Annotated in this window: 51 protein-coding genes, 1 tRNA gene and 2 pseudogenes (2 of these 54 cut by a window edge); 32 read left to right on the top strand and 22 right to left on the bottom strand. The window is 71.0% G+C overall.

Annotation, left to right across the window (positions count from 1 at the left end; translation table 11 throughout):
• Positions 1–992, top strand: the 3' portion of a protein-coding gene (locus ABZO31_RS27720) for an ATP-dependent DNA ligase (protein ID WP_406864021.1). Its footprint begins 70 nt before the window's first position; the window shows 992 of its 1,062 coding nt (coding positions 71–1,062); the start codon falls outside the window, past its left edge; its stop codon occupies positions 990–992.
• Positions 993–1,005: 13 nt separating this feature from the next.
• Here ABZO31_RS27720 and ABZO31_RS27715 read toward each other — a convergent pair whose 3' ends face one another.
• A complete protein-coding gene (locus tag ABZO31_RS27715; RefSeq protein WP_406864020.1) occupies positions 1,006–2,934 on the bottom strand; it encodes an AMP-dependent synthetase/ligase in 1,929 nt (642 codons plus the stop codon).
• A gap of 178 nt (positions 2,935–3,112) precedes the next feature.
• Here ABZO31_RS27715 and ABZO31_RS27710 point away from each other — a divergent pair, with 178 nt between their 5' ends.
• Positions 3,113–3,580, top strand: a complete 468-nt coding sequence (locus tag ABZO31_RS27710; RefSeq protein WP_406864019.1) for an SCP2 sterol-binding domain-containing protein — start codon at positions 3,113–3,115, stop codon at positions 3,578–3,580.
• A gap of 119 nt (positions 3,581–3,699) precedes the next feature.
• Here the strand turns inward: ABZO31_RS27710 and ABZO31_RS27705 are convergent, their stop codons facing one another.
• Positions 3,700–4,968 carry an HTTM domain-containing protein gene (locus ABZO31_RS27705; protein ID WP_406864018.1) on the bottom strand — a complete coding sequence of 423 codons (1,269 nt, stop codon included), beginning with the start codon at positions 4,966–4,968 and terminating at the stop codon, positions 3,700–3,702.
• The gene (locus ABZO31_RS27700) at positions 4,965–5,657 is read right to left on the bottom strand and encodes a DUF5819 family protein (protein ID WP_406864017.1); all 693 of its coding nucleotides are present in this window, start codon (positions 5,655–5,657) and stop codon (positions 4,965–4,967) included. The genes ABZO31_RS27705 and ABZO31_RS27700 overlap by 4 nt, the downstream gene beginning before the upstream one ends.
• A 382-nt stretch (positions 5,658–6,039) precedes the next feature.
• Between ABZO31_RS27700 and ABZO31_RS27695 the strand changes: the two genes are divergently transcribed.
• Positions 6,040–6,291 (top strand): hypothetical protein, encoded by a 252-nt coding sequence (locus ABZO31_RS27695; protein WP_406864016.1) that lies wholly within the window; start codon positions 6,040–6,042, stop codon positions 6,289–6,291.
• 71 nt (positions 6,292–6,362) lie between these two features.
• On the top strand, positions 6,363–8,447 hold the full coding sequence (locus tag ABZO31_RS27690; protein ID WP_406864015.1) for an MDR family MFS transporter: 2,085 nt from the start codon (positions 6,363–6,365) through the stop codon (positions 8,445–8,447).
• Between the two features lie 54 nt (positions 8,448–8,501).
• On the opposite strand, the gene ABZO31_RS27685 is transcribed toward ABZO31_RS27690, so the two are convergent.
• Complete coding sequence (locus tag ABZO31_RS27685) at positions 8,502–8,954, bottom strand: YchJ family protein (protein ID WP_406864014.1); 453 nt, start codon at positions 8,952–8,954, stop codon at positions 8,502–8,504.
• 152 nt (positions 8,955–9,106) lie between these two features.
• On the opposite strand from ABZO31_RS27685, the gene ABZO31_RS27680 reads away from it, so the two are divergent.
• Positions 9,107–10,873, top strand: coding sequence for a hydroxysqualene dehydroxylase (locus ABZO31_RS27680; RefSeq protein ID WP_406864013.1), 1,767 nt, complete (start codon positions 9,107–9,109; stop codon positions 10,871–10,873).
• Positions 10,874–10,882: 9 nt separating this feature from the next.
• Here ABZO31_RS27680 and ABZO31_RS27675 read toward each other — a convergent pair.
• Positions 10,883–10,963, bottom strand: a pseudogene (locus tag ABZO31_RS27675) (VOC family protein); the annotation flags it as partial.
• Between the two features lie 29 nt (positions 10,964–10,992).
• Here ABZO31_RS27675 and ABZO31_RS27670 point away from each other — a divergent pair.
• Positions 10,993–12,612 (top strand): recombinase family protein, encoded by a 1,620-nt coding sequence (locus tag ABZO31_RS27670; protein ID WP_406864011.1) that lies wholly within the window; start codon positions 10,993–10,995, stop codon positions 12,610–12,612.
• Between the two features lie 49 nt (positions 12,613–12,661).
• Here ABZO31_RS27670 and ABZO31_RS27665 read toward each other — a convergent pair whose 3' ends face one another.
• Positions 12,662–12,886, bottom strand: coding sequence for a hypothetical protein (locus ABZO31_RS27665; protein ID WP_406864010.1), 225 nt, complete (start codon positions 12,884–12,886; stop codon positions 12,662–12,664).
• Between the two features lie 194 nt (positions 12,887–13,080).
• Between ABZO31_RS27665 and ABZO31_RS27660 the strand changes: the two genes are divergently transcribed.
• The 3 genes from ABZO31_RS27660 to ABZO31_RS27650 all read left to right on the top strand — a co-directional run bounded on the left by ABZO31_RS27660 (position 13,081) and on the right by ABZO31_RS27650 (position 14,969).
• Entirely contained in the window at positions 13,081–13,629 is a 549-nt protein-coding gene (locus tag ABZO31_RS27660; protein ID WP_406864009.1) for a hypothetical protein, read from the top strand.
• An 877-nt stretch (positions 13,630–14,506) separates the two neighbouring features.
• On the top strand, positions 14,507–14,698 hold the full coding sequence (locus ABZO31_RS27655) for a hypothetical protein (protein WP_406864007.1): 192 nt from the start codon (positions 14,507–14,509) through the stop codon (positions 14,696–14,698).
• Between the two features lie 115 nt (positions 14,699–14,813).
• Positions 14,814–14,969 (top strand): hypothetical protein, encoded by a 156-nt coding sequence (locus ABZO31_RS27650; protein WP_406864006.1) that lies wholly within the window; start codon positions 14,814–14,816, stop codon positions 14,967–14,969.
• Between the two features lie 486 nt (positions 14,970–15,455).
• Here ABZO31_RS27650 and ABZO31_RS27645 read toward each other — a convergent pair whose 3' ends face one another.
• Positions 15,456–15,674 carry a hypothetical protein gene (locus tag ABZO31_RS27645; RefSeq protein ID WP_406864005.1) on the bottom strand — a complete coding sequence of 73 codons (219 nt, stop codon included), beginning with the start codon at positions 15,672–15,674 and terminating at the stop codon, positions 15,456–15,458.
• A gap of 486 nt (positions 15,675–16,160) precedes the next feature.
• On the opposite strand from ABZO31_RS27645, the gene ABZO31_RS27640 reads away from it, so the two are divergent.
• The 6 genes and pseudogenes from ABZO31_RS27640 to ABZO31_RS27615 all read left to right on the top strand — a co-directional run bounded on the left by ABZO31_RS27640 (position 16,161) and on the right by ABZO31_RS27615 (position 23,627).
• Entirely contained in the window at positions 16,161–16,511 is a 351-nt protein-coding gene (locus ABZO31_RS27640) for a hypothetical protein (protein WP_406858773.1), read from the top strand.
• Between the two features lie 53 nt (positions 16,512–16,564).
• Positions 16,565–17,495: pseudogene (locus tag ABZO31_RS27635) on the top strand (IS5 family transposase).
• 135 nt (positions 17,496–17,630) lie between these two features.
• Complete coding sequence (locus ABZO31_RS27630) at positions 17,631–18,236, top strand: DNA primase (protein WP_406864004.1); 606 nt, start codon at positions 17,631–17,633, stop codon at positions 18,234–18,236.
• Positions 18,237–18,826: 590 nt separating this feature from the next.
• Positions 18,827–19,039 (top strand): hypothetical protein, encoded by a 213-nt coding sequence (locus ABZO31_RS27625; protein WP_406864003.1) that lies wholly within the window; start codon positions 18,827–18,829, stop codon positions 19,037–19,039.
• A complete protein-coding gene (locus ABZO31_RS27620; RefSeq protein WP_406864002.1) occupies positions 19,039–19,788 on the top strand; it encodes a hypothetical protein in 750 nt (249 codons plus the stop codon). The genes ABZO31_RS27625 and ABZO31_RS27620 overlap by 1 nt, the downstream gene beginning before the upstream one ends.
• On the top strand, positions 19,728–23,627 hold the full coding sequence (locus ABZO31_RS27615; protein WP_406864001.1) for a peptidoglycan DD-metalloendopeptidase family protein: 3,900 nt from the start codon (positions 19,728–19,730) through the stop codon (positions 23,625–23,627). Before ABZO31_RS27620 ends, ABZO31_RS27615 begins: the two co-directional genes overlap by 61 nt.
• 232 nt (positions 23,628–23,859) lie before the next feature.
• On the opposite strand, the gene ABZO31_RS27610 is transcribed toward ABZO31_RS27615, so the two are convergent.
• A complete protein-coding gene (locus ABZO31_RS27610; protein WP_406864000.1) occupies positions 23,860–24,963 on the bottom strand; it encodes a helix-turn-helix domain-containing protein in 1,104 nt (367 codons plus the stop codon).
• Between the two features lie 344 nt (positions 24,964–25,307).
• Here ABZO31_RS27610 and ABZO31_RS27605 point away from each other — a divergent pair, with 344 nt between their 5' ends.
• Positions 25,308–25,535, top strand: a complete 228-nt coding sequence (locus tag ABZO31_RS27605) for a hypothetical protein (RefSeq protein ID WP_406863999.1) — start codon at positions 25,308–25,310, stop codon at positions 25,533–25,535.
• 221 nt (positions 25,536–25,756) lie between these two features.
• On the opposite strand, the gene ABZO31_RS27600 is transcribed toward ABZO31_RS27605, so the two are convergent.
• Positions 25,757–26,146 carry a VOC family protein gene (locus ABZO31_RS27600; protein ID WP_406863998.1) on the bottom strand — a complete coding sequence of 130 codons (390 nt, stop codon included), beginning with the start codon at positions 26,144–26,146 and terminating at the stop codon, positions 25,757–25,759.
• Positions 26,147–26,271: 125 nt separating this feature from the next.
• On the opposite strand from ABZO31_RS27600, the gene ABZO31_RS27595 reads away from it, so the two are divergent.
• Positions 26,272–28,188, top strand: a complete 1,917-nt coding sequence (locus ABZO31_RS27595; protein ID WP_406863997.1) for a M64 family metallopeptidase — start codon at positions 26,272–26,274, stop codon at positions 28,186–28,188.
• A gap of 28 nt (positions 28,189–28,216) precedes the next feature.
• On the opposite strand, the gene ABZO31_RS27590 is transcribed toward ABZO31_RS27595, so the two are convergent.
• The 3 genes from ABZO31_RS27590 to ABZO31_RS27580 all read right to left on the bottom strand — a co-directional run bounded on the left by ABZO31_RS27590 (position 28,217) and on the right by ABZO31_RS27580 (position 30,199).
• On the bottom strand, positions 28,217–29,026 hold the full coding sequence (locus tag ABZO31_RS27590) for an SAM-dependent methyltransferase (RefSeq protein WP_406863996.1): 810 nt from the start codon (positions 29,024–29,026) through the stop codon (positions 28,217–28,219).
• A gap of 72 nt (positions 29,027–29,098) precedes the next feature.
• Positions 29,099–29,335: a DUF397 domain-containing protein gene (locus ABZO31_RS27585; RefSeq protein ID WP_406863995.1), complete on the bottom strand. Its 237-nt coding sequence runs from the start codon at positions 29,333–29,335 to the stop codon at positions 29,099–29,101.
• Positions 29,336–30,199 carry a helix-turn-helix domain-containing protein gene (locus tag ABZO31_RS27580; protein ID WP_406863994.1) on the bottom strand — a complete coding sequence of 288 codons (864 nt, stop codon included), beginning with the start codon at positions 30,197–30,199 and terminating at the stop codon, positions 29,336–29,338.
• Positions 30,200–30,408: 209 nt separating this feature from the next.
• On the opposite strand from ABZO31_RS27580, the gene ABZO31_RS27575 reads away from it, so the two are divergent.
• The 4 genes from ABZO31_RS27575 to ABZO31_RS27560 are packed head-to-tail and all read left to right on the top strand — an operon-like array spanning position 30,409 to position 32,957.
• The gene (locus tag ABZO31_RS27575) at positions 30,409–30,885 is read left to right on the top strand and encodes an ATP-binding protein (RefSeq protein ID WP_406863993.1); all 477 of its coding nucleotides are present in this window, start codon (positions 30,409–30,411) and stop codon (positions 30,883–30,885) included.
• Positions 30,879–31,361, top strand: coding sequence for a hypothetical protein (locus tag ABZO31_RS27570; RefSeq protein ID WP_406863992.1), 483 nt, complete (start codon positions 30,879–30,881; stop codon positions 31,359–31,361). The genes ABZO31_RS27575 and ABZO31_RS27570 overlap by 7 nt, the downstream gene beginning before the upstream one ends.
• 41 nt (positions 31,362–31,402) lie before the next feature.
• Complete coding sequence (locus ABZO31_RS27565; RefSeq protein ID WP_406863991.1) at positions 31,403–32,242, top strand: metallophosphoesterase family protein; 840 nt, start codon at positions 31,403–31,405, stop codon at positions 32,240–32,242.
• 4 nt (positions 32,243–32,246) lie between these two features.
• Positions 32,247–32,957, top strand: a complete 711-nt coding sequence (locus tag ABZO31_RS27560) for a class I SAM-dependent methyltransferase (protein WP_406863990.1) — start codon at positions 32,247–32,249, stop codon at positions 32,955–32,957.
• Between the two features lie 13 nt (positions 32,958–32,970).
• On the opposite strand, the gene ABZO31_RS27555 is transcribed toward ABZO31_RS27560, so the two are convergent.
• The 4 genes from ABZO31_RS27555 to ABZO31_RS27540 all read right to left on the bottom strand — a co-directional run bounded on the left by ABZO31_RS27555 (position 32,971) and on the right by ABZO31_RS27540 (position 36,012).
• Positions 32,971–33,684 carry a DUF4352 domain-containing protein gene (locus tag ABZO31_RS27555; RefSeq protein WP_406863989.1) on the bottom strand — a complete coding sequence of 238 codons (714 nt, stop codon included), beginning with the start codon at positions 33,682–33,684 and terminating at the stop codon, positions 32,971–32,973.
• A gap of 191 nt (positions 33,685–33,875) precedes the next feature.
• A complete protein-coding gene (locus tag ABZO31_RS27550; protein WP_406863988.1) occupies positions 33,876–34,292 on the bottom strand; it encodes a hypothetical protein in 417 nt (138 codons plus the stop codon).
• 2 nt (positions 34,293–34,294) lie between these two features.
• Positions 34,295–35,566 carry a cytochrome P450 gene (locus ABZO31_RS27545; protein WP_406863987.1) on the bottom strand — a complete coding sequence of 424 codons (1,272 nt, stop codon included), beginning with the start codon at positions 35,564–35,566 and terminating at the stop codon, positions 34,295–34,297.
• Positions 35,567–35,927: 361 nt separating this feature from the next.
• Positions 35,928–36,012 (bottom strand) — tRNA-Leu (locus ABZO31_RS27540).
• A gap of 247 nt (positions 36,013–36,259) precedes the next feature.
• On the opposite strand from ABZO31_RS27540, the gene ABZO31_RS27535 reads away from it, so the two are divergent.
• Positions 36,260–37,531: a DUF2254 domain-containing protein gene (locus ABZO31_RS27535; RefSeq protein ID WP_406865499.1), complete on the top strand. Its 1,272-nt coding sequence runs from the start codon at positions 36,260–36,262 to the stop codon at positions 37,529–37,531.
• Positions 37,532–37,568: 37 nt separating this feature from the next.
• Here the strand turns inward: ABZO31_RS27535 and ABZO31_RS27530 are convergent, their stop codons facing one another.
• Positions 37,569–38,519, bottom strand: a complete 951-nt coding sequence (locus ABZO31_RS27530) for a beta-ketoacyl-ACP synthase III (RefSeq protein WP_406863986.1) — start codon at positions 38,517–38,519, stop codon at positions 37,569–37,571.
• 220 nt (positions 38,520–38,739) lie between these two features.
• Between ABZO31_RS27530 and fdhD the strand changes: the two genes are divergently transcribed.
• A complete protein-coding gene (gene fdhD, locus ABZO31_RS27525) occupies positions 38,740–39,603 on the top strand; it encodes a formate dehydrogenase accessory sulfurtransferase FdhD (protein ID WP_406863985.1) in 864 nt (287 codons plus the stop codon).
• Between the two features lie 13 nt (positions 39,604–39,616).
• On the opposite strand, the gene ABZO31_RS27520 is transcribed toward fdhD, so the two are convergent.
• A complete protein-coding gene (locus ABZO31_RS27520) occupies positions 39,617–40,003 on the bottom strand; it encodes a (2Fe-2S) ferredoxin domain-containing protein (protein ID WP_406863984.1) in 387 nt (128 codons plus the stop codon).
• Between the two features lie 63 nt (positions 40,004–40,066).
• Positions 40,067–41,116 carry a bile acid:sodium symporter family protein gene (locus tag ABZO31_RS27515; protein WP_406863983.1) on the bottom strand — a complete coding sequence of 350 codons (1,050 nt, stop codon included), beginning with the start codon at positions 41,114–41,116 and terminating at the stop codon, positions 40,067–40,069.
• Between the two features lie 118 nt (positions 41,117–41,234).
• Between ABZO31_RS27515 and ABZO31_RS27510 the strand changes: the two genes are divergently transcribed.
• The 6 genes from ABZO31_RS27510 (at position 41,235) to ABZO31_RS27485 (ending at position 49,993) form a co-directional block, all read left to right on the top strand.
• Positions 41,235–42,101 carry a LysR substrate-binding domain-containing protein gene (locus ABZO31_RS27510; protein WP_406863982.1) on the top strand — a complete coding sequence of 289 codons (867 nt, stop codon included), beginning with the start codon at positions 41,235–41,237 and terminating at the stop codon, positions 42,099–42,101.
• 293 nt (positions 42,102–42,394) lie between these two features.
• On the top strand, positions 42,395–44,218 hold the full coding sequence (locus tag ABZO31_RS27505; protein WP_406863981.1) for an AMP-dependent synthetase/ligase: 1,824 nt from the start codon (positions 42,395–42,397) through the stop codon (positions 44,216–44,218).
• A 137-nt stretch (positions 44,219–44,355) separates the two neighbouring features.
• On the top strand, positions 44,356–45,612 hold the full coding sequence (locus ABZO31_RS27500; RefSeq protein ID WP_406863980.1) for an ABC transporter substrate-binding protein: 1,257 nt from the start codon (positions 44,356–44,358) through the stop codon (positions 45,610–45,612).
• 12 nt (positions 45,613–45,624) lie between these two features.
• A complete protein-coding gene (locus ABZO31_RS27495; protein WP_406863979.1) occupies positions 45,625–48,330 on the top strand; it encodes an ABC transporter permease subunit in 2,706 nt (901 codons plus the stop codon).
• Entirely contained in the window at positions 48,327–49,097 is a 771-nt protein-coding gene (locus tag ABZO31_RS27490; RefSeq protein WP_406863978.1) for an ABC transporter ATP-binding protein, read from the top strand. The genes ABZO31_RS27495 and ABZO31_RS27490 overlap by 4 nt, the downstream gene beginning before the upstream one ends.
• A gap of 101 nt (positions 49,098–49,198) precedes the next feature.
• On the top strand, positions 49,199–49,993 hold the full coding sequence (locus ABZO31_RS27485; RefSeq protein ID WP_406865497.1) for an aldo/keto reductase: 795 nt from the start codon (positions 49,199–49,201) through the stop codon (positions 49,991–49,993).
• A gap of 44 nt (positions 49,994–50,037) precedes the next feature.
• Here the strand turns inward: ABZO31_RS27485 and ABZO31_RS27480 are convergent, their stop codons facing one another.
• Together ABZO31_RS27480 and ABZO31_RS27475 are read right to left on the bottom strand one after the other, a co-directional pair.
• Positions 50,038–50,958: a class I SAM-dependent methyltransferase gene (locus tag ABZO31_RS27480; protein WP_406863977.1), complete on the bottom strand. Its 921-nt coding sequence runs from the start codon at positions 50,956–50,958 to the stop codon at positions 50,038–50,040.
• Positions 50,959–51,035: 77 nt separating this feature from the next.
• A complete protein-coding gene (locus ABZO31_RS27475; protein ID WP_406863976.1) occupies positions 51,036–51,968 on the bottom strand; it encodes an AraC family transcriptional regulator in 933 nt (310 codons plus the stop codon).
• Positions 51,969–52,049: 81 nt separating this feature from the next.
• On the opposite strand from ABZO31_RS27475, the gene ABZO31_RS27470 reads away from it, so the two are divergent.
• Positions 52,050–52,883 (top strand): NmrA family NAD(P)-binding protein, encoded by an 834-nt coding sequence (locus ABZO31_RS27470; protein WP_406863975.1) that lies wholly within the window; start codon positions 52,050–52,052, stop codon positions 52,881–52,883.
• Between the two features lie 22 nt (positions 52,884–52,905).
• Here ABZO31_RS27470 and ABZO31_RS27465 read toward each other — a convergent pair whose 3' ends face one another.
• On the bottom strand, positions 52,906–53,637 hold the full coding sequence (locus ABZO31_RS27465) for a class I SAM-dependent methyltransferase (RefSeq protein ID WP_406865495.1): 732 nt from the start codon (positions 53,635–53,637) through the stop codon (positions 52,906–52,908).
• 70 nt (positions 53,638–53,707) lie between these two features.
• Between ABZO31_RS27465 and ABZO31_RS27460 the strand changes: the two genes are divergently transcribed.
• Both ABZO31_RS27460 and ABZO31_RS27455 read left to right on the top strand, forming a co-directional pair.
• Positions 53,708–54,673, top strand: a complete 966-nt coding sequence (locus ABZO31_RS27460) for a LysR substrate-binding domain-containing protein (RefSeq protein WP_406863974.1) — start codon at positions 53,708–53,710, stop codon at positions 54,671–54,673.
• Positions 54,674–54,755: 82 nt separating this feature from the next.
• On the top strand, positions 54,756–56,216 hold the 5' portion of the coding sequence (locus ABZO31_RS27455) for a S1 family peptidase (protein WP_406863973.1). 39 nt of this gene lie beyond the right edge of the window; the window shows 1,461 of its 1,500 coding nt (coding positions 1–1,461); the start codon lies at positions 54,756–54,758; the stop codon falls past the right edge of the window.

Below are 56,216 nucleotides of genomic sequence, written 5' to 3'. Positions count from 1 at the left end.
TGCAGTACGAGGCGAAGTGGGACGGCTTCCGGGCCATCGTGCACCGCGACGGCGCCGAAGTCGTCATCGGCAGCCGTACCGGCAAGCCGCTGACCCGGTACTTCCCCGAACTCGTCGAGGCGCTGCGGGCGCGGCTGCCGGAGCGGGTCGTGGTGGACGGCGAGATCGTCATCGAGCACGGCGGCCGGCTCGACTTCGACCGGCTGACCGAGCGGATCCACCCCGCCGACTCCCGGGTGCGCACGCTCGCGGAGCGGAACCCGGCCCGGTTCGTGGCCTTCGACCTGCTGGCGCTGGGCGACGAGGCGCTGCTGGACACGCCGCTGAGCGAGCGCCGGGCGACGCTGGAGTCCGTACTGCGCGGGGTGGAGCCGCCGGTCCATCTGGCGCCCGCGACCACCGACCCGGAGTTGGCGGCGCGCTGGTTCGAGCAGTACGAGGGCGCGGGGCTCGACGGGGTGATCGCCAAGCCGCTGGACCTGCCGTACCGGCCGGACGAGCGACTGATGTACAAGATCAAGCACGAGCGGACCGCGGACGTCGTGGTGGCGGGCTACCGCTTCCACAAGAGCGGTCCGGTGGTCGGCTCGCTGCTGCTCGGGCTGTACGACGACTCCGGCGGGCTGCAGCACGTCGGCGTGTGCGCGGCGTTCACGGCGAAGCGGCGGGCGGAGCTGGTGGAGGAGCTGGAACCGCTGCGGATGGACCCGCCGGACGGGCATCCGTGGGCGGCGTGGACGGACGAGGCCGCCCACGCCGGGGCGCGGATGCCGGGGGCGCCGAGCCGCTGGTCGGGCAAGAAGGACCTGTCCTGGGTGGCACTGCGGCCGGAGCGGGTGTGCGAGGTCGGCTACGACCACATGGAGGGCGACCGGTTCCGGCACACCGCCCAGTTCAAGCGGTGGCGGCCGGACCGGACTCCGGAGTCGTGCGGGTACACCCAGTTGGAGGAGCCGGTGTCGTACGACCTGGCCGAGGTGTTCGCGCCGTAGCGACGGTCCTGCCTCACTCGTACAGGGCCTCGATCTCCTTCGCGTACGCGGTGGTGACGGCGTGCCGTTTGACCTTGAGGGACGGGGTGAGCATGCCGTTCTCCTCGCTGAACTCGCCCGGGACGACGCGGAACCGGCGGATCGACTCGGCGCGGGAGACGGCCTTGTTGGCGTAGTCGACGGCCTTCTGGACGTCGGCGATCAGCTCGGGGTCGGCGCAGAGTGCGGTGAGCGGGGTGTCCCGGGGGCGTTTGCGTACGGCGAGCCAGTGCTCCATGGCCTCGGGTTCGAGGGTGACGAGCGCGGCGACGTAGCTGCGGTTGTCGCCGACGACGAGGCACTGGCCGACGGGCGGGCGGCTGCGCAGCCGGTCCTCCAGGACGGCCGGGGAGACGTTCTTGCCGCCGGAGGTGACGATGATGTCCTTCTTGCGGCCGGTGATGACGAGATAGCCGTCGTCGTCGAGGGCGCCGAGGTCGCCGGTGGCGAACCAGCCGTCGCCCAGGACCTCCTGGGTGGCGGCCGGGTTGTTCCAGTACTCACGGAAGACGATGCCGCCCTTGATCAGTACCTCGCCGTCGTCGGCGATCCGTATCGACGTGCCGGGCACGGGGCGGCCGACGGTGCCGGGGCGGGGCCGCAGTGGCGGGGTGACGGTGGCGGCGGCGGTGGTCTCGGTGAGGCCGTAGCCCTCGTAGATGAGGACGCCGGCGGCGTAGAAGAACAGGCTGAGGCGGCGGTCGAGCGGGGAGCCGCCGCTGATGGCGTACCGCAGCCGGCCGCCGAGCTCCTTGCGGACTCGGCGGAAGACCAGCAGGTCGTACAGGGCCCAGGCGAGGGTGAGGCCGACGCCGGGCCGGGGACCCTTGCCGAGGAAGCGGTCGAGGGCGGCCTCGCCGAAGCGGACGGCGATGGCGTCGGCGCGGGCGAAGGAGGCACCGCGGCCCAGTTTCTCGGCCGTGGCCCGGCCTGTGTCGTGGATCTTCTCGAAGAGGTACGGCACGCCGACGACGAAGGTGGGCCGGAACGCCCGCAGTTCCGGGCGGAGTTCGTCGGGTTTGATGCTGGGGCAGTGGCCGAGCTCGATGCGGGCCATGAGGCAGGCGATCTGGATGGTGCGGCCGAGGATGTGGGCGAGCGGCAGGAAGAGCAGGGTGGAGGCGGTCTGTCCGGTGATCGCCTTGAAGACCGGGTGGAGGAGTTCCACGGTGTTGGCGGCCTCGGCGTGGAGGTTGCCGTGGGTGAGGACGCAGCCCTTGGGCCGGCCGGTGGTGCCGGAGGTGTAGCAGACGGTGGCGATGGAGTCGGCGGTGAGCGCGGCGCGCCGCTTCGTGAGCTCCTCGTCGGTGATGTCCGCGCCGAGCAGGCCGAGTTGGTGGAGTCCGCCGGCGTCGAGCTGCCAGAGGGTGACGCTCTCCGCGACGGGGAGGCCGGTGGCGGCCTCCTCGACGGCGGCGGTGTTCTCGGCGGTCTCGGTGACGGCGTGGCGGGCGCCGGAGTCCTCCAGGATCCAGGCGATCTGCTCGGCGGAGGAGGTGGCGTAGACGGGGACGGTCTGCCCGCCGGCCGCCCACACGGCGAAGTCGAGGACGCACCACTCGTAGCTGGTGCGGGCCATGAGGGCGACGCGGCCGCCGGGTTCGAGTCCGGAGGCCACGAGGCCCTTGGCGGCGGCGCTGACGTCGGCGGCGAACGCGGCGGCGGTGACGGGCCGCCAGACGCCGTCCTGTTTGCGACGCAGGACGACGGCGTCAGGGGCCTCGGCGGCGTTGGCGAACGGGATGTCGGGGACGTCGGCGGGAGCGCCGGCGGCGGGCGGCGGGACGAGGGGCGCGCTGTGCGCCTCGCGCACCACGCCGTTCTCGCGGATCAGCTCGACCTGGTGGCGGGCGGCGAGCTCACTGTGCCTGGCGGCCTGCCGCAGATCCTTGCGTACGCCCATGGGTGGCTCCTTGTTCGCGGCGTGCGGGCGGGGAGTGACCGGGACCTCTGGACTTACCGAGCAGTCAACTTACTCATACGTAAGGGAAATTCAACGGGTCGCGCACGACGGCTTGCGCGGCGATGCGAGCCCTCTTACCTTACTTACAAGTAAGCTTACTCGGAAGTAAGGAATTGCCGTGGCAGACGACATCGGTGCCCACCTCGCCTCGCTCGACTTCGCCGCCGTCTCCCCCGCCGAGTTCGCCCGGCTGGTCAAGGGACTGTCGGCGCAGCAGATCAAGGATCTCGCCGCCGACGAGGCGCTGCGCGAACGGGTGCTCGCCGAGGTGTTCGGCCGGATGAAGCAGCAGTTCAGGCCGGAGGCCGCGGGCACCCTCGACGCCCTGATCCGCTGGAAGATCACCGGCGTGAGCAGCGACGCGGTGTACGAGACCCGGATCTCCGAAGGGCGGTGCGAGGTCACCGAGGGCCGCACCGAGACCGAGGCGCGGACCACCCTGATCCTGGCCGACGCGGACTTCCTCAAACTGGTCTCCGGCAACGCCAACCCCGTGACCATGTTCATGATGCGCAAGCTGAAGATCGCCGGCGATGTCGCCCTGGCCTCGGGGCTCACTCGCTACTTCGACATCCCCAAGGCCTGAGGAGCGCACCGGACATGAGCGGATTCTCCCTCGGACTCACCGAGGAGCAGCGCGATCTGCGCGACCGGGTGGGCGGCTTCGCCCGTGCCCTCACGGGCCGCCACATCCGCTGACGCCGGTCAGGCGCCGGGGGACGCGCCGGACCGCGCGGGCACCGTGGCGGGCTCCGTCGCCTCCTCGGAGGCCGCCTCGGGGGCTTCCTCCGCGGCTTCCTCGGATGCTTCCCCGGAGACCTTCCCTCCCCCGCTCCGTTCCTCGTCCGGGCCGTCGGCCAGCCGTCGGCCGGCCCGGCCGACGGTCCGGCCGAGCCAGACCAGGAACACCGTCGGGGCGAACACGGAGTCCGCCGCGACCATCACCAGGGAGAAGTACGGCAGTCCCATCAGCACGCCGATCCCGATGTGCTCGCCGATCAGCAGCACCAGCAGCACGTTCTTCGCCTTGCGCCGCAGCAGTGCGAACGGGAACGCGACCTGGACGATCACCGTGCCGTAGGTCATGGCGAGCACCAGCAGGCTGCTGGAGGTCAGGGCCTCGCTGAGTATCGGCCAGGACGTCAGGAACTCCTGGTTCAGGGCGTAGTGCACGGCCGTGCCCTGCTTCCAGCTGGAGCCCGGGATCTTGTACCAGCCGGCGCAGGCGTACACGATGCAGATCTGGAAGGCGATCACCACGAGCGCCCCGTTGTGCACCAGGTGCGCGATCCGGTCGCAGACGGACCGCGGCACGCCCGGGGCGTAGGTGGTCACGGCCCACCACATGGTGTGCGCCAGCCACAGCACCCCGAGCGTCACGACCCACGGGACGATGAGCCGGCCGGTCGCGCCGAGGAACACGATCGCCACCCCGGAGAGCGCCCAGACCGCGATGCCCGTGCGGTCCCGCCGGGGCGAGCCTCGCTCCGCGTCCCGCCGCGCGCGGCGGGCGTCCAGCGACCACACCTGGGCACAGCGGGTGAACACCAGGTACAGGGCGAGGATGTGCAGCAGCCGGTCGCCGGCGTTGGTGACGAACTCGTTGCGGTGCTGGAAGGAGAGGATCCCCAGCACCATCACGACGGAGGCGGTACGGGTCCGCCAGCCCAGCAGGACCGCCGCCGCGGCCGCCACGGCCAGGACGTAGAAGAACTCGTAGTACGCCCGCCCCGGCCACCACAGCAGCGCGTCGAACGCGTCCGGGCTCTCCCACCACCGCGCCATGGACCAGCTCCACGAGGCGTCCGGGCCGGTCATCTCGTGGCGGTCCGGCCAGTGGCGGAGCAGGTAGAAGAGCCACACGCCGGACAGCCCGATCCGGAGGACCGCCGTCTGGTACGGGGCGTAGGACGCGGCGGCGGCCCGGTCGATCAGCCGCTCGGTCCGCCGCATCAGGCTCGTCGCCGCGCTCATCGTCCGTCCACCGTTCCCTCCAGGTCGTCACGGGTGACCGGGAGCCAGGGGTACGCCCGGGACTTCCACACGTCGCTCACCGTGCGGCCGGTCCACTCCGGCGGCTGGATCGCCTGGGTCAGCTGACGGAACTGGACGCGCCGCACGGGGCGCCCGTCCAGGACCGGCCGGAGCCGTTCGAGGGCGAGCCGCTTGAGGTTCTGCTCGGTGAGCCGGCCCAGCTTGCCGACGGGGCGGCCGGCGCGGTCGTGCGAGCGGTTGAAGTTGTTCCAGCCCTGGCGGAACTGTTCCATCGTCATGCTCGGGACGAAGGTGCCGCGCAGGGTGCGCAGGTCGTACGCGGTCATGTCGACCCACTGCGTGACCGACGTCCCGCCGCGCGGGGTGCGCACTTCGGCGCGCGCCATGACGCGGGTGTTGGTGAACAGCGGGTTGGGCGCGAAGACGGCCCAGTTCTGCGCGAGTTCGGGGAACACGTAGGCGTCGATGGTGCTCTTGTGCTGCGTGCTGACCGCGTTCTTCGGCGCCACGTGGAAGAAGATCATGCCGGCGTGGGCGACGACCGCGAGCACCACGGCGACCGCGGCCGCGGCGACGATCAGCCGGGCCAGGCGGGGTTCGGCGGGTACGGGCTCCTCGGCCGGTACGGTGCCGGGCTCCTCGGCCGTCCGCTCGGGCGTCTCCGTCATCGCGGGGTCCGTCCCCGTGCCGCGAGGTATGTCCGAGCGGCCGGTCCCGTCTGTCCCGTCCGCCCCACCCGCCCCGTCCGCGCCGGAGTCGGCTTCCGCTTCGGCCCGCATCTCGCTCCCCCTCAGTTCGTCCCGATCGCGCGCGCCCGATGATACGTGCCGCATGGCAACGTGAGATGGGACACACCCCTTCGTCGCCGTCCGGACGCCCGCACCCCATTCCCGCAGGTACCGGCGCCGTCGCCGATCACTCAGCGCCACGACCCCGCGGGGCTGTTGCCCGCCGATGACACTCCCGTCGTGGAACGCGGAAGGGGATCCGGTACGTATGGGAGGAGGAGACCCCACCCTGTCCTCCACTCGCACCCAAAAGGAACGCCCCGTGATCACCTCGCCGCTCGTGCCCGTCCCGATCCCCGACCGCGTCGCCGCGCTCATCGGGTCCTGTCTGCCGCAGGACGTGCTGCAGGCGGAGTTCGACGCCGTGTGCGCCGCTCGGGAGGTGAACCGGTTCCGGGGACCGCTGTGCGCGGAGGACCGGGCGGACCGGGAGCACGCGCTGGCCGCGCTGGCGCGGGCCAACAAGGTCCTCGCCAAGCACCACCCGCTGCTGCCGGTGCGCCCCGGCCAGTAGAACCGCCGGACCGTACACCGGTTCGGACCTCTCCGCATGCGGCCCCGCCCGCGCGGTGTGAGGGTGCGAAGGTGACCACCACCAGCGCCGCAGCCCCGGCACCGCCGGCTGCCGAGCCGCCCGTGCTCGACCGCCGGCGCCGCAATGTCGTGTTCGGCACGATCATGCTCGGGGTCCTGCTCGCGGCGCTGGACCAGACGATCGTCGGCACCGCACTGCCCACGATCGTCGCGGACCTCGGCGGCGGAGCCCACATGTCGTGGGTGGTGACCGCCTATCTGCTCGCCGAGACCGTCTCCACCGCCCTCGTCGGCAAGTTCGGCGACCTCTTCGGCCGCAAGGTGATCTTCCAGATCTCCGCCGTCGTCTTCATCACCGGCTCGTTCCTCTGCGGCCTGGCGTCCAACATGACGCTGCTCATCGTCTGGCGCGGACTGCAGGGGATCGGCGCCGGCGGCCTCATGGTCACCTCCATGGCACTGATCGCCGACGTCATCCCGCTGCGCGAGCGGGGCAAGTACCAGGGCGCGATCGGCGCCGTCTTCGGTGTCTCCACCGTGATCGGCCCCCTCCTCGGCGGCCTGTTCACCGACCATCTGACCTGGCGCTGGGCCTTCTACGTCAACGTCCCCATCGCGATCCTCGTCGTCATCGCCGCCGCCCGCTCCATCCCCTCCGTGCGCTCCGCGAGCCGCCCGGTCATCGACTACGCCGGCATCGGCCTGGTCTCGGCCGGGGCGAGCGCGCTGATCCTGGCGACCAGCTGGGGCGGCAACGAGTACGCCTGGACCTCCGGCGTCATCATCGGGCTGTTCGCCGGCGGGGTCGTCGCGCTGGGGCTGTTCTGCTGGGTGGAGACCCGGGCCGCCGAACCCATGCTGCCCATGCGGCTGTTCCGCAACCCGGTCTTCACCGTCTGCTCCGTGCTCAGCTTCGTCGTCGGCTTCGCCATGCTCGGCGCGATGACGTTCCTGCCGACGTACCTCCAGTACGTGGACGGCGACTCGGCCACCGTCTCCGGCATCCGTACGCTGCCCATGGTCGTCGGCCTGCTGATCGCCTCGATCTTCAGCGGCAACGTCGTCAGCAAGACCGGCCAGTACCGGATCTTCCCGATCGTCGGCTCCCTGGTCATGGGCGTCGGTCTGTTCCTGCTGTCCCTGATGGGCCCGGAGACCAGCACCTGGCTCGCGTCCCTCTACATGTTCGTGCTCGGCACCGGCATCGGCCTGTGCATGCAGGTCCTCACCATCGCCGTGCAGAACACCGTCGACTACGCCGACCTCGGCACCGCCACCTCCGGCGTGACCTTCTTCCGCACCCTCGGCAGTTCCTTCGGCACCGCCGTCTTCGGCACGATCTACGCCAACTCCCTCGAACCCAATCTCACCGAGGGCGTCGCCGAGGCCGCCCGGATCGCTGCGGGCACCACCGACCCCGCGGCGCTCGCCCGCGCCGCGCAGAGCCCCGAGGGGCTGCGGAACCTGCCGCCCGACCAGGCCGAGCCGTTGGTCCAGGCGTACGCGGACACCCTCCAGACCGTGTTCCTGTGGACCGTGCCGGTCGCCGCGATCGGCTTCGTCGTCGCGCTGTTCCTGAAGCAGGTCGAGCTGCGCGACACCGCCCGCGAGGCCGCGCCCGACATGGGCGAGGGCTTCGCGTCCCCGACGACCAGCGGGGACAAGGCCAAGCTGCTCGAACTGTCGGTCGCCCGCATCCTGCGCCGCTCCGACTTCGACACCGCCCGCAGGATCGTCGACGCCTCGGACACCCGGCTCGACATCGCCGGCGCGTGGGCGGTGATGCAGGTGGAGCTGTACACGCGCATCGTCGGCCATGCCAGCCTCGGCCTGATCTCGGCGAGCCGCCGCGTACCGCCCGAGGTGCTGCTGCCGGTCTTCGACCGGATGGTCGACGAGGGCTTCCTGGAGCGGGACGGGAGCCTGCTCTCGCACACGCAGGCCGGGCGGCGCGAGGCCGAGGTGATCACCCGCGCCTGGGGCGAGTGGCTCACCGCACAGGTCGAGCACGAGCGCGGCCGCCCCAGCGGTCCGGAACTGCGCGCCGCGACGGACGCGATCGCCAAGCGGCTGGTCGCGGAGGACCTGGAGCAGGGGCTGCCCCGACGCGAACCGGCGGGGGCGACGGCGGCCTGAGGGCGCGGGGCGATTCGCCGGGGGCTTCGGCTCGCCGACGGGTGCGGATGTCGACTAGTCGATGAAGTCCCCGTCCACGTACACCCACGCCCCCTCGTGCCGCTCGAAGCGGCTGCGCTCGTGCAGGGAGCCCGCCCGGCCGTCGTGGGTGTAGCCGGCGACGAAGGTGACCGTGCCCGACTGGTGGAAGGCCGTTCCGTCCGTCGTCTCCCGGATCTCCAGGCCGGTCCAGCGCATGCCCGGGTCGAAGTCCACCTCGGCCGGGCGGGTCCGCGGGGCCCAGGTGCGCAGCAGGTACGCCTCGTCGCGGACGACGAAGGCGGCGTAGCGGGACCGCATCAGGCGTTCGGCGGTCGGCGCATGGGCGGTACCGGAGTGGAAGCGCCCGCAGCAGTCCCCGTACGGCTCGGGCAGCCCGCAGGGGCAGGGCGAGGCGGCGGTGACGGTGGGGGCCGCCGGGGTGCGGGCGGCGGTGGGACGAGTACTGCGACGGGTGCGACGTGCCATGCGCCCATTGTCGCGTGAGGGACGGTGGGTTCGGGCCATCGTGGGGTTCGGGCCATCGTGGGTTTGGGCCCGCGCGGTGCTTCCGGGGGGCGAGGGGCGGCCGTATATTCCTGCGCCGGACGCGCTAGTTACCGCCGGTAAAGGGGTTGGGCATGGACCGTACGGGCACCTCTCGACGCACCTTCGTGGCGGCGGGCGCCGCAGCCACCGCCGCCGCGATGGCGATCCGCACCGGCCCCGCCGCCGCGGCCGACCGGGGCTCCGCCCCCACCGTCGCCGTCCTCGGCGGCGGCGTCGCCGGACTGACCGCCGCGCACGAGCTGGCCGAACGCGGCTTCCGGGTCACGGTCTACGAGCGCCGCGCCCTCGGCGGCAAGGCCCGCTCCATGGACGTGCCCGGCAGCGCCCGGGGCGGCCGCCGGCCGCTCCCCGCCGAGCACGGCTTCCGGTTCATCCCGGGCATCTACCACAACCTCCCCGACACGATGCGCCGCATCCCGTTTCCCGGCAACGCGCACGGCGTGTGGGACAACCTGGTGGCCCCGCCGGAGATGATGTTCGCCCGCTCCGGCGCGGAGGACCTGCGCGCCCCGATTCCCTGGCCGGGGCAGCAGCCCGCCGAGCTCACCCTCGAGGACGTGCGCCGCGCGCTGACGGCGTTCGTGGAGACCGTGCGCGGCCTCCCGCTGCACGAGGCGGCGTACTTCGTGAACCGCGCCCTGGTCTTCCTGACCAGCTGCGACGAACGGCGCGACGAGGTCTGGGAGCGCACCCCGTGGTGGACGTTCACCCGGGCCGCGCAGATGTCGAACGCGTACCAGCGGATCCTCGCGATCGGCGTCACCCGCAACATCGTGGCGACCAAGGCGGAGGAGGCCAGTACGCGGACGGTCGGGACGCTCGGCGAGGCGTTCGTGTTCAACCTGCTCGGCCGCGGCGCGGACGGCCCGCCGGACCGGATCCTCGACGGCCCCACCAACGAGGCGTGGATCGACCCCTGGGTCGATCATCTGCGCACGCTGGGCGTGGAGTTCAGAGTCGGCTGGTCGCTGCGCGAGCTCGTGTACGGCTCCGGGCGGATCACCGCGGCGCTCGTCGACGACCCCGACGAGGCCCGGCACACGGTCGTCGCGGACCACTACGTCTGCGCGCTCCCCGTGGAACACGCCCGCCGCACCTGGGGCCCGGCGCTACGCGCCGCCGACCCGATGCTGGCCCGCTGCGACCGCCTCCAGACCGACTGGATGACGGGCATCCAGTTCTATCTGACGAGTCGGCCGCCGATGGTCGACGGACACGTCAACTGCATCGACTCTCCCTGGTCGTTGACCGCGATCGCCCAGGCCCGGCACTGGGCCGGCGGCTCGTTCGCGGAGGTGTACGGGGACGGCACGGTCGTCGACTGCCTGTCCGTGGACGTCTCCGAGTGGGACAAGCCGGGGATCCTGTACGGGAAGACGGCCAAGCAGTGCACCCGCGAGGAGGTCGCCAAGGAGGTCTGGGCGCAGCTGAAGGCGGCGCTCAACGACACCGGGCGCACGGTCCTGAAGGACTCCGACCTGCACTCCTGGTTCCTGGATCCGGGCGTCTCCGGCATCGGCGGGCCCCACCCGGTCAACGAGGACGAGCTGCTGATCCACCCGGTCGGGACGTACCACCTGCGCCCTTCGGCGGCGACCAGGGTTCCGAACCTGTACCTGGCCGGGGACTACGTGGCCGTACCGATCGACCTCGCGACGATGGAGGGCGCGAACACCTCCGCGCGGCAGGCGGTCAACGCCCTTCTGGACCGCACCGGTTCGACGGCCCCGCGCTGCACCGTGCGGCAGCTGTTCCGCGCCCCCGAGATCGAGGCCCTCAAGCGCCACGACCGCTTCCGCTACCGCCTCGGCCTGCCCAACAGCCTCGACCTGGGCTGACGTCGGAGCTCAGGGCCGGTACCGCAACGGATGCTCCTCCGGCACCTCGACGACGGCGATCCGCACCCCGTCCGGATCGGCCAGCCACATAGACTCAGTTATTAGGTCAGACTGCATCCATGACCGTTCTCCTTGGAAGCGAGCAGATAGAGGCCCTGTCTGTCATCCGCCTCAGTGTCAAGACTGACGAGACGACGTCCCCAGCCCGTCAGCGGGAGGCAAACGAGCGCTCAGCGAGGGCGATACCCGCGCGCATCATTGGCGAAGCGGAGGATCTGGACGTTTCCGCGTCAAAGACATCTCCCTTCGAGCGCCCACAGTTGGGACAGTGGCTTGCCGAGCCGAGCCGCTTTGACGCAATCCTGTGGTGGCGCCTCGATCGGGCAGTTCGATCGATGGCAGACATGCACGAGCTCGCCCGATGGGCACGCCATCATCGCAAGATGCTGGTGTTCGCTGAGGGTCCCGGCGGGATGCTGAAGCTGGACTTCAGGAACCCGCTGGACCCGGTGGCGGAGATCATGGTCACACTGCTGGCGTTCGCCGCGCAGATGGAGGCGCAAGCTATCCGCGAACGGGTACGGGGAGCCACTGAGGCGCTGCGCGCAATGCCGCTGCGCTGGCGTGGAGCCCGCCCCCCGTACGGGTACATGCCCGCACCCATGCCCGAAGGCGGCGGGAAGACACTCGTCCCCGACCCGGACGCCGTCGCGGTCGTGGAATTGATCATCCGAGAGTTGGTCGACGGCAGCAATCCGACGGCCATAGCGCGAAAGCTGAACACCGCCGAGCCTCCGATCCCGAGCCCTCGTGATCACTGGGCACTGAAGCGGAGCCGCACGACCGGCGGCAAGACGGGCGGCAAGGCTTACGTGTCGGGCTCAGAGGTGGAGCGCTTCAAGTGGGGTTCGGCGTCGATCAACGCGCTCCTGCGGTCCCCCACGCTGTTGGGCTACAAGCTGCACCGGGGAGCGCCTGTGCGGGACGCGAGCGGCAAACCTGTCCTGGCGACACCAGAGCCCATCCTGACCCGCGAGGAGTACGACAACATCGGAGCACTGTTGGACTCCCGGGCCCGCGACACCCGTCCCGTGGAGCGGAGCGACACGAATGCGCTCCTACTCCGTGTCGTCCACTGCGCCGGCTGCGACGGGCGCATGTACTACACGAAGGCCAGCGGCAAGCGAAAGACCAACATCTACGGATGCCGCGCCGCCGCGCAGGGGCGCGTGTGCAACCAACCCGCGACGATGAAGGCGGAATGGCTGGAGGAGTACGCGGAACGACAGTTCCTTGCCGTCGCCGGATCCTTGGAAGTCATCGAGATCCGCAAGATTCCCGGCTACGACCCCGGTCCAGAGATCAGCGAGATCACTGATGAACTCGACGCGCACATGGAACAGTCGGGACGGTTCCGGTCGGTTGCTGGTAAGCGCGTCTGGGAGGCCAAGGCAACGGCGTTGGAGACACGGCTCGAAGAGCTGGAGGCAACACCGCGCCGACCCCCGAGGGAGGAAACCGTCCGTACAGGCCGGACCTACGCCGACGTGTGGGCTGCTCAGACCCCCGCCGGCCGCCGCAACATGCTGTTGGATGCCGGAGCTCGCGTAGACGTCCGCCAAGGCCGCGGAGGCGGTCGGTATGGAGCCGATGAGTCCCGCTTGACGTTCACGCTTGCCCAGCATGCCGACCCGGAGGCGGAGGCACTGGAAGAGGCGCGTCACCAAGCGGAGCTGTAAGCCGGTCCGGCAGACAAGGGGGCCCACATCATGGGCCCCCTTCGTGCTGTCAGTCGCCGGCCGACGTCGACCACGGCCCCGCGGGCGGACGCTCGGGCAGCTTCGCTCCGGGGCGACGTAGGTACCAGCGGACGAACTCCCGAAGCACCTTGCCGCGTGGACTCCTCCCGTCGGGGTGCATGGCCTTCGTGGCGTCGAGGAAGGGCTCCCACTCGTCGTCGGGCATCCGAACGCGACGCGGAGTGTCGTACTCACCATCAGGCTGTTCAGTCATGGCACCACCGTAGCGACTTCGTAGCCACAAGGCGACCCGCCCAACGCGCCATCTCGTAGCTACAAGAAACCTTCGCAAGTCGCTTGCTTTGTAGCTACAAGCGGGTCTCGCTTTGTGGCCACAAGGAACGGCAAAGGGCCCGCTGATCTTGGCGGAGCGACGGGCCCTTTGACTCCAGCGAAGGAGCGTCCACCATGCTTACACACCCCAACGCCCTCAGTGTCGACGTTGCCACCCTCACCCCTGCGCAGCGCGACGGGGTGGCCTGCCTCGTCTGCGCCGAAGAGGACGGCTGCATGACCCCCGCCGGCTTCGTGGACGGGTGCCAGGTGTTCGCGCACCCTCACTGCCTCGACGGCCACACCAACGGCTTCGTTGCCGTCATTGGCGACACGTCGACGCCGGAGGCGCTGGACGAGACGCGCGCGTTCGCCCTCGACGTCGCGGACCGCCTCCGCTTCCCGGTGCGCGTCCTCGTCGGCATGCACCACGACGTCGAGTCGTACGAGGGGTCCGTGACCCTGGACTCCGCCTTCGACGACGTGGCGTCCGCGGTGCTTGCGACGGAGGCGCGGGAGGCCGACCGGATGTGCCTGGACTTCGCGGCGATCGCGTCGTTCTCGTGGGACACCCAGTGCGGCCACTGTGGGGAGGAGGACCCGACCGCCCAGCCGCGCCGCTTCGGGAATGAGTGGACCACCAGCGTCTGTGACTCGTGCTTCGCGATGTCCCGCGCCGCCTGACCGCCCTCGTCGACCGGAGCCCCGTCCGCCACGCCGGCTGACGGGGCTTCGTGGTGTCGAACTGGCCTGGAGGCGTGCCAGATTCGACACGGGCGTCTGAACGGCGTTTGCGCTGGTCAGCGAGGGTTTCTAGGGTCTCTTCTTCTCTTCTAGTGTCAGATTGGAAGAGAATTTAAGAAAGCCTAGAGACCCTCTATAGGGTTTCCGGAAGTGACGTTCAGTTTGGCGGTTTGGCTTCGGTTCGACCCTCCGGGGAGGACGCGGCTCCCGACGGTTGCCGCTCCACGTCGCCGCCTCCCGGCCAGACTCGGTGCCAGAGTGCCCGAACAGACCCCTACTTCTATTTTCTCTAACACGCGTTAAGGAGAAAGAGAAAAAGCCAGTTGGTCGGGCACTTTGGACCCCGGTTCCGACCCTGCACCTCCGGCCGACGTCGAGCGCGGGGAGGGGTGGGGATGGCATGGTCTCGCATGCTGAGATGAATAGCATGATTCGGTAAAGAATCAGAGTGTAAATGCCTCAAAGTCGCGATTTCGCGTTACATGCACCACATAACTAAGGTAGAGGGGCAGTGCGACGCCAGCGTGTAGCGCGGCGTCCCTCCCTCGTCTGCTGCGCCCCCGTCCACCTCTCGCGGGCGGCGCTGCCCCTGCGACGTCGAGCCGCCGAGCCTGCCGCGTTCTCTCCTCCGCGCGCGATCGGCTGGATCCGCCGCAGGGGCTCTGACTTCGAAGCGCTGTCCGACGGACGGCGCTTCTTTCCTTTGCCTGTACCCGATTGAACGTTGGGACGACAGAACTCCGGAGAACCCATGCGCACCCATGACGTACTGACGCCACCCCGTCGCGAGTGTCCTGACTGCGGGCGGAGCCTGCCCGTGACGGCGGACTACTTCCATAAGGACAGCCTTCGAGTCGACGGCTTCAAGCGGCGCTGTGCCGACTGCTGCAACGCGACTGCGCGTCGCAACTACGCACAGGACCCGCAGAAGTTCGCTGAGCGGGTCCGTGAGCGTCGACGGGAGCGCACGGCGCACTTCGAGTCGATCGGCCGCTACGAGGCAGCCTGAGAGGCGCTCAGACCCCTTCCCGAGCTCCTTGGAGTCCGTAGAGGACCTGGAGGCGGAGGTCGAATCCTCTACTCCCGCCCCGGTCCTCTACGACGACCACGGACCGATCAGGGACATGTCCCCCATCGAAACGCCCATCCCCGAGCCGAAGGCGGCCGACGTCTTCCCGCACTCGCGCGCAGCACACCTCGACTACAGCGCCCCCACTCCGGCGGCGCCCATCCCCAACGCCACCCCGGGCGACCCTGAGCCGCCCGTGTGGCGCTACTGACAGAGAGGTACAGACGTGGAACCCAATGAGCAGACTTCTCAGCAGCCACACCCCGCGGAGCTGGAGCTCATGAAGCTCCGTGCCGGTCTGGCTGCCGGCCTCACAGTCGAGCAGAGCGCCCGGCTCAACGGCTCGACGGCCGACGAACTCAGCGCCGACGCAACGGCCTTCGCAGCGGAGCTGAACGCGGCCAACCCGACGCCTCCGGCGCCGCGCTCCGGTGGTCCCCGCGGGGGCGACGCCGGATGTGGAACAGGCACGGTCGCTGCGGGTGCCGCTGCGTACCGGGCGCGGCACGGCCTGGATGACGAGGGCAAGCGGCCCGAGAGGAAGCCCCTCCCGACGTCCACCCGCAATCTGTTTACGGAGAACCGGGCTACCTGGGAGTGTCGATGACCGTCGCCGGCTGACGTCAGGATTCGGCCCTGACGGGCGGGTGGACACGCTTAAGGGGCGGCCTCCGCGAGACCGCCCCTTTGGGCGTTGCTAGTGGCTGCGCTTCAGGTAGCTAAGCGCGGCGAGCCCCGCAGCGCCGGCTACGCCGAGAGCGACGCCGCCACTCTTCAAGGCGTCCAGCGGCGAGCCGTTGAGCAGAGTTACCACGGTGAAGGCGAAGAGGCCGACGAGAGCGGCGCTGAGCGCCACGATCGCCAGGTCACGGCCAGGATGAGTGCAAGCCTGGGGCGTCGCCTGAGTGGTAGTCATGAAGTTGTCCTCCTGCGTGGTCTGCGTGCGGGCACATCGAATCGCGGCACGGCGGGACGCCGTAGCGATCTGATGCGACGCGCGGCAGGCTCTACGGAGCCTGGGAACGACCGGTTGCCGTTCGCCCTGCGCGCAAGGGAGCAAACACAGACCCTCCAAAAGGGCGTGAGGACAGACTCCTTCACAGTAGCAGGACCAACGGACGGGCTGCAGGACGTAGTTCAGGCGCCAATGCGTCCGGTTTGCTGGCCATGACGCCAGCGCTCACAACGCCTGACCAGGGGGGTGACCCCCTGCCGGCCACCCTCCAGACCGTTAAGGTGCTGGGCCTCGCGCCCTGTACGGGTCTGGGGGATCTGGAAGCGCGCGCCGGACCCCGTTCCGCGGGAGGCCGGGAGACGGCCACGCAGCCCCCTCTAGGACTTGTCCGGCCGATCATGTTCGGAGCCGGAGTGGATCTATCCTGAGCGGCCAGGGAGGGGTGCTGTGGAGCGGGATGTTCAGTTGGTGCGGGACTTGGTGGCGGCCTCGCCGGGCTTCGAGGACCTGTTTGATGCTCACGTCTTCAACGAGCACGGTGTCCTGTCCCACGTGTTCTTCTGGGATGTCGTTCAGGAGACCGTCGCGTCGTTCCTCGGCGGGGATGAGACAGACTGGCGTGTCACGCTGCGGTTCCTGGAAGAGCAGCTTCGGCTCGACGTCCCCGAAGTGACCAAGGTGATTGTCACCTCGTTCCTCTTCAGTCTGCCGTGGCCGGACCAGCCCGGATACGGCCTTGTCAACCACCTTGGTCCCACCATGAGCGCGCGGTTCGCCGCGATCCGACCATCCGGTTAGGACCTGTCCGGTCGCGCTGGTGACCACTCCGTGTCCAGCCCGTTGATGGGGGCATGGGGCGGGGTGATCTGACGGATGTCGAGTGGGAACAGCTGCGGCCGTTCCTGCCGGTCAGCAACAGGCGTTGTGGCCGGTGGCGGGATCACCGGCAGGTGATCGACGGGATTCTGCACCGGGTGCGGACCGGCGTGCAGTGGCGTGACCTCCCTGAACGGTTCGGGCCGTGGAAGACCGTCTACGAACGGCACCGGCTGTGGTCGGCCGACGGCACGTGGGAGCGTCTGCTCCAGCAGGTCCAGGCCGCGGCCGACGCCGCAGGCGAGATCGACTGGGACGTCTCGGTCGACTCCACCATCGTTCGTGCGCATCAGCATGCGGCGGGTGCCCGCACCGACCCGCCGCCGCCCTCGCTTCAAAGGGGGCCGAAGGGCCAGAACATCAGGACGAGACGCCGTGGCAGAGCCTGTACGCCCGCCTGGTGGAGGTGGTGCTGGAGGCGAGGGCCTGGGCCGCTCGAGGGGCGGGTTCACCACCAAGATCCACCTGAGCGCGGACGGCCGCTGCCGCCCTCTGTCTTTGATCGTCACACCAGGTCAGCGGGCGGACTGCACACAGTTCAAACCGGTGCTGGAGAAGGTCCGCGTCCCGAAGATCGGGCCGGGCAGGCCCCGCAAGAAGCCCGACAGCGTCGCCGCCGACAAGGCATACAGCAACGGGCCCTGTCGTGAGTACCTACGGCGCCGAGCTATCCGGCACACGATCCCGGAGAAGGCCGACAGCCAGGCCGCCCGCCTACGCAAGGGCTCACGTGGCGGGCGGCCACCCGGCTTCGACGAAGAGCGGTACAAGAAACGCAACACCGTCGAGCGCGCCATCAACCGGCTCAAGCAGCACCGGGCGGTAGCCACGCGCTACGACAAGCGCCGCTACGTCTACCTGGGCACCGCCACCGCCGCAGCCCTCACCATCTGGCTCCGCACATGATCGGCCGGACAAGTCCTAGGGGGTACTGGGAAGCGTCGCGGGCCCTAAGTGTTACCCGCCGCTACCGCCTGACGGATACGAACTTTGCAGGTCAAACGGCTGTAAGTGTTACACGCCCCTTGCTAGACTGGAGCCATGATGAGGACGGAGCGGAAGTGCACGCGGTGCGGAGGCGACATGCCGATCACCGCTCGCGCGGACGCCCGCACGTGCTCCACCCGGTGCAGGGTTGCCGCGCATCGAGCGGCGAAGAGGAACGCGCTCCCGGACGAGCTGAAGACCCGCGACAGGTGGGTCCGGCGCTCCGCGGCGAAGGTCCCCCTGACGGTCGGCGACATGCCGGCCTCGTCGACGGACCCGCGGACCTGGAGCAGCTACAAGGACGCCGTCGCCTCGTCGGCCGGCGTCGGTCTCCGCTTCGTGCTTAGCGACGTTGACGACGTCGTGTGCATCGACCTGGACCACTGTCTCAACCCGCTCACCGGGCGACTCGCTCCGTGGGCCGCAGCCATCCTCCGCGACGCGGGCGCCACCTACGTAGAGGTGTCCCCGTCCGGCGACGGACTGCACATCTGGGGTCGCGCTGACGTCCGACAGGGACGCCGCATCCGACGCTCCGACGGTACGGCCGTGGAGATCTACGGGACCGGCCGGTACATCGCAATGACGGGACGCCGACACGGCAACGCCCCGTCAATCCTCGCGAACGTCTCGACGCTGGTTACCGGGCTGACTTGCTGACGCCAGCACGCTGACGGCCCCGCACGACTTCTAGGCGGAGGTCGTAGTAGGCGCGCACCGTCTTCCGGGCCTCACGCAGTAGCACGGGTGCCCGCTTGAAGACGAGGAGCAGCGCGCAGAACGCCGCAGTTAGCACGCCGACGAGCCATCCGTAGGTGTCCATCCGGTCCTTCAACCCTTCTTGCGGGGCCGGACCGGGCATGGGCGCTCGATCCGACCCATGCGAACTGATGCATGGTCGAACCGAGGTCGCCCCCTGACGTGAGGTTCGTGCGTTGGATTACCAATCCGTCGCTGCGTTCCAAGACGAGTCTCGAAAGGTCTTGCAGGCAGTGCTCGCGCGCACAGTACGAGAAAGGCCGTCAGGTGCCGCCTCGTTTACGCGCGTTCCGAATCTAGCAGAGCTTGGGAGGGTTGATGGCCGGACGAGGCCCCGCACCGAAGGACCCCGCGAAGCGCCGCCGGCGCAACTGACCCAAACGCTCATCAGAGGCCCGCAGCCGACCTGCTGCGGGCCTTTGTCGTATCCCCAGAGAGGCGACATCATCTCAGCCCTTGACGACCGATGCCCGCGAGACGGGTGCCCGTTCATGCCGATGCTCGTCATGATCGACGGAAGCGCTCTTCCTGCCGTGCACTGCTCCCACGCCTGCGCTGACTACCGCTGGTTGGAGCGCATGCTCGCGGACGCCCCAGCAACACCGGAGACGGCCGCAGCGCTGGAGGTACTCGACGACCTTCGCCGGCTGCTCGACGCTCGACGTGAACCGTCGGACATCGGCCCGCTACTGGGCGGTGCGTGATGGCAGACCTGGACATCGTCGGCAGTGCTGGCGTAGACGTCGTTCCGATCGCGCCGCAGTTCCATGCGAAGCTGCAGGCGATCGTTCTTGCTGCCGCGGACCGCGTCGGCCGTGACGCCGGCGAGCGCATGGGACGGGCGATCTCCAACCACATCGTGGTGTCGATCCCTAACGCGGTGATCCAGGGTGGCGCGGCTGCCGCACGCGCCGCAACGCGCCAGGGATCAGACACGGGTGGCGCCTTCGCCCGGTCGCTCAAGGCGCGACTTGAAGCCGCCTTCCGCGCCATGCCGAAGCTGGACGTCCGGCTCTCTGATACGGGTGTGGACGCCCAGCTTGCGCGGCTTCGTGCCCGCATGGAGACGCTCGCCGGTAAGCGCATCGACGTTGACGTCGACGTCGCTGCCGCGGAAGCGGAAGTGAAGCGGATCGAAAAGGAGTTGGAGCGTCTCGGCGCCCAGCACCCGAACATCGCTGTCCGCGCCGACACCGCGACCGCTCGCGCGGCACTGGCGGAGCTCCGGGCCGAGATCGCGGCCGTCGACGCGAAGGACATCAACCTTGACGTTGACGTCGACACGACCGGCGCGCGCTCCGCCCTGATGTCGTTGGGTATTCAGATGCTCGCCCTGACGGCCATCCCGCTGGGGGGCCGGTGCTCGCTGCGGGTCTCGGCAGTGTCGTCAGTATGGCCACGGCTGCCGGCGCAGGCTTTGGAGCCTTCGCCCTGGCTGCTGTCCCCGCCGTGAAGGGCGTGGGGGACGCGCTTGCTGCGCAGACGGCTGCGCAGCAAGCGGCGACGCAGGAGACGAACGCGGGCATCAACGCCGACGTCCAGTCGCAGCAGCGCGCGCTTCAGATGGCTGCCGCTCAGCAGCAGCTCGCCTCCGCGCACCGTCAGGCGGCGACGGCCATTGCCAACGCCAACGACGGCGTGACGCGCGCTGAGCGCTCACTCGCCGACGCGCAGCGCGCGGAGCACCAGGCACAGGAGGCGCTGACGTCGGCCCGCAAGACTGCCGCGCAGCAGCTTCGAGATTTGAACGGCCAGCTTGCAAACGGTGCCCTCGACCAGCGTGAGGCCGCGCTTCGCGTGGAGGAGGCAGAGCTCCGTCTCCAGGAGGTGCGCAGCAACCCGAAGGCGACGCAGCTCCAGATAGCTCAAGCACAGCTCGTCTTCGACCAGGCGCAACACCATGCGCGCGAGCAGGAACAGGACTACAAGGATCTCCAGCGGTCCGCCGAGCAGCAGCGCAAGGCCGGCGTAGCCGGATCCGACGTGGTGCGTCAGGCTCAGGAGCGCCTCGCCAACGCGCAGCGCAACACCCGCGTCCAGGCGGAGGCACTGGCAAAGGCGCAGCGCGCGGTAGCGACGGCTCACCTCCAGGCCGCGGACGCCATCAAGTCGGCAGAGCGCGGCATCGCTGCCGCCCGGCTCTCGTCCGCCCGCGTGACTCAGACGTCGACGAGCAAGGCTGAGGAGCACCGAAAGGCACTGGCGAAGCTCACCCCCGAGCAGCGCGAGCTTTACGACTCGATCGCCGGCCCGAAGGGCATCAAGTCCGCCTTCGCGGACTGGCAGAAGACCCTCCAGCCACACACCCTCCCGATCTTCACGAGGGGAGTGGAGGGGGCGAAGTCGTCCCTGCCCGGCCTGACTCCGCTCGTCATCGGGGCAGCCACCGCCATCCAGACCCTGATGGACAAGGCTTCCGCGGAGCTGAAGACGCCGTTTTGGCAGGAGTTCAAGGCCGACCTCAAGGACAACGTTGAGCCGGCGATCGTCGGCTTCGGCGTCGCCTTCGGCCAGGTCGTCAAGGGTGTGGCGGGCATCATCGACGCCTTCCTCCCGAAGATGGACGGCATCGCTTCGCGGTCCGACTCGATCACGGGCCGGTTCGCACTCTGGGCGACGAAGCTCAAAGGGTCGCCGGACTTCGAGCGGTTCCTGAAGTACGTCAAGGACACTGCGCCTTCCGTCGAACGGGTCATCAGCTCCGTTTTCGGGGCGTTGCTCTCGACGGCTCAGGCGTTGCGACCAGCATCAGACGCAACGATGGCCGCTCTGGCTCCGTTGTTCGACGGCATTTCGTGGCTCGCGGAGAATATTCCCGAACTCGTCGTCTACCTCTGGGCGATGTGGGCAGCCAACAAGGCGATCGTCATCGGAATGGCGGCGTTCGGCGCCGCAATGGCGCTATACAACGCCGTTGTACTGACGGCGCAAATCGTCACCGGTGGTTGGGCTCTGGCGCTGAGCTCGACGGGCATCGTTCCGATTATCCGAGCCATCGTTCTGGTGATCGGTCTCCTTGTCGCGGCCGTCATCTACGCCTACAACAACTGGGACTGGTTCCGGGAGACCGTCGACACCGTGGCGGGCGGCATCAGTACCGCGATCTCGTGGCTCTGGAACACCATCCTGAAGCCCGTCTTCGACGGCATTTGGTGGGGGATCAAGAAGATCGGCGACTTCGCCATGTGGCTGTGGGAAGTCGCGATCGGACCTGCCTTCCGCTTCATTGGGAAGCTCGCGCAGTGGTTGTTCACTGCCCTCGTGACGGTGGTACTCCTCCCGATCTGGCTGGTGATCAAGGCACTCGGAGCCGTAGCAATGTGGCTCTGGGAGAACGCGATCGGGCCGGCGTTCCAGGCCATCGGAGCCGTCGCAATGTGGCTGTGGGACCACGTCATATCTCCGGTCTTCGGGTGGATCGCCGAGAAGGTGAAACTCGTCTGGGACCACGTCCTGAAGCCGAAACTCCAGGAGTGGAAGGAGAAGTTCGAACTCCTCGCCGCCCTCCTCAAATGGTTCTGGCAAACCCGCGTTTCGCCGATCTTCGGATGGATCGCAGACAAGGCAGGGTGGCTGTACGACAAGGCCATCAAGCCCGCGTTCGACAGCATCATGAAGGCTGTCCGCATGGTCGCCGACTCCTTCGAGGAGGCAAAGGGCTTCATCGACGAAGCGTGGACGGAAGTCCAGAACATCGCGAAGAAGCCCGTCAGGTTCATCATTGAGCACGTCTACAACGGCGGAATCGTCCCGTTGTGGAACAAGGTCGCCGACATCACGGGCGCGGATAAGCTGAAGCCTCTCGACCTCCGCGGATTTGCACGAGGTGGCATCCTCCCCGGCTCTTCTTCGTGGAGAGGCGGAGACACGCACCTCCGCCCGATGCGCGAGGGCGAAGGCGTCTACGTCTCGGAAGCGATGCGCGACCCTTACGAGCGAGCCCGCCTCTTCGCGGTGAACAAGGCAGCGATGAACGGGCAGAGCCTCTCCCGCTTCCAGAGCCAGGGCTACGCAGAGGGCGGCATCGTCGGATGGCTGAAGGACCGAGCCAGCGACGCAGCCGACTTCTTCAGTGACCCGACGAGCGTCTTCCGCAAGGCGAAGGAACTCGTCATGGGTCAGATGACGTCGCTGCTCACCAACCCATGGGCGCGCGAGAGGGCCAACATGCCGCGGAAGATGCTCGACAGCCTGAAGGACAAGGCGCTCGACTTCCTCGGCTTCGGCGGAGGACCGGGCGGAGCCGGCGGAGGCGGATGGGCGAAGCCCGTGGACGCTCCGTACGGCACTCCCTTCGGTAAGCGCGGCTCGATGTGGGCGTCCGGCCGACGCGGTGGTCTCGACTTCCCTGCGGCCGTCGGCGCAGCCGTGAAGGCCGTAGCCAGCGGACGCGTCAGCATGGCGCAGAGCGGCGGGCCCTACGGCAACCACGTGATGGTCAACCACGGTGGCGGCCTGACGTCGCTGTACGCACACCTCTCGCGGATCCTGACGACGGTCGGCAAGACCGTGCAGCAGGGTCAGACGATCGGCCGCGTCGGTGCGACGGGCAACGTCACCGGGCCTCACCTCCACCTGGAGGCGCGGCTCAACGGGCGCTCCGTCGACCCGATGACGTACCTCGCGGGTGGCGGTGGAGGTAGCGGCGGCTCGGGTGTCCAGCGCTGGCGCGGAGTCGTGCAGCAAGCGCTCCGCATGACGGGCAACCCGGCCGGTTACACGGACCTCACGCTTCGACGGATGCGGCAGGAGTCGGGCGGCAACCCCAACGCCGTGAACAACTGGGACATCAACGCGAAGAACGGCACGCCATCGGTCGGCCTCATGCAGCTCATCCGACCGACGTTCGACGCCTACGCCGGCCACATGCGCGGCGTCGGCCCGAAGCTGCACGGCGTCAGCACGAACCCGCTGGCCAACGTGTACTCGTCCATGCGCTACGCGATGAGCCGCTATGGATCGCTGCCGACGGCATACGGCAGGCCAGGCGGCTACGCGACGGGCGGCTTCCCGGAGCTCGGCGAGCTCTCGTGGGTCGGCGAGAACGGCCCGGAGCTCGTCCGCTGGCTCCACCCCGCGCAGGTCTACAGCAACCGTGACTCTCTGGCGATGGCCCGGGACGCAGCGAGCCTGAAGGCACTGCCCGGAGCCGGGAGCGTTGGCACACCGAACATCACCGTCGAGTCCCACACCTACCTGGACGGCCAGGAAGTGACCGGCATCATCGACCACCGCATCAAGGTCTACGACACGGACACTGCCGCCGCACTCAACACCGGAGGGTACGTCTGACGCACACCACAAGCGGCCCGCTTCCGACCTGGAGGCGGGCCGCTCCCGTACCACTGACGAGAGGACAACACCATGAACAGCGCTCCAGCGAAGAGCCAGCACGTTGCCTGCGCCCACTGCGGGGCCGACGTCGAGCAGAAGAGCGGCCGGGGACGCGTGCGCCGGTTCTGCACGCCTGAGCACGGGAAAATGTGGCGACGTCGAGCCCGCTTCTACGGCTGGATCTGACGGTCTAGGCGGAAATCTCGCTCATCAGCATCCGCAGCGTCAATGAGTGTTTCTCCGGAGGGAGCTGAGCCATCGCGGACGTGGCGTAAGCCAAGCCGCCGGCCTTGTCGCCTGCTCTCGCGAGCATGAGGCCCCGGTGCAACTCCAGGTGCGTGGAGAACCGGGGCAGCTCGTCCGGCAGTTCGGCACGCGACTGGTCCTGTGCTTCGATCGCGCCTTTCTCGTCCCCGAGCCGCGCCAGAAGCAACGACCGGAAAACGTTCAGGCGCCACCACGGCACCGCGTAGTCGCTGGTCTGCTCGTAGCTGCCGGAGTGATCGAAGATGCGCCGGCCCTGTGTGTCCAGGGCAAGAGCCGTAGCACGGTCACCCCGCAGTGCGGCAGCGTGCGCCTTGCCGTAGATCGCGTTCAGGAGGCCGAGAGAAGGACGGTCTGTGACGGCGATGGCTTGATCCGCCAGGACATCCGCCACGCCTAGGGACGCTCCCTCATATCCGAGTGCGATGGCTGCGCGACCACGCACCCACACCCGCGCGTCATCGTCGCCGGACTGGTCGGCGGACTGTGCAGCCATGCGGTACCAGTGGACCGCCTTCGAGCCGTCGGAGCCGGGGAATGTCTTGGCATACAGCGTCATGAGCCGCGACGCCACGGACCAGAGACGCGGGTCGTCGAGCTGCTGCTGAACGACGACGAGTTCACCGGACACACGGCGCTGGATGTCGGCCGCCCCAAGACTCATGTACTCCGTGCCGTAGGTGGCGAGCTTGGCCTCCCACTCGTCGACGGATGGGCCTCCGGCGAGCCGGGCCGCGAAGCCGGCACTGAGGAGGTCTGAGGCAACCACGGGAGCTATCGCGGCCCCCACGGCATCGGTCAGGAACGTACGGCGCTTCACTTCACCCTCTAAGACCGCTAGGGGCACGTCCAGGACGGCCGACAGACACCGGAGGTAGAAAGGCCCCGGCGTCACCTTGCAACGCTCCCAGCGGCTGACGTACTCCCGATCGAGGTTCGTCCTGAAGGCGTCGTTGATCTCGGACGCTAGTCTCCCCTGGCTCCACCCGTGAGCCTCACGCAGATCCTTAATCAGTTTCCCGATCGCCATGACCCCAGTGTGCCCCTACAGATGCCCCTAGACAGCGAGATAAGGAGGGTACGGGGGTACATGCCCCTACCGATGCCCCTACGGCTGACGCCGCCTCAGACCGACCATCAGGGCGGGAACCAAAGGGGACGGTGAGTCATGGTCGGAGACTTGGATCCTGATCGCTACGCCGCGGACAGGAGTGGACGCATTGGGTGCCTGGTGGACGTCGTCCACGGAACTGCCTACCTCCGTCCTCCGGGCGGGGGACGGGAATGGCACGTCGACATGGGCGAGTTGCGCCCGTTGACGGCCGAGGAAATGGCGCAGATCGAAGTGTTCACGACGCCGGTAGCGGGGTCGTCGTGACGCGGGCCGTCCTCCGGTACGTCTCGCACCGGATCACCGCGCACCCCGACTCGGATCCCGCGGTGTCGGCCCGGTGTCTGCACGGCGACTGCCCGTGGGAAGTTCATGCGCGATCCAGCGCTAAGGCCGTGGATGTCGAATGCATGCAGCACACCGGGCTCACCGGGCACGGCATCTTCGCGCGCACCTATGAGGACGTCGCCGTCGTCGTCCGCAACGAATGAAACTCCGCTCCCTCGGCAGAGAACCCCCGTCGGCGCCGAGGGAGCGGGCTAGGCCCGCCTGGAGCTGCTCGCGACAGTCCGGGCGGAGAGCGGGCGGGGCGCGGCAGCGGATATGAGGTCGGCTCCGTGTCCCGTCCGTGCATGAGCCGGCGCGGACGCACTGACGCAGCCCCCGTCATCCTCCCTGCGGAGGGTGGCCGGGGCCTTCGTGTGCCCTCAGTTCAGAGGGTTGGCCGGTAACGCAACGGGTGATCCTCCGGGACCTCCACGATAACGATTTCGTGTCCGTCCGGATCGGCCAGCCACATCTCGACCAGCCCCCACGGCTCCACCACGGGCTCCCGCAGGATCTCCGCGCCGCGCGCCACCAGCTCCCGGTGCGCGGCGCGGACGTCCGCGACCTGGAGCCAGACCCGCAGCTCGGGCGGGGGCGGTGCGGTCGCCCGGCCGGACAGCTCCAGGAAGCCGCCGCCGAGGAAGTACACGGTGCCCCGCTCCGTGCCCGTGCCGAACTCCCGGTACACGGCCAGGCCCAGGGTCTCGCCGTAGAACCGGCGGGAACGCTCCGGGTCGGCCGGCCGGAGCAGGATCCTGCTGCTCAGTACGTGCATGACGGCAGCGTACGAGAGCGCGCGGCCCGCAGCCTGCCACCTCGCCGCAACGGCTGGGTACCGACTCCATGGACGGCCGACGAACACCTTTACGACGCTCGGGTCGCCGCCTAACCTCGCGCCCCATGACCTCTCCTGGCACTCGTCTTCGCAGAGCGGCGGCCGCGCTGGCCACGGTCCTGCTGCTGGCCGCCGGCCTGGTCGGCGCCGGTCCCGCGGCGGCGGGCCACGCCGTGGCCGGCACCGGCTCGTCGTCCGCCGACCCGCCCGCCGTCGTCGTCCCGATCCAGACCACCGGTCCGGCCGACAAGCGGTTCAACCTGGTGGTCATGGGCGACGGTTACACCGCGGGCGAGCTGGGCGCGTTCCGGGCCGACGTCGACAAGCACCTCAACGTGCTGTGGAGCATCGAGCCGTTCGCCTCGTACCGCCCGTACATCAACGTGTGGGCGGTCGAGGTCGCCTCGCCGGAGTCCGGCGTCGACTGCGACCCGGGCCTGGACGCGCCGCTGCGGGACACCGCGCTCGGCATGGCCTTCTGGGGCGGCTGCAACCCGTCGAGCGTGCAGCGGCTGCTCACCGTGGACAGCCGGCTCGCGGGCCGGCTCGCCGACCTCGTTCCCGGCGCGACCCCGCTGAACCGGCAGATCGTCGCGCTCGCCAACAGCGACACCTACGGCGGCGCGGGCGGCAGCTACGCCACCGCCTCCGGCGGCAACGCCCTGTCGGCGCTCATCACCCCGCACGAGATCGGCCACTCGCTCGGCGGGCTCCAGGACGAGTACGACTACTACGGCCGCGGCGTGCCCGGCGGCGCGTACGAGGGGACGGAGCCGGACTCCGCGCACCACACCCTGCTCACCGAGCGGCAGATGAAGGAGCAGCGCGCCAAGTGGTGGCGCTGGCTGGGCGAGGAGAGCGAGTCCGGCGGGGTCGTCGGCCGGCACGAGGGCGGGATGTACAGCACGAAGGGAGTCTGGCGGCCCAGCCGGCACTCGCTGATGAAGACCCTCGGCTACGCCTTCGACCAGGTGGAGCGGGAGGTGATGGTGCAGGCGATCTCCGCGCGGGTGAACCTCGTCCAGGACCACACGCCCGACTCCGCCCCGATCGGCGCGGACCGGACGGTCTGGGTGGACACCCTGCACCCGGCCGGCGGCGAACTCGCCGTCGTCTGGCGGCTGGACGGCCGCCGGCTCGACACCGGGAACGCCCGCACCGTCGACCTGCGCCGGCTGGACCTCTCCCCCGGCGCGCACACCCTGACCGCCACGGTGACCGACCCGACGCCGTTCGTCCGCGACCCGGCGATCCGGTCCTCCCCGGCGCTGACCCGGACGGTGAGCTGGACGGTGGACCCGGCGCTGACGACCGAACCGCAGCCCGTCGTACCGGCGTTCACCGGTCACACCTCCACCGCGAGCCCGGTGGGCGGGCGGACCGTGGTCCACGCCGACACCACGCACCCCGTGGACCGTGCCCTGCCGGTGCGGTGGCGGCTGGACGGCCGGGACGTGTCGAATCCGGGCAATGACCGCGATCTGGACCTTCGTTCGCTGCGGCTCGCGGCGGGGACACACACGCTGACGGCACGGATCCCGGGCTCCGCGGCCGAGTTGAGGTGGACCGTGGACGCCCGGCCGGCGACGGCCGCGTACGAGCTGTCGAAGCCGCTGCGGACCGTCCAGCGGCCGGGCCGGCCCGTCGAGTACGTCTACGACGGCCCGTTCACCATGCGGCTGACCGCGCGGGACGACCGCGAGGGCCATGTCGTCACCCAGTTCCGGGTCGACGGCGACGGCTGGTACACGTACTACGGCTGGCCGACCGACGCGGACGCGCCGTTCCGCTTCACCCCGTCGGGCACGGAGGTGGACGGCCTGGTGTACGGGAAGCTGGGCCGCAGCCGAGCGGTGCCGTGGGACGACGCGACGCCGGACTACGGAACGCACCGGATCGAGTACCGCACGATCGACGCCGCCGGGAACACCGGGGCGGCGAGGAGCTTCCTCGTCACCCTGACGCCCCCGGCGGGTCGCTGATCCTCCGGTCGTGTACGGCCCGTGAGCCCTACGGCTTGCGGGCCACCGCGGCCCAGCCGGGGATCGGCTCGTCGCCGGCGACCGGGACGGGCTCGCCCAGCTCCGCGTGCCAGTCCGCGGTGAGGGTGACGCCCGGCTCGACGAACTCGAGGCCGTCGAAGAAGCGGGCCAGCTCGTCGCGGGAACGCGGCCGCAGCGTCAGCCCGCGCGCCTTGTACATGCCGACGGCCTTCGCCGCGCCCTCCGGGTCGAAGTCGCCGGTGACATGGGACAGGACGAGGTAGCTGCCCGAAGGGAGCTTCTCGACGAGCTTCCGGACGATGTCCTCGGCACCGTCCTCGTCGCCGACGAAGTGCAGCAGGGCGAGCATCGAGAGCGCGATCGGCTGCGTGAAGTCAAGGGTCTTTCCGGCCCGTTCGAGGATCTCCTCGGGGTCACGGGCGTCCGCCTGGATGTACTCGGTGGCGCCTTCAGGCGTGGAACGCAGCAGCGCGGCCGCGTGGGCGAGCACGATCGGGTCGTTGTCGCAGTAGACGATCCGCGACTCGGGCGCGACCCCCTGGGCGATCTGGTGGAGGTTGGGCTCGGTCGGGATGCCGGTGCCGATGTCGAGGTACTGCCGGACCCCGTGGGTGGCCAGCCAGCGGATGGCCCGGTGCATGAACGCCCGGTTGACCAGCGCCATTTCGCGGCCGCGCGCGTCGACCGTCAGCAGCTGACGGGCCATCTCCTCGTCGACCGGGTAGTTGTCCTTGCCGCCGAGGAACCAGTCGTACATGCGCGCGGGGTGCGGCTTGCTGGTGTCGATGCGAACTGCGGCGGGGTCCTGCCCGGTCATCGGCGCTCCATGGGTCGTTGGTGCGGGAGTACAGAACTACAGGTATGCGACGCGAGGGGGATGACGGAAGGGTCAGGTGAGCAGGAAATCGGCCTGACCGGATTTGGCCCCCTGGATGAAGGCGGCGATCTCGCCGTGGGTGTAGATGAGCGCGGGGCCGTCGGGGTCTGCGGACTGTCGCACGGCGATTCTGCCGTCGGCCAGCTTCATGGCCTCGACGCAGTTGCCCCCGTTCCCGCCGCTCCAGGGCTTGTGCCAGCCCTCGGAACCCAGCTCGGCGGCGGGCATGCCGTTGTATATGCGAATCATTCACAGCTCCTTGCGGAGACTCCGGAGAATCTCCTTCGTGCGTTGTGCAGTCGCGGCCTGCGCCGCCATGCGGTCCATGACCTCGAGATGGGAGGCCACCTCCGGGCGCGCGTCGAGGTAGACGGCGCCGGTCAGGTACTCGCTGTAGACCATGTCCGGGAGTTCCGGCATGGCGAAGCGGAAGAGGACGAACGGTCCGTAGGTGCCGGGGTGGTGGCCGGACGCGAACTCCGCGATCTGCAGGGTGACGTTCGGCAGCTCGCTCGCCTCGAGCAGCCGGTCGAGCTGGGCGCGCATCACTTCCGGGCCGTCCCCGACGGGCCGGCGGAGCACCGTCTCGTCCATGACCACCCAGAACTTGGGGGCGTCGTCCCGGGTGAGCAGGGACTGGCGCTCCATGCGGAGGGCGACATGGCGTTCGATGTCCTCGGCCCGGCTGGCGCCGACGGCTCCGCTGCGCATGACGGCGCGCGCGTAGTCCTCGGTCTGCAGCAGTCCGGGAACGAAGTGGGGTTCGTACGCCCGGATGAGGCTGGCCGCCCCCTCCAGGCTGACGTACATGGAGAACCAGCCGGGCAGGACGTCGTGGAAGCGCTGCCACCAGCCGGGGAGGTTGGCCTCCTCGGTGAGCAGGACGAAGCCGTCGGCCTCCTCGTCGGTGACCCCGTACGCCTTGAGCAGCATCTGCACGTACGGGATCTTCAGCGCGACCTCGGCCGTCTCCATCCGGCGGACGGTGGCCGGGGCGACCCGCAGGATCCTGGCCGCCTCCTCGCGCTTGAGGCCCGCGCGTTCGCGCAGGTCCTGCAGGCGCTTGCCGAGTACGACCTGTCCCACCGTGGGGGCGGACCGCGGCTCGCTCACTCTCAGACCTCCCCGACGCGCTGGTTCTCGACGAGTGTGCCACGCGAGCCCGTCAGAGAGAACACCGCACTCTGGAATTTTCAGAGTGCCACTTGCCAAGTGTCCGAGTCGGGAGGACAGTATTCCGGTGAACCAGTTCACGCGGCTGCCGCGTCACGCCCGGGTCGGGGCGGGGCTCTGCACTGCTTCCCCACTGTTAGGAACCGGTCGTGGCCTCTGGTAATGCGCTCACCCCGAGTCTCATGGACCCGCGGCCGCACATCGACGACCTCCGGCCCCGTCCCCAGGTCCGGCGGTTCGCCTTCGAGCTTCCCGCCCGCACCGCCTCGGTGGCCCGGGCCCGGTTGCTCGCCCAGGAACGGCTGACGCTCTGGGGCTGCGGGGAGGACGTCCGCGACACGGTGGCGCTGGTCGTCTCCGAACTGGTCACCAACGCCGTCGTGCACACCGGCAGCGCCCGCGTGGTCTGCGAACTCCGCGAAGGACAGGACCGGTTGCGGATATCGGTGCACGACGAGGGCGGCGCGGCGGGCCCCCGCATCCGGGACTGCGGCGAGGAGGAGCGCGGCCGCGGACTGATCCTGGTGGACGCGGTGTGCAGCGCGTGGGGCGCTGAACCGACCGGCCACGGGACGGGACGCGTCGTGTGGGCGGAGCTGGCCCACGGCACGGAGCTGCCGTGCTGAGGTCGATGGCCACGCTGCTCGGGCGGCGCGGCGGACCCGTCGGCCGCATCCCGTCGTCGCGTACCTCGCTCGAGGACGGGGTCGCGGCGGTCGCGGTCGGCTCGCGGGGCGAGGTACGGCTCGTACCCCCACCCGGTTTCCGTACCCACCTCGGCTGCGACGCGGTGGGCGTCCCGGCCCGGCACGGCTTCCGCGTGCTGTCCCGGCTGCCGGCCAAGGGCTGTGTGTACGCGGACCGTGACTGGTGGTGGTGGCTGGTCCCCGAGGGCTCCGACCTGGACCTGACCTGGCCGCTGCCGGCCTGCTACGCGCCCGGCGCGGTGATCCCCGACCGCGGCGCGCGCCTGATCCACCGCCCGGACGGCACGTCCCCCTACACCGGCCCGATCCCCCTGTACCTCCTGGCCTGCCAGCTCACGGGCACGGCCCCGGACTGGACGCCGGCGGCGGGCCGGGGCCACTGCGTGATCGACTGATTGAGCCACCTCGCGGAGGCCCGCTCGATTACTGTGACGGCATGGGCAGCCTGCTGGCAGTGAGCGACCTGCACGTCGGACATCCGGACAACCGGGCGATCGTCGAGGCGATGAAACCGGCCGCGGAGGACGACTGGCTGATCGTGGCGGGCGACGTGGCCGAGTTCCTCGGGGACATCGAGCGCACGCTGGCGCTGCTCGCGGACCGCTTCCACACGGTGGTGTGGACCCCCGGCAACCACGAGCTGTGGACCCACCCGCGCGACCCGGTGACGCTGCGCGGCGAGGCGCGCTACCGCCGGCTGGTCGAGATCTGCCGCGGCCTGGGCGTCCACACGCCGGAGGACCCGTACCCGGTGTGGCAGCACCCGGACGGCCGCCGTCTGACCGTGGCCCCCCTCTTCACCCTCTACGACTACACCTGGCGCCCGGCCGGCACCGAGACCAAGGAGCAGTCGCTGGAGGTGGCGAAGGAGGCGGGCATCGTCTGTACGGACGAGTACCTGCTGCACCCGGACCCGTGGGAGTCGCGCGAGGCATGGTGCGCGGAACGCATTCGCTACACGGAACAACGCCTGCAGCAGCTGGAACTGACGGATGATCAACGCATCGTCCTCGTCAACCACTACCCCCTGGTCCGCGACCCCACCTCGGTCCTCTGGCACCCGGAGTTCGCCCAGTGGTGCGGCACGGAGCGGACGGCGGACTGGCACGTCCGCCACCCTGTCGAGCTGATGATCTACGGCCACCTCCACATCCCGCGCACCACGCACCACGACGGCGTCCGCTTCGAGGAGGTCTCGGTGGGCTACCCCAGAGAATGGCGCAAGCGTGCCCAGCAGGGCCCCTGGCCCCGCCAGGTCCTCCCGAAAGCAGACTGACGCGATGTACTCCGAAGACGGCCCCAGCTTCCGCGAACTCACCGTCCAGGCCCTGTCGTCGGTGGAGCACGGCTACGACCTCCTGGCCCCCAAGTTCGACGCCACCCCGTTCCGCACCTCGGACCGCCTGCTGCAGGCGACGACGGACGCCCTGAAGGAGCTGGGCCCCTTCGCCACCGGCCTGGACGTCTGCTGCGGCACGGGCGCGGGCCTGTCGGTCCTGGAGTCCGTCTGCACGGACAGGGTCACCGGCGTCGACTTCAGCACAGGCATGCTGGAGAAGGCGAAGCAGGCCCGTCCGAACGCCACCCTGATCCGCGCAGACGCCCTGTCCCTCCCCTTCAGGGACTCCTTCGACCTGGCGATCAGCCTCGGCGCCTTCGGCCACTTCCTCCCCCGCGACCGCCCCCGCGTCTTCACCGAGATCCACGCGAGCCTCCGCCCCGGCGCCCTCCTCGCCTTCCCCCAACCGGCCCCACCCCGCGTGGGCTCCCGCGAGTACTGGACCCTGTGGGCCTTCGACGCGGTGATGCGCGTACGCAACGCGATCTGGAGCCCGCCCTTCGTCATGTACTACCGCACCTGGCCCCTGACCGACGTCCTGCACGACCTCCAGAACGCGGGCTTCGAGGTCGACCTGTACCCGATGGAGGCTCTGGGTCGCCGCGACGACGGCAGCCCGGCCTGCCGGCTGGTGGCGGCGCGGAAGGTGTAGGAGGCGGGCGCGGTCAGGGCAGCTTGCCGCTCCAGAAGGCGGACGGCCTACTACTGAACCCAACGGTGACCTCGACGTCCACCACCTGCCCGGCGTCCGGTGGCAGGTCGAAGCCGTACGTGGCGATGGCCTTCTTACCTGGAAGCACGGCTCCGGAAAGGCCCAGGACATTGCTCTCCGCGTCGGCGACGGTGGCGAGCTCTCGGCCGTCCCCGTCCCGAGCCCGTACCGCCACGGTCGCCAGCTCCAACCTCGCGTCGCTGCCGTTGGTCACCGCAACGTCGACGGACACCGCCTTGTATCCGGCCTTGTGTCCGGCGGCGCCTTCGAAGGGCGTGAAGGTTTTGAGCCCGGACACGGTCACCTCGATCCCGTCCGGATACTTCTGCGTATCGCCGAAGGCATGGACGTCAGCAGTGCCACCGGCCGGCGACGGACTGTCCGCCGCGGACGGCGCAATGCTGGTGGCTGCCTCGGTCGGGGGCCCGGCGGTCTGCCGGGAGGCCCCATTGCCGCCCTCGTCCTCCCCGAACGCGCCGACGCCGACCAAAATCCCCACAACACCCACCGTCAGGGCCACCACGCAGGCGATGATGAGGGCGACGACCCACCGCCTCCGTGGCGGCGGCGCCTGCGACGGCCGACTCTGCAACGGCCCGGCCGGCGGCCCGGCGGGACCTCCGGCGCTGCCGCCCGGCGGCGGACCTGGAACCTTCTCCTTGGCCATGCATGCCTCCGCCGCTCAGAACGGCGCACTTCGACACCGTCAGCGTAAGCCGAGCAGATCAACAGCGCATGCGGTCGTCCGTGCGGGAGCAACGTTCCGAACTGCCGCCCGACGGCGTCGCCGTCATGACGCGCGTGCCCGCCATCCCTGCGGAGAGATGCGGGCACGCGCGGGGCCTCGGAAGGCTGGGTTCACAGCTGGGCTGTGGCGTAGCCGGTGAGGAGGACGGTGAGGCCGCCTATTTCGCCGGCTGCGAGGACGTACATGATGCGGTTCGTGCTCTTCGGGGCGTTGTGCATCTGGTTCTGGGTGGTCTTTTTGAGGCCGAGCCAGGTGTATTTGGCGATCGCGGAGGCGAAGAGGGTGACGACCACCGCGGCCGCCGTCAGGTTCACGGCTTGTGGCCAGGCGGAGAACTGGACGAGGGCTGCCAGGACGGCCGTTGCGAAGGAGTACAGCAGGGCGGCCTGGTGGGCGACGTCGATGTAGCGGTGCGCTCGGCCGTCCGGTGACGACGCCATGGCACGCCATTTCCACACGCCGAGCAGCATGGCGGCGAGGAGGATGAGCCCGGCCGAGAAGAGGACCAGGGCTGCGTCCGTGTGCATCGTCATCCCTTCAACCAGGTGAGGAACTGGCTCCACAGGCCGGTGTGTTCAGTGCTTCGGCTCTCGATCCGGGACGGCTCGGGGGCGGCGGGGGCGACGCGGCGGCGCATGGGCTGGACGGGGGTGAAGCGGGCCGGAAGTGCCGCCAGGGCCCGGTTGAACGGGCCGGGGCGCCAGGTCAGGCTGGTCTCCGGTACGGCGAGTTCGACGTCGGGGATCTGGTTCAGGAGGTTCTCGACGGCGGTCACCGTGATCTGCCGGGCGGGCTCCTTGGAGGGGCAGGCGTGCGGTCCGGCGCTCCAGGCGAGGTGGGCCCGGTTGCCGGGCGCCTGGCGCGCGGCCGCCAGGGCCGGGTCGGTGTTGGCGGCCGCCAGGCTGACCAGGACCAGGTCGCCCGCGCGTACCTCCCGGCCGCCGAGGTCCATGTCGGCGACCGGGTAGTGCGCCGAGAAGTTCTGGATGGGCGGGTTCTCCCACAGCGTGTCGTTGATCGCGTCGTCGATCAGGACGTTCACGCGGGCCCGCCGGTCGAGGGTGAGCAGGCGGTGCAGGGTGTTGCCCATGAGGTTCCGCAGCGGTTCGTTGCCCGCCACGAACAGCACGCAGAGCTCGTTGATCAGCTCCCCGTCGTTCAGCGCCGCCGGATGCTGCGTCAGCCACGTGGTGACGTCGTCGCCCGGCGCGGCCCGCTTGAGCGCCACCAGTTCGCCGACGGCCTCGTGCAGGACCCGGATCGCCCGGCCGGCGTCGACCCCGTCGAACATGCCGGTGATGCCGTACACGATGAGGTCGCCGATCTCGGCGGGGCAGCCGAAGATCTCGTTGAACACGATCAGCGGCACCTGCCCGGCGTAGTCGCCGAGCAGATCGGCCGATCCGCGGGGGCTGAACCGGGCGATGAGGTAGTCCGAGACCTGCTCGGTGGTCCGGGTCAGCCGGCCCGCGTCGACGCGGTTCATGCTGTCGGTGATCGCCTGGCGCAGCCGGTGGTGTTCCGCGCCGTCGGCGAACACGCAGTGGGGCTGGTACCCGAGCACCGGCAGGACCGGGCTGTCGAGGGGGATCCGACCTTCGCCGAGATCGCGCCAGCGGCGCGAGTCCCTGGATAACGCGGTTCCGGAGTTCTGCAGCAACTGCCGTGCCGTCGCGTAGTCGGTGACGAGCGTCGCCTCCACCCCGGGGGCGAGCTCCACGGGCGCCGTCGGACCGTAGTGGCGCAGGTAGGCGTAGTACCCCTGCGGATCGGCCGCGAACTCCGGCCCGTACAGCGGCACTCGGCCGCCACTGTTGTGGGCCGGGCATCCCGGCGGCGGTCCGGGCGGCCCTGCGGGTTGAGGTCTCAAGTCGACTCCTGAGTACGTCAGTTCGGACTTGGATCGTATGAGCTAGGTGATCGTCGCGGGGCGAGAACGCGATCGGCCGACCGGAGCCGGACGGAGGACGGCGGACGGCGAGCGGAGGACGGCGAGCGGAGGACGGCGGACGGCGAGCGGAGGACGGCGAGCGGAGGACGGCGGACGGCGGACGGAGGACAGCGACCGGCGCGCGGCGAGCGGAGGACGGCGGGCGAGTGCGGAAAACGCGAGAGAGGGTTGCGACGTTGCGTCACAACCCTCATCCATGCACTACAGAGAGTGTCCGAGGGGGGACTTGAACCCCCACGCCCGATAAAGGGCACTAGCACCTCAAGCTAGCGCGTCTGCCATTCCGCCACCCGGACTAGGTGTTTTTGCCGCTTTGGGGTGTTCCCCGCGGCGACATGGATAACTCTACCAGGGGTTCCCGGCGGCTTTCACCAGCGTTTTCCGTGGTCAGTGGGGGGTCGGGGACCGGATTGTCGGGGTCTGGGGGATCTCGTGGCTTGCGGTGGACGCTGAGTGACAGACTGTGCGCCTGCGGTAGCGAGAGGTGCGAGGGAGCCTTAGCCTGCGCCGGTGAGCTACCTGTCCGAGTACCGCAGGCCCAGGATGCTGTCCCCGGTGCGGGAGCATCTGCGGGACACCTTCTGGTTCGCGCCGATGGCCGCCATGGCGGCGGTGTTCCTGCTGTGGTGGGGCTGCGCCGAGCTGGACGAGGCGATCATCGCGTCGCTGAAGGACTCCGGGGAGCACGAGGCCGTCCGCGAGCTGATGGGGATCACCCAGGACGCGAAGACCATCGTCACCACGGTCAGCTCCGCCATGCTGACCTTCATCGGTGTGGTCTTCTCGATCTCCCTCGTCGCCCTGCAGATGGCGATCGGGCAGCTCAGCCCCCGCATCGTGCGGATCTTCATCCGGAGCCGGATCACCAAGGCGACCTTCTCCGTCTTCCTGGCGACCTTCCTGCTGTCGCTGCTGGTGCTCACCTCGTACGACGCCGCGGCCGACCCGCGGCTCGTCGCGACCGTGCCCCTGATCCAGTCGCTGCTGACGCTGATCATGGTGCTGCTGAGTCTGATGCTGTTCGTGGCGTACGTGAACTCCACGCTGCGCCTGATGCGCGTGGCACACGTGGTGGACCGGATCACCACCGAGTCGTTCCGGGTCCTGGCGAAGACCCCGCGGTCCGACGCCGACGTCGCCGAGGGTCTCGGGGAGCCCGACGAGTACCTGATGCACCGCGGCCGCGCCGGAGTCGTACGGGACGTCGACGTCGCCCTGCTCGTCCGTGCCGCGCGCCGGTACGGCGTCGTCCTGCGACTGGTGCCGCGGATCGGGGACTTCGTGGTGCCCGGGACGCCGCTGCTGGCCGTGCACGGGGGGCGGCTGCGCCGCCGGCTGAGGTCCACCGTGTACGTCGGCGTCGAGCGGACCTTCCACCAGGACCTCGGCTTCGGCCTGCGGCAGCTCGCCGACATCGGGCTGCGGGCCCTCTCCCCCGCGGTCAACGACCCGACCACCGCGGTGCAGTGCCTGGACCGGATCGTCCAGTTCCTCGCCGCGCTCGCCCGGCGGCCGCTCGGCACGGTCGGGCACCTCGACCGCGAGGGCGTGGTGCGGCTGGTGCAGGAGGTGCCGGGCTGGACGGACCTCGTCGACCTCGGCCTCACCGAGCTGCGCGGCTGTGCCCCCGGCAACCCGCAGATCTCGCGGCGCATGCTCGCCGGGCTGGACGACCTGCTGACGCTCGCCCCGGAGGAGCGGCGGGAACCGCTGCTGCGCCACCGCGCGCTCCTCGTCGAGATCGTGGAGCGGACGACCGTCGAACCCGCGGACCGGATCTTCGCCCTGGAGCCGGACCGCCAGGGGATCGGCTGAGCCGGCCGGGGCGGCGCGGGTCAGGGGATGTCGCGGGTCAGGGGACGCGGACGACCTGGCCCGCGTACGAGAGGTTGCCGCCGAAGGCGAAGAGGAGGGCCGGGGCGCCGGACGGGATCTCCCCGCGTTCGACGAGCTTGGACAGCGCCATCGGGACGGACGCGGCGGAGGTGTTGCCGGACTCGGTGACATCGCGGGCGACGACCGCGTTCACCGCGCCGATCTTCTGCGCGAGGGGCTCGATGATGCGCAGGTTCGCCTGGTGGAGCACCACCGCGGCGAGGTCCTCCGGCGCCAGCCCGGCCTTCTCGCAGACCTGGCGGGCGATCGGCGGGAGCTGGGTGGTGGCCCAGCGGTAGACGGCCTGGCCCTCCTGGGCGAAGCGCGGCGGGGTGCCCTCGATCCGGACCGCGTGGCCCATCTCCGGGACCGAGCCCCACAGCACCGGGCCGATCGCGGGCGTCTCCTCGGTGCCGTCGGTGGCCTCGACGACGACCGCGCCCGCACCGTCGCCGACCAGGACGCAGGTGGTGCGGTCGGTCCAGTCGGTGATCTCGGTCATCTTGTCCGCGCCGATGACCAGGGCGCGGCGCGCGGAGCCGGCCCGTACGGCGTGGTCGGCGGTGGCCAGGGCGTGCGTGAAGCCGGCGCAGACCACGTTGAGGTCGAGGGTGGCCGGGGCGGTCATGCCGAGCCGGGCGGCGACGCGGGCGGCGGTGTTCGGGGAGCGGTCGATCGCGGTGGAGGTGGCCACGAGCACGAGGTCGACGTCGGCCGGGGCGAGGCCGGCGGCGGCCAGCGCCTTCGCGCCGGCGTGCGCGGCGAGCTCGTCGACCGGCTCGTCGGGGCCCGCGACGTGCCGGGTGCGGATGCCGACCCGGCTGGTGATCCACTCGTCGCTGGTGTCGACCAGCGCGGCCAGGTCGGCATTGGTCAGCACCTTGGCGGGCTGATAGTGGCCGAGCCCGGCGATGCGAGAGCCGGTCATGCCCGGGACCCCCTTGACGTTCGTACGGCGTGCAGGAATTTCCTCGGCGTGCAGGAATTTCCCAGTCTTGCCAGCGACTGATCAGTAACCCCTGAGGTAAACCACCAAGATTCCCCCGAGCGGGTTGGGAGACCGCCACAACGGCCGCTCCGCGGCGGGGCCGGCCGCGCGCGTGCAGGACAATGGGTGACGTCGAGTCTTCGCAGGATCGGGTGTGGGCATGGGACGGGTCACCGAACGACGCCGCGTCATAAGGATCCGGGGCGGTGTGGACGCGGGCGCCCGCGCCGACACCCTGGTCGCGGAGGAGCCGCTGGAGATCCGGCTGAACGGCCGGCCCCTGGCGATCACCATGCGCACGCCGGGCGACGACTTCGCGCTGGCCGCCGGGTTCCTGGTCAGCGAGGGGGTGCTCGCGGAGGCCTCGGACGTGCGGAACATCGTGTACTGCGCCGGTGCCAAGGACGACGGCACGAACACGTACAACGTGGTGGACGTGCAGCTCGCGCCGGGCGTCGCGGTCCCCGACATCACCCTGGAGCGGAACGTCTACACGACCTCGTCGTGCGGGCTGTGCGGCAAGGCGAGCCTCGACGCGGTACGGACCACGGCCCGCTTCGCGATCGCCGACGAGCCGCCGCTGCGGCTGACGCCCGGACTGCTCGCCGCACTCCCGGACCGGCTGCGCGCCGCGCAGAAGGTGTTCGACCGGACGGGCGGGCTGCACGCGGCGGCGCTGTTCTCGGAGGACGGCGAGCTGCTCGACGTACGGGAGGACGTGGGCCGGCACAACGCCGTGGACAAGCTGGTCGGCCGGGCGCTGCAGGCGGGGCTGCTGCCGCTGCGGCGGGCGGTGCTGCTGGTGTCCGGGCGGGCCTCCTTCGAGCTGGCGCAGAAGGCCGTGATGGCCGGCATCCCGGTGCTCGCCGCGGTGTCCGCGCCGTCCTCGCTGGCGGTGGACCTGGCCGCGGAGACCGGGCTGACGCTGGTCGGCTTCCTGCGCGGGGACGACATGAACGTGTACGCGGGCGACCACCGCATCGCCCTGGAGGCCGGGGCCGGGACCGGCGCCGCCAGGGCCTGATGGGTCGGACTCGTCAGTTCTTCGGCGGGTCGACCATCTGGAGTTCCAGGGTGGCCGGGGGTTTCGCCATGCCGGGGCCGCCGGCCTCGGTCCAGGCGAGGATGTCGTCCAGGGCGTCGTCGTCGAGGGTGAAGCCGATCCAGGCCGCCCGGCCGCCGCGCCGGCGGCCCTCCGTGGACGGCTGGACGACCACGATGTTGGCCTGGGCGCACGGCCCGAGGCAGTCACTGGTGCGGACGACGAGCCGACCGCCGGAGGCGGCGGCCGCGGCGCGCAGCCGGGCGAGCTGGGCGGCGTGGTCGGTGCCGGGGTTCTTGCGCGGGTCGCCGCAGCAGCAGCCCCGGCAGACGACCAGGCTGCAGGGGCGGGGGCCGAAGGCGCGTATCGGGGGACGGTTCACGCGGCGCCGTCCGCGTCCGGGGCATCAAGTGCGGGCATGGCAGCACCGTAGCCGCCCGGATGATCATCGTTGGACGGTGGTGGCGGGATCGGGCCGTCGCCCCACCGTCTCCGCCTCCTCCTCGCCGGGCTCCGCTCCTTCCTCGTCGCGCGCCCGGCGCCTGGCGATCACCGCGCAGACCATCAGCTGCATCTGGTGGAACAGCATGAGCGGCAGCACGGCGAGGGCGGCCTGCGCGCCGAACAGCACGCTCGCCATGGGCAGTCCGGCGGCGAGGCTCTTCTTCGAGCCGGCGAACTGGATCGCGATGCGGTCCGCCCGCCCGAAGCCGAGGCGCTTCGCGCCGTACCAGGTCAGCGCCAGCATCACCGCGAGCAGCACCGCCTCGACGGCGAGCAGCAGCGCCAGCCTGGCCGGGGTGACCTGGGACCAGATGCCCTGGACCATGCCCTGGCTGAAGGCCGTGTAGACCACGAGGAGGATCGAGCCGCGGTCCACGTAGCCGAGGAGCTTCTTGTGCCTCAGCAGGAAGCCGCCGATCCAGCGGCGCAGGGCCTGGCCGGCGAGGAACGGGACCAGCAGCTGGAAGACGATCTTCAGCAGCGAGTCGGCGGAGAAGCCGCCCGCGCTGCCGCCGAGCAGCGCCGCCGCGAGCAGCGGGGTGAGCACGATGCCGGCCAGCGACGAGAAGGAGCCCGCGCAGATCGCGGCGGGCACGTTGCCGCGGGCGATCGAGGTGAAGGCGATCGACGACTGGATGGTGGACGGCACCAGGCAGAGGAAGAGCAGTCCGCTGTGGAGGGGCGGGGTGAGGACGGCGGGGACCAGCCCCTTCGCCGCCAGACCGAGCAGCGGGAAGACCGCGAAGGTGCAGATCAGGACGGTGAGGTGGAGCCGCCAGTGACGCAGTCCGTCCAGCGCCTCACGGGTCGAGAGCCGCGCCCCGTACAGGAAGAACAGCAGCGCGATCGCGGCGGTCGACGCCCCGCCGACGACGTCTGCGGCCGTGCCGGACGCGGGCAGCAGCGCGGCGAGGCCCACGGTCCCGAGCAACAGGAGTATGTACGGGTCGATCGGCAGCCGGGACGGCAGGAGGGTGGTGCGGCGGCTCATGTGCGACGGCTCTCGGTTCGATTGCTCTGCCATCCTCCTCGACCCGCCGCCGATCGGGAATCCCGTACAGCGCACTGACTGTCATCACGGATCGCGATGACCGCGTTAGCCTGGCGAGGTGTACGAGACCTCCCAGCTCCGCACCTTCCTCGCCGTTGCGCAGACCCTGAGCTTCACGCAGGCCGCGCGCCGGCTCGGGCTGCGGCAGTCGACGGTGAGCCAGCACGTGCGGCGGCTGGAGGATGCGACGGGGCGGCCGCTGTTCACGCGGGACACGCACAGCGTGGAGCTGACCGAGGACGGCCAGGCCATGCTCGGCTTCGCCGGCACGATCCTGCAGGCGCACGAGCGGGCCGCCGCGTTCTTCGCCGGGACCCGGCTGCGCGGGCGGCTGCGGTTCGGGGCGTCGGAGGACTTCGTGCTGACCCGGCTGCCGGAGATCCTGGAGTCCTTCCGGCGCGCGCACCCGGAGGTCGACCTCGAGCTGACGGTCGAGCTGTCGGGGATCCTGAACGCCCGGCTCGAGGCGGGGCGGCTCGATCTGATCCTGGCCAAGCGGCGGGGCGAGGAGACCCAGGGCGAGCTGGTCTGGCAGGACGCGCTGATCTGGATCGGGGCGCCCCGGCTGCGGCTCGACCCGGACCGTCCGGTGCCGCTGATCGTCTTCCCGCCGCCGGGGATCACCCGGGCCCGCGCCCTGGAGGCGCTGGAGGCGCAGGGCCGGCCGTGGCGGATCGCGTGCACGAGCAGCAGCCTGAGCGCGAACGTGGCGGCGGCACGGGCGGGCCTCGGCGTGATGGCCCACACCCGGGGCCTGGTGCCGCCGGGCCTGGAGCCGGTGCCGGCGCGGGCGGGACTGCCGGAGCTCGGCGGCGTGGACTTCGTCCTCCGCAAGGGGCGGCGCGGCGGCGCGACGCAGGAGGCGGCGGACGCGCTGGCCACGGCGATCCTGGCCGGCGGCGACCGGCTGCAGCGCCCGCGCTGAGGGGCGGTCCGGAGCACCCACCTTGAGCGGTGGCCGAAATCGCTCACCCCTGGTCGCCGCGTGACAGGCAGGTACGGATTCTGTGGAGATTCGGCTGCGCGCGACGTACCGACCGGTCGGCAACCGGCCCCGAACGCCAGTTCCTTGGCCGTGTTTCCGGCGCTGACCTGTACTGATGCCGGATGTCCGGACTTGGTGAAGGCCCTCCCGCCCGGCTTCCCCGTGGGGTACCGTCACCGGCGCCGTGCGGGGCGTCACCAGTCGCTCCGGGGAGCAGGGCGAGGAGCAGCTCATTGCGCGAGTTCACCGTGCCGCCGGTCGAGGCGGCGCCTCAGGTCGGGGGTCTGGCGGACGCCGTCTTCGATCACGCCTCGGCGACACCCGACAAGGTGGTCCTGGGACGCAAGGACGCGTCGGGTGTGTGGCAGGACGTGACCGCGGCGCGGTTCCGCGACGAGGTGCTGGGCCTGGCGAAGGGACTGATCGCGCAGGGCGTACGGTTCGGCGACCGGGTCGCGCTGATGTCGCGTACGCGGTACGAGTGGACGCTCTTCGACTTCGCGCTGTGGGCGATCGGCGCCCAGTCGGTACCGGTGTACCCGACCTCGTCCGCCGATCAGGTGCTGTGGATGCTGCACGACGCCGAGGTCACGGCGTGCGTGGTGGAGCACGAGGACCACGCGATGACCATCGGCTCGGTGGTGGACCGGCTGCCCCGGCTGCAGCGCCTGTGGCAGATGGACGCGGGCGCGGTCGAGGAACTGACGGACGCGGGCACGGAGATCGACGACGAGGTCGTGCACCGGCACCGCCGCGCGGTGACGCCGGAGTCGACCGCCACGATCATCTACACCTCGGGCACGACCGGCCGCCCGAAGGGCTGCGTGATCACCCACTCCAACTTCATGTTCGAGTCGGACATGCTGACCGGCCGCTGGGAGCCGGTGTTCCACTCGAAGCCCGGTGACGAGGCGTCGACGTTGCTGTTCCTGCCGCTGGCGCACGTCTTCGGGCGGATGGTGGAGGTGGCGGCGATCCGCAGCGGGGTGAAGCTGGGGCACCAGCCGGTGCTGCAGGCGTCGGCGCTGCTGCCGGATCTGGCGGCGTTCCGGCCCTCGTTCATCCTGGCGGTGCCGTACATCTTCGAGAAGGTCTTCCACGCGGCGCGGCGCAAGGCGGAGGGCGGCGGGAAGGCCGGCGCCTTCGACAAGGCCGTGGACGTGGCGGTGAAGTACGCGGAGGCCCTGGAGCACAAGGCGTTCGGGCTCGGGCCGGGGCCGTCGGCGACGCTGCGGGTGCAGCACCAGTTCTTCGAGAAGCTGGTGTACACGAAGGTCCGCGACGCGATGGGCGGACGGGTGCGGCACGCGATGTCCGGCGGTTCGGGCATGGAGCGGCGGCTCGGGCTGTTCTTCGAGGGCGCGGGCGTGACGATCTTCGAGGGGTACGGGCTGACGGAGTCGTCGGCCGCGGCGACCGCGAACCCGCCGGAGCGCACGAAGTACGGCACCGTGGGCATGCCGGTGCCGGGGACGACGGTGCACATCGCGGAGGACGGCGAGGTGTGGCTGCGCGGCGGCCACGTGTTCTCCGGGTACCTGAACAATCCGCAGGCCACGCAGCAGGTGATGAACGACGGCTGGCTGGCCACCGGGGACCTGGGCGCGCTGGACGAGGAGGGCTATCTGACGATCACCGGGCGCAAGAAGGAGATCCTGGTGACCTCGGGCGGCAAGAGCGTCTCGCCCGTGGGTCTGGAGGAGCGGGTGCGCCAGCATCCGCTGGTGGCCCAGTGCATCGTGGTCGGCAACGACCGGCCGTACATCGCGGCGCTGATCACCATCGACCCGGAGGCCGTCGAGCACTGGCTGTCGATCCAGGGGCGTACGTCGCTGACACCGGCGGAGCTGGTACGCGATCCCGCGCTGGAGACGGAGATCCGGCGGGCCGTGGTGGCGGCCAACACGCTGGTCTCGCAGACGGAGTCGATCCGTACCTTCCGGATCCTGGCGCATCCGTTCACCGAGGAGCACGGGCTGCTCACGCCGTCGCTGAAGCTGAAGCGGAAGGCGATCGAGCAGGCGTACGCGACGGAGGTCGACGCGCTGTACGGGTGAGGGCGTGCCGCCGCGGCGGCTCCCCCGGCGCGCCGGGGACAGCATGCCTGACGCATCGTCAATTGACGCTGCATCAGTTATTGACGGTTCATCAGGTCGGTCACAGAATGCGGTCACTCGACGGAGGGACGACCGACGTGTTGCGACCGATCCGCACCCTGGCCGCCGCGGCAGCGGCGCTGCTCCTGGCCACCGCCTGCAACTCCGCCTCCACCGGCGGGACTTCCCAGAAGCCCGGCGACTCCGTACGCGGAGTCACCGCCGACACGGTCAAGGTCGGCGGCATCGTCTCCATGACCACCGCGAGCGGTTACTCGAAGAAGGACACCGACCTCGGGGCGCGCGCCCGCTACGCGCGCGCCAACGCCGAAGGCGGCATCAACGGCCGGAGAATCGAGTACCTGGGCGCCGAGGACGACGGCCAGGACCCGGCACGCAACCTCGCCGCCGCCCGCAGACTCGTCCAGCAGGAGCAGGTGTTCGCGGTCGCGCCGATGAGCTCGGTCACCTTCGCCGGTGCGGACTTCCTCGACAGACAGAAAGTGCCCACGATCGGCTGGGGCACGCTGCCGTCGTTCTGCGGACCGAAGCACATCTACGGATTCAACGGCTGCCTCGTCCCCATGCCGGGCGGCACCCTCAACCAGACCTGGCCGGAGGGCCTGGCCACGGTGCTCGGCGGGGCCCGCGGCAAGTCGGTCGCGCTGCTCGCCAACGACAACGACGCGGGCAAGTTCGGCATCCGCACGTTCACCCAGGGCTTCAAGGCGGCCGGCTACCGGGTCGCGTACGCGAAGGCCGCCGTGCCCGCGACCTCGCTGCCGAGCGACTGGTCGGCGTACACCAAGGAGATCCTGCGCTCGGCGAACGGCGGGGCGCCGGACGCGGTGATCTCGGTGATGCAGACCCCGTACAACATCGGCCTGTTCACGGCGCTGAAGCGGGCCGGGTACCGGGGCGTGCTGTCCGACCCGACGGACTACGACCCCGGGCTGCTCGCCAAGGACGCCACCCGGCAGGCCCTCGACGGGGTGCATGTCCTGCTGCAGTTCCAGCCCTTCGAGGCGGACACACCGGCGATGCGGCAGTTCAAGGCGGACATCAGGAAGGCGGCCGGCGGCAAGGAGGTACCGCTCAACATGCACATGATGACCGGGTACATGAGCGCCGACCTCTTCCTGTCGATCGCCGCCGAGGCCGGCAAGGACCTCACCGTGGAGTCCTTCCAGAAGGCCGCCGCGGGCTTCTCCGACAACGGCACGCTGGTCGGCGACCGGGCCGAGCCGCGCGGGCAGAAGGAGAGCTTCGGCTGCGGGGCCCTGGTGCGGCTGAAGAACGGGCGGTACGAGATCGCCGTGCCGTTCACGTGCTACGAGCCGATCCCCTTCGGATAGGGGCCGGCGACCGTGGGCGACCTGCTGGGCTTCGGCTTGAGCGGTCTGGTCTCGGGTGCGCTGTACGCGTTGCTCGCGACCGGGCTCGTGCTGTCGTACTCCGCCTCCGGGCTGTTCAACTTCGCGCACGGCGCGACCGCGTACCTGTGCGCGCTGACCTTCTACGAGTTGCACTCCGGCTTCGGCTGGCCGGCCGTGCCGACGGCGCTGCTGCTGGTGTTCGTGGTCGCGCCGGGCATCGGCTGGGGGCTGGACCGGCTGATGTTCCGCAAGCTGGCGAAGGTCGGCGAGACCGCGCAGATCGTCGCCACCATCGGTCTGCTCGTCGCGCTGCCGGCGGCGGGGCTCGGACTGGTGGAACTGCTGGAGCGGGCGGGCGCGCCGGTGAAGCCGGCGGAGAACCAGTTCGGGCTGCCGGGGGTCGGGCCGAGCCCGGCGGTGTCCTGGCAGCCGCTGGACGGGGTCGGCGTGGACTCCGACCAGCTGATCACCTGGCTGGCGACGGCCGTCGCGGCGGCCGCCCTGTGGCTGCTGCTGCGGCACACCCGGCTCGGGCTGCGGCTGCGGGCGTCGGTCGACGACCGGGCGCTGGTGGAGCTGCGCGGGATCGACGCGGACCGGCTGTCGTCGGTGGCGTGGATGCTGTCGTCGGGGCTCGCCGGCCTGGCGGGCGTGCTGGCCACGCCGCTGCTCGGGCTCTCGGCGCACGACTACACGCTGTTCCTCTTCGTCTCGGCGACGGCGGCGGTGCTGGGGCGGTTCACGTCCGTGCCGCTGGCGTTCGCGGGCGGGCTCGGGCTCGGGGTGCTGCAGAACCTGGTGGCGGGGTACGCGTCGTTCGCGGAGTCGCTGACCGGTTTCCGTACGGCGGTGCCGTTCCTGATCCTGTTCGGCGGACTCCTGGTCCTGGCCCGGCGGCAGCGGGCCGCGGGGACGGCGGCGGTGGACCCGCCGCCGGTGGACTATCTGGAGGGCCGGTCGTGGGCGCGGCGGTGGGGCGTGTGGGCGGCGGCGGGAGCGCTGACGGCGCTCGCGTTCTACACGGTGACCACGCCCTTCTGGAGCGGGATCCTGGCGCAGGGGCTGGCGATCGGGCTGGTGTTCCTGTCGTTCACGGTGGTGACCGGGCTCGGCGCGATGGTGTCGCTGGCGCAGGCGACGTTCGTGACGGGCGCGGCGCTGGTGGCGGGGCTGCTGATGAGCCGCGGGGTGCCGTTCGCGGCGGCGGCCCTGGTCGGGACGGTCGCGGCGGCGCTCCTTGGCGCGGTGGTGGCGTTGCCTGCGCTGCGGCTGGGCGGGCGGTCACTGGCGCTCGCCACGCTGGCGCTGGCGTTCCTGGCGGACCAGGTCCTGTTCCAGTTCCGGTGGCTGCGGAACGGTGACACCGGGTGGGAGGTGCCGCGGCCGGTGCTCGGGCCGCTGGACCTGAGCGACGACCGGGCGTTCGGGGTGGCGCTGGTGGTGCTGTGCGGCGCGGTGGTCTGGGGGCTGACCCGGCTGCGGGAGTCACCGTGGGGCCGGGCGATGCTGGCGGTCCGCTCGGCGCCGGCGGCCGCGGCGGCGTCCGGGGTGTCGGTGGTACGGACGAAGCTGCTGCTGTTCACGGTGTCGGCGGGGCTCGCGGGGTTCGGGGGCGTGCTGTACGCCTCGTACAACACGCGGATCACGGCGACGGACTTCACCGCGATGACGGGGCTGGTGTGGCTGGCGGTCGTGGTCGCGGCGGGGGTACGCCGGCCGCAGTTCGCCGTGGTGGCGGGACTGGTGTACGCGCTGGTCCCGCATCTGCTGTCGCAGTACGTGACCGAGTCCGCGCATCTGCCGGTGATCCTCTTCGGCCTGGCGGGCCTCGCCCTGGCGAACGACCCGGACGGCTACTGCGCGGCGGTCCCCACGCGGCTGCACGCGCGGCGGCGGGCGCGGGCGGGCGGCGCCGGCGCGGCCGCTCCCCCGCCCCGCCCCTTCCCGGAACCGGGGGCGGGTCGCCGGGTCCCTGCCACCGCTGCGGACGGTGGTGAGACGCCCGCGCTGGAGTTGCGGGGCGTCCGGGCCGGGTACGGCGGGGCCGCTGTCGTGGAAGGGGTCGATCTCTCCGTGCGGCGGGGGGAGATCGTCGTGCTGCTCGGGGCCAACGGGGCCGGGAAGTCGTCCGTCTGCCGGGTGGCCGCCGGGGTGTTGAGGGCCACGCACGGGGAGGTGTACGTGTCCGGGCGGGCCGCCACCGGGGACTCCGTCGTGGAGCGGGCGCGGCGCGGGGTGCTGCTGGCGCCCGAGGGGCGGGGGATCTTCGCCGGGCTGACCGTCGAGGAGAACCTCGCGCTCCGGCTGTCCGACCCCGACGACCGCGCCGCGGTGTACGCGCGCTTCCCCGCGCTCGCCGCGCGGCGGGCCGTCGCCGCCGGGGCGCTGTCCGGTGGCGAGCAGCAACTGCTGGCGCTCGCACCACTACTGCAGCGGCCGCCCGCCGTGCTCGTCGCCGACGAGCCGTCGCTCGGGCTCGCCCCGCGGGTCGTCGAGGAGGTGCACCGTCTGCTCACCGAACTCCGGGACGCCGGCACCGCGTTGCTCCTCGTCGAGGAGAAGGCCGCCGAGGTGCTGGGCATCGCGGACACCGTCGCGTACCTGACGCGGGGCCGGGTCGCCTGGTGCGGCCCCCGCGCGGAGGTGGACCCCGAGCGGCTCACCGAGGCCTATCTGGGATGGAAGGCAGGCGTATGAACGACGCCGTGCTGGCAGCGTCGGGGATCGGTGTGCGGTTCGGCGGCGTGCGTGCGCTGCACGACGTCTCTGTCGCCGTCCGCCCGGGCGAGATCTGCGGGCTCATCGGGCCCAACGGCGCCGGGAAGACCACGCTGTTCGACGTGCTGTCGGGGATGCGCCGGCCCGACGCCGGGCGGGTACGGCTCGCCGGTGTCGACGTCACCGCGCGGTCGCCCGTCTGGCGGGCCCGGCACGGGATGCGCCGCACGTTCCAACGGCAGCAGCTCTTCGGGCAGTTGACCGTCGCCGACAACCTGGTCGTCGCCCAGGAGGGCGGCCGGTGGCGGCGCGGCGGCACCGCGCGCTCCCGGGCGCGGGCCGCCGAGGTCCTCGCCGCCTGCGGGCTCGACGGGCTGGCGGGGGCGTACCCGGGCACGCTGCCCGTCGGGCTCGCCCGGACCGCCGAGCTGGCCCGGGCGCTGGCCGAGCCGCCGCGCGTGCTGCTCCTGGACGAGCCCGCCTCCGGGATGACCGAGGAGGAGCGGCAGCGCCTCGCCGGCGTCGTACGGCGGCTCGCCGCCGAGGAGGGCTGTGGAGTGCTGCTGGTCGAGCACGACGTCGGCTTCGTCATGGACCTGTGTTCCCGTGTCGTCGTGCTCGACCTGGGCGAGGTGCTCGCCGAGGGCTCCCCCGCGCGGGTCCGCGCCGATCCCGCCGTCCGGGACGCGTATCTCGGCAGCACGGAGGCGGGTGTGACGGAATGCGCTCCGCCGGATCCTCGTTGAAGGGGGGAGTACCCATCGACGACCGTAAGGATCGACCGCTCGTGAGCAACGCCACCGACGGCAGCAAGGTCCCCGCTCTCACGCTCAACAACGGCGTGGAGATGCCCCAGCTCGGCTTCGGCGTCTGGCAGGTGCCGGACGACGAGGCCACCCGGGCCGTCACCGCCGCTCTGGAGGCCGGATACCGCTCCATCGACACCGCCGCGATCTACGACAACGAGACCGGCACCGGCCGGGCCCTCGCCGACTCGGGCATCCCGCGCGACGAGCTGTTCGTCACCACGAAGCTGTGGAACAGCGAGCAGGGCTACGACTCCACCCTGCGCGCCTTCGACGCCTCCCTCGACCGGCTGGGCCTCGACCACGTGGACCTGTACCTGATCCACTGGCCGGTGCCGGCGAAGGACGCGTACGTCGACACCTACCGCGCCTTCGAGAAGATCCTGGCCGACGGCCGGGCTCGCGCGATCGGCGTGTCGAACTTCCTGCCCGAGCACCTGGAGCGGCTGATCGCCGAGACGTCCGTCGTCCCGGCGATCAACCAGATCGAGCTGCACCCGCAGCTCCAGCAGCGTGCCTCCCGCGAGGCGCACGCGCGGCACGGCATCGCCACCGAGGCCTGGTCGCCGCTGGGCCAGGGCCGGGGGCTGCTCGAGGTCCCGGCGATCGTCGCGATCGCGCAGAAGCACGGCCGCACCCCGGCCCAGGTCGTCCTGCGCTGGCACCTGCAGACCGGCAACGTGGTCATCCCGAAGTCGGTGACGCCGTCCCGCATCCGGGAGAACATCGAGGTCTTCGACTTCGAGCTGGACGCGGAGGACCTGGCCGGCATCGCCGCCCTCGACGAGAACCGCCGCCTGGGCCCGAACCCGGCCGAGTTCAACGCCGGAGCCTGACCTCCGGAGCCTGACCCGCTGAGCCTGACCCAAGGACCCGGCGCTCAGCCCTTCCGCGCGGTGTGGACCGTGCGGGCGACCAGCTGGAACAGGTCGGGGCGGTGGTGCAGGGAGCCCGGGTCGGCCGGGTCGAGGAGACGGGCGAGCGTCTCGCGGTCGTCGGCCGCGAGACGCTCGTCGACGGACTGGCTGGTCCGCTCGAACTGGAAGACGATCTGCTCCCGCACCACGGGCGGCACGGGTGCGGGGATGTCGCTGAGGAAGGAGCGGGTGCCGGCGGGTACGAGGCCGGTGCTCGCGAGCAGCGCGCGCCAGTCGTCGACCTCCGCCTTGGCCCCCGGCAGCGCGGCCCGCATCTCGCCGAACCATTCGGCGCTGAGCGCGTCGAGGCGGGCCTCCAGGCCGGGGCGGCCGAAGCCGAGCTCGCGGGGCAGCCGGCGGGCCGGGAGTCCGCCCTCGACGAGGACCAGCAGGCCGCCCGGGCGCAGCAGGCCGGCGAGGGCGTTCAGGGCCGCGCGCTGGTCGCCGAGGTGGTGCAGCGACTCGGCCGCCCAGATCACGTCGGCCTCGCCCAACTTGGCGAATTCCTCCGGGAGTTCGGCGTGCAGCGTGCTGACGCGGCCGCTCAGGCCGCGGGCCTCGGCGCGGGCGCTCGCCCGCGCCAGCAGCTCCGGGGTGCCGTCCACGGCGACCGTCTCGGCCCCGGGGAACGCCTCGGCGAGCAGGCAGGTGAGGACGCCGGGCCCGCTGCCGACGTCCAGGACGCGGCGGACGCCCGAGACCGGCACGAGGGTGCCGAGCCAGGCCGCCGCCTCGGCGTAGGCGGAGCTCTGGACCTCGGCCTGCCGCTCCAGGAGCGGGGCCATGGAGCTCCAGTCGATGTCGGTGTGGTCGTGGTGGTGAGGGCCGTGCGTGCCGGTGTGGCCGTGGCTGTGGCTGTGCCCGTGGTCGTGGTCGTCGGTCATGCGGACAGCGTGCGCGGCCCCGCCCCGGGAACGCGAGAAAAGTTGCCGTTCCGGCAAGGTGTTCCCCCGCTCGGAGGTCAGCCCAGGCGCCGGTGCTCCTGCGGACCGATCCCCCGGACCCGCTTGAACGAGGCACTGAGCGCGAAGGCGCTGCTGTAGCCCACCTTCCGGGCCACCGACTCGATCGTCGCGTCCGTCTCGCGCAGCAGGTCCGCGGCGAGCGCCAGCCGCCAGCCGGTCAGGTACGTCATCGGCGGCTCCCCCACCAGCTCGGTGAACCGGCGGGCGAGCCCGGCACGCGACACGCCCGCCTTCGCGGCCAGCGAGGCGACCGTCCACGGGTGGGCGGGGTCGTTCTGCAGCAGCCGCAGCGCCCGGCCGACGACGGGGTCGCCCATGGCCCGGTACCAGGCCGGGGCCTCCGCGCCGGGACGGGCGAACCAGGCCCGCAGCACGGCGATCAGCAGCAGGTCGAGCAGGCGGTCGAGGAACACGCTCTGGCCGGGCTCGTCGCGGGAGATCTCGTCGCCGAGGAACGGCATCAGCGGGCAGTTCCACGCTTCGCCGGGCAGATGAACGAGGGCGGGCAGCGCGTCCAGGAGCCGGCGGCTCACCTCGCCCTCCATCTGGTAGGTGCCGACGAACACGGTCGTCCCTCCGTCGGCGGCGTTGCCCCAGGTCCGTACTCCGAAGTGGGTCATCTCGGTGAGCGGTTCCCCGGCGAGCGTGGTACAGGTCCCGCCGGGGTGGACCAGGGCGCTCGGCGGGGCGCCGGGCGCGTACGCGATCGTGTACGGCTCCGGGCCGCGCGCCAGGGCCATGTCGCCGGGGCGCAGCAGTACCGCCTCGCCGACATCGGGGGCGATCCATGCCTCGCCCTCGGGGACGGTCATCAGGCAGAGCGGGGCGCGGTCCTCGATCCGTACGGACCACGGCGGTTCCATGACCATGCGCAGCAGGAAGGCCCCTCTGGCCCGCGGTCCGTCGAGCAGTCCGGCGAGTGCGTCCATGCTCCCGAGCGTAGACGCACGCGTATGCGCGTGAGCTTGTACGGCATGGGAACGGCGGGCGGGGGACGGGAATCTTGAGCCATGACGACACACACGAACCAGACAGAGACCGTGCTGGTCACCGCTGCCACCGGCAAGACCGGCCGACGGGTCGCGGCGGGCCTCGTCGAACGCGGGCTGACCGTCCGGGCGGGCTCCCGGACCGGCGCCACCCGTTTCGACTGGGAGGACCCGGAGACCTGGGCGGAGGCGCTGCGCGGCGCGGACGCCGCGTACGTCAACTACCACCCCGACCTCGCCGCGCCGGGCGGGGAGGAGGCGATGCGGACCTTCGGCGAGCTGGCCGCGGCCCACGGAGTGCGACGACTGACGCTGCTGTCGGGGCGGGGTGAGCCGGAGGGGTTCCGCGCGGAGGAGGCGCTGCGAGCGGCGGGAGTCGAACTCGCCGTCGTCCGGGGCTCGTTCTTCATGCAGAACTTCGACGAGGGCTTCATCGCGGCGGGTGTCGAGGCGGGCACGATCGCCTTCCCGGCGGGCGGGACGGCGGAGCCGTTCATCGACGCGGACGACCTCGCCGAGGTGATCGTCCGGACCCTGACGGAGGACGGGCACGCGGGCGCGGTGTACGAGGTGACGGGTCCGCGGCTGCTGACCTTCGTCGAGGTCGCGGAGGAGATCTCCAAGGCGTCGGGCCGCGAGGTCGGGTACGTCCCGATGGGCGGGGCCGACTACGCGGGCATGCTGGAGGAGTTCGGCCTGCCGGGGGCCGAGGCCCGGTGGCTGGCGGAGCTGTTCACGACGCTGCTCGACGGGCACAACGCCTCGGTCACGGACGACGTGCGGCGGGTCCTGGGCCGCGAGCCGCGCGACTTCACGGAGTTCGCCCGCCGGGCGTGGGGCGACGGAAACGCCTGAGCGCCCCGTGCGGTACGGACGTTCAGCGCCGGACGTACGCGACGAGCCGGTACTCCGGGTCGGGGCGCCGGCGGTCCGGTTCCGGCAGGACGACGAGTTCGGCGGCGAGCGTGGCGGTGAGGGCCGGGCCGCCGTCGAACCAGGAGGCGAAGTAACCGGCGCGGAGCTTCTCGGCCGCACCGCGGGGGCTGTTGCCCTGGCCGTGGCCGGTGAAGCCGGTCGCGCCGGCGGGGGTCAGGCCGTGGGCGGCGGCGTACGCGCCGATCCGGTCGGCGCGGTCGGAGGCCGCGGTGAACGAGCGGTACGGGCGCAGGACGGCGTCGATGTCGCTGCCGACGTCGTGGGCGGCGTCCTTGTCCACGGTGACGGCGAGCACGCCGCCGGGGCGCAGGACCCGCGCCGCCTCCGCGACGAACTCCGAGGTGGACGGCACCAGATGAAGCAGCCACACCGCGCTGACCGCGTCCACGGACGCGTCCGGCAGCGGCAGGCGGCGCGCGTCGGCGCGGAACGCCCGGCCGGGCAGCCGTCCGGCGGCGCGGGCGACCATGCCGGGCGCGGCGTCGGCCCCGTACACCCGCAGTCCGGGGCGGACGAGCCGTTCGGTGACGAGTCCGGTGCCGCAGGCCACGTCGAGCAGGGTGCGGGCCCCGGGCGGCACCAGCCGCAGGACGGCGTCCGCCGCGGCGGCGGCGCGGGGGACACCGCCGCGGGTGCGGTCGTAGTGCGCGGCCTCGGCGTCGTAGTCCAGCAGCGTGTCCCCCATGCCTCCGATGTTAGGCACATGCCTTGCCGGGCCCAGGTCTGGACCATACCTTTCCGGCATGGAGCTGGAACTGCGGCATCTGAGGACCGTGCGCGCGATCGCCGACGCGGGCAGTCTGACCCGTGCCGCGGCCACGCTGGGCCTGGCCCAGCCGGCCCTCTCCACGCAGCTGCGCCGGATCGAACGGGCCCTGGGCGGGCCGCTGTTCGTCCGCGACCACACCGGCTCGCGGCCCACGCCGCTGGGTGAACTGGTCCTGGACCGGGCCCGGTTCGTGCTCCCGGCGGTGCGCGAACTGCAGGAGGAGGCGGTGCGGTTCGCCAACACCTGGGCGCGCTGGGACCGGTTCCGGCTCGGCGGCACACACGGGCCGCTGCTCGGCGGCCTCGTCGACCGGCTGCTCGCCGCGCATCCGGGGGCGCCGGTCACGACGCACACGACGTGGTCGGTGTCCGAGATCGCCGACCAACTGACCGACGGGCGTCTCGACTTCGCCCTGATCGGGACGTGCGGCGAGAGCGCCCCGCCGGAGCCGGACCGGCTCGCCTGGCAACTGATCGGCGTCGACCCGGTGTTCGTGATGCTGCCGGAGTCCCATCCACGGGCCGGCGAGGAGGAGGTCGAGCTGGCGGCCCTGGCCGGCGAGTGCTGGACGGACGTGCCGGGCGAGGGCTGTTTCGGGGACTGTTTCGAGGCGGCGTGTGCGCGGGCGGGGTTCGCGCCGGTGCAGGTGTACGAGACGGACACCGCCTCGTGCGTGCATCTGGTGCAGGTGGCGCGGGCGGTCGGCCTGTGCCGGGCGACCTTCCCGCCGGCCCCCGGGATCGTGACCCGGCCGCTCGCCGGCACGCCGCTGACCTGGCGTCACCTGCTGGGCTGGCACCCGGGGTCGGCGGCGGCCGAGGCGTCGGGCACGGTGGCCGGGCACACCCGCGCGGCGTACGCGGAGGCGGTCGCGCGCAGCGCCTCGTACCGGCAGTGGCTGGCCGCGCACCCGCGGTTCGGGGAGCCCATAACACCGTGACATGACCTGGTTGACAGGTCCGCGGCAATGGTGGGCGGCCCTACGGTGACGCCACCCACCCGACACCGAGGAGACCCCACCCATGCTCCGCAGACGTGCTCTGGCCGCCGCCGCATCCGGCCTGCTGGCCACCGCCACCTTCACCCTGGCCGGCACCCCGGCCGCCGCCGGCCCGGCTCCCGCGCCCGCTCCCGCTCCCGTGGCGAGCACCGTGCAGACGCCGCCCGGCATGCTCGCCGCGATGCAGCGCGACCTCGGCCTGACCGCCGCCGAGGCCCGCACCCGGCTCGCCAACGAGGCCGCCGCCGCACCTGTCGAGAAGAACCTGCGCCGGGCCCTCGGCGCCGACTTCGCGGGCTCCTGGACCAGCGGGGACACCGCCCGCCTGGTCGTCGCCACCACCGACCGCGCCGACGTCCGCCGGATCACCGCGGCCGGCGCCGAGGCGAAGCTCGTCGCCCACGGCCTGAGCGCCCTCGACGCCGCCAAGTCCGCGCTGGACAAGGCCGGTCCGACCGCCGCCGTGGCCCCGCTGCGGTACGTGGACGTGCGCACCAACAGCGTCGTCGTCGAGACCGCGGACCCGGCCGCCGCACGTGCCTACGTCGCCCGCAGCGGAGCCGACCGCGCCCTCGTGCGCGTCGTGAAGTCCGACGTACGGCCCCGCGCGCTCGCCGATCTGCGCGGCGGCGACCCGTACTACATCAACCGTTCCGGCCGCTGCTCCATAGGCTTCCCGATCACCCGCGGCAGCCAGAGCGGCTTCGTCACCGCCGGGCACTGCGGCACCGCCGGCGCGTCCGTCACCGACGCCGCGGGCTCGTCGATCGGCAGCTTCCAGGGCTCGTCGTTCCCGGGCAACGACTACGCCTGGGTCGCCGCCGGCTCGTCCTGGACGCCCCGCCCGTGGGTGAAGGGCCCGAGCGGGAACGTGACCGTGTCCGGTTCGACGCTCGCCGCCGTCGGCGCGTCCGTCTGCCGCTCCGGCTCCACCACGGGCTGGCACTGCGGCACGATCCAGCAGCACAACACCAGCGTCACCTACCCGGAGGGCACCATCACCGGGGTCAGCCGGACCACGGTCTGCGCCGAGCCCGGCGACTCCGGCGGCTCGTACATCTCCGGCAGCCAGGCGCAGGGCGTCACGTCCGGCGGCTCGGGCAACTGCTCGTCCGGCGGCGAGACCTACTTCCAGCCGGTCAACGAGATCCTGCAGGCGTACGGGCTGACGCTGGTCACCGACGGCGGCACCACCCCGCCGCCCGGCGGCTCCTGCAGCTCCGCCCAGCAGCGGTACGACGGCAGCCTGACCAGCGGCGGTGTCGCGGTCCAGCCGGGCGGCTCGTACTACCAGTCGACGACCTCCGGCACCCACACCGGCTGCCTGGCCGGCCCGTCCGGCGCGGACTTCGACCTGTACCTGCAGAAGTGGAACGGCTCGACCTGGGCGACGGTCGCCCAGGGCACCACGCCGGCCGCCGACGAGACCCTGACGTACAACGGGACGGCCGGGTACTACCGCTACCAGGTGCACGCCTACAGC

The organism is Streptomyces solicamelliae, assembly GCF_045348655.1.
Classification (GTDB): Bacteria; Actinomycetota; Actinomycetes; order Streptomycetales; family Streptomycetaceae; genus Streptomyces; species Streptomyces solicamelliae.
This window is presented reverse-complemented; position numbering and strand designations above follow the sequence as displayed.

Bases quoted from the DNA above. Each gene is read 5' to 3' on its own strand.
- ABZO31_RS27715 (WP_406864020.1), bottom strand. From the start codon at position 2,934: ATGGGCGTACGCAAGGATCTGCGGCAGGCCGCCAGGCACAGTGAGCTC.
- ABZO31_RS27705 (WP_406864018.1), bottom strand. From the start codon at position 4,968: ATGAGCGCGGCGACGAGCCTGATGCGGCGGACCGAGCGGCTGATCGAC.
- ABZO31_RS27700 (WP_406864017.1), bottom strand. From the start codon at position 5,657: ATGACGGAGACGCCCGAGCGGACGGCCGAGGAGCCCGGCACCGTACCG.
- ABZO31_RS27685 (WP_406864014.1), bottom strand. From the start codon at position 8,954: ATGGCACGTCGCACCCGTCGCAGTACTCGTCCCACCGCCGCCCGCACC.
- ABZO31_RS27680 (WP_406864013.1), top strand. From the start codon at position 9,107: ATGGACCGTACGGGCACCTCTCGACGCACCTTCGTGGCGGCGGGCGCC.
- ABZO31_RS27670 (WP_406864011.1), top strand. From the start codon at position 10,993: ATGACCGTTCTCCTTGGAAGCGAGCAGATAGAGGCCCTGTCTGTCATC.
- ABZO31_RS27665 (WP_406864010.1), bottom strand. From the start codon at position 12,886: ATGACTGAACAGCCTGATGGTGAGTACGACACTCCGCGTCGCGTTCGG.
- ABZO31_RS27660 (WP_406864009.1), top strand. From the start codon at position 13,081: ATGCTTACACACCCCAACGCCCTCAGTGTCGACGTTGCCACCCTCACC.
- ABZO31_RS27650 (WP_406864006.1), top strand. From the start codon at position 14,814: ATGTCCCCCATCGAAACGCCCATCCCCGAGCCGAAGGCGGCCGACGTC.
- ABZO31_RS27645 (WP_406864005.1), bottom strand. From the start codon at position 15,674: ATGACTACCACTCAGGCGACGCCCCAGGCTTGCACTCATCCTGGCCGT.
- ABZO31_RS27630 (WP_406864004.1), top strand. From the start codon at position 17,631: ATGATGAGGACGGAGCGGAAGTGCACGCGGTGCGGAGGCGACATGCCG.
- ABZO31_RS27625 (WP_406864003.1), top strand. From the start codon at position 18,827: ATGCCGATGCTCGTCATGATCGACGGAAGCGCTCTTCCTGCCGTGCAC.
- ABZO31_RS27620 (WP_406864002.1), top strand. From the start codon at position 19,039: ATGGCAGACCTGGACATCGTCGGCAGTGCTGGCGTAGACGTCGTTCCG.
- ABZO31_RS27615 (WP_406864001.1), top strand. From the start codon at position 19,728: ATGGCCACGGCTGCCGGCGCAGGCTTTGGAGCCTTCGCCCTGGCTGCT.
- ABZO31_RS27610 (WP_406864000.1), bottom strand. From the start codon at position 24,963: ATGGCGATCGGGAAACTGATTAAGGATCTGCGTGAGGCTCACGGGTGG.
- ABZO31_RS27600 (WP_406863998.1), bottom strand. From the start codon at position 26,146: ATGCACGTACTGAGCAGCAGGATCCTGCTCCGGCCGGCCGACCCGGAG.
- ABZO31_RS27595 (WP_406863997.1), top strand. From the start codon at position 26,272: ATGACCTCTCCTGGCACTCGTCTTCGCAGAGCGGCGGCCGCGCTGGCC.
- ABZO31_RS27590 (WP_406863996.1), bottom strand. From the start codon at position 29,026: ATGACCGGGCAGGACCCCGCCGCAGTTCGCATCGACACCAGCAAGCCG.
- ABZO31_RS27585 (WP_406863995.1), bottom strand. From the start codon at position 29,335: ATGATTCGCATATACAACGGCATGCCCGCCGCCGAGCTGGGTTCCGAG.
- ABZO31_RS27565 (WP_406863991.1), top strand. From the start codon at position 31,403: ATGGGCAGCCTGCTGGCAGTGAGCGACCTGCACGTCGGACATCCGGAC.
- ABZO31_RS27560 (WP_406863990.1), top strand. From the start codon at position 32,247: ATGTACTCCGAAGACGGCCCCAGCTTCCGCGAACTCACCGTCCAGGCC.
- ABZO31_RS27555 (WP_406863989.1), bottom strand. From the start codon at position 33,684: ATGGCCAAGGAGAAGGTTCCAGGTCCGCCGCCGGGCGGCAGCGCCGGA.
- ABZO31_RS27550 (WP_406863988.1), bottom strand. From the start codon at position 34,292: ATGCACACGGACGCAGCCCTGGTCCTCTTCTCGGCCGGGCTCATCCTC.
- ABZO31_RS27535 (WP_406865499.1), top strand. From the start codon at position 36,260: ATGCTGTCCCCGGTGCGGGAGCATCTGCGGGACACCTTCTGGTTCGCG.
- ABZO31_RS27530 (WP_406863986.1), bottom strand. From the start codon at position 38,519: ATGACCGGCTCTCGCATCGCCGGGCTCGGCCACTATCAGCCCGCCAAG.
- fdhD (WP_406863985.1), top strand. From the start codon at position 38,740: ATGGGACGGGTCACCGAACGACGCCGCGTCATAAGGATCCGGGGCGGT.
- ABZO31_RS27515 (WP_406863983.1), bottom strand. From the start codon at position 41,116: ATGAGCCGCCGCACCACCCTCCTGCCGTCCCGGCTGCCGATCGACCCG.
- ABZO31_RS27490 (WP_406863978.1), top strand. From the start codon at position 48,327: ATGAACGACGCCGTGCTGGCAGCGTCGGGGATCGGTGTGCGGTTCGGC.
- ABZO31_RS27485 (WP_406865497.1), top strand. From the start codon at position 49,199: ATGCCCCAGCTCGGCTTCGGCGTCTGGCAGGTGCCGGACGACGAGGCC.
- ABZO31_RS27480 (WP_406863977.1), bottom strand. From the start codon at position 50,958: ATGACCGACGACCACGACCACGGGCACAGCCACAGCCACGGCCACACC.
- ABZO31_RS27475 (WP_406863976.1), bottom strand. From the start codon at position 51,968: ATGGACGCACTCGCCGGACTGCTCGACGGACCGCGGGCCAGAGGGGCC.
- ABZO31_RS27470 (WP_406863975.1), top strand. From the start codon at position 52,050: ATGACGACACACACGAACCAGACAGAGACCGTGCTGGTCACCGCTGCC.
- ABZO31_RS27460 (WP_406863974.1), top strand. From the start codon at position 53,708: ATGGAGCTGGAACTGCGGCATCTGAGGACCGTGCGCGCGATCGCCGAC.